The organism is Kitasatospora sp. NPDC018619 (assembly GCF_044391605.1).
Taxonomy (GTDB): Bacteria; Actinomycetota; Actinomycetes; order Streptomycetales; family Streptomycetaceae; genus Kitasatospora.
Genome location: NZ_JBISAI010000014.1, coordinates 84,989 through 140,196 on the forward strand (window position 1 = coordinate 84,989; position 55,208 = coordinate 140,196).

Annotated in this window: 66 protein-coding genes (1 of these 66 cut by a window edge); 21 read left to right on the plus strand and 45 right to left on the minus strand. The window is 71.3% G+C overall.

The features are described from left to right. From ACH5AR_RS22720 to ACH5AR_RS22895, 36 genes are all read right to left on the minus strand, one after another. The coding region (locus ACH5AR_RS22720) for a DNA polymerase (RefSeq protein WP_396303282.1) at positions 1-1,488 on the minus strand (1,488 nt) is incomplete at its 3' end. An 11-nt stretch (positions 1,489-1,499) separates the two neighbouring features. Then, the gene (locus ACH5AR_RS22725) at positions 1,500-3,053 is read right to left on the minus strand and encodes a phage/plasmid primase, P4 family (RefSeq protein ID WP_396303283.1); all 1,554 of its coding nucleotides are present in this window, start codon (positions 3,051-3,053) and stop codon (positions 1,500-1,502) included. Next, positions 3,035-3,937, minus strand: a complete 903-nt coding sequence (locus ACH5AR_RS22730; protein WP_396303284.1) for a toprim domain-containing protein — start codon at positions 3,935-3,937, stop codon at positions 3,035-3,037. The genes ACH5AR_RS22725 and ACH5AR_RS22730 overlap by 19 nt, the downstream gene beginning before the upstream one ends. A gap of 22 nt (positions 3,938-3,959) precedes the next feature. Further along, a complete protein-coding gene (locus ACH5AR_RS22735) occupies positions 3,960-4,364 on the minus strand; it encodes a hypothetical protein (protein ID WP_396303285.1) in 405 nt (134 codons plus the stop codon). After that, positions 4,364-4,543, minus strand: coding sequence for a hypothetical protein (locus ACH5AR_RS22740; RefSeq protein ID WP_396303286.1), 180 nt, complete (start codon positions 4,541-4,543; stop codon positions 4,364-4,366). The genes ACH5AR_RS22735 and ACH5AR_RS22740 overlap by 1 nt, the downstream gene beginning before the upstream one ends. After that, positions 4,540-4,716 (minus strand): hypothetical protein, encoded by a 177-nt coding sequence (locus ACH5AR_RS22745; protein WP_396303287.1) that lies wholly within the window; start codon positions 4,714-4,716, stop codon positions 4,540-4,542. Before ACH5AR_RS22745 ends, ACH5AR_RS22740 begins: the two co-directional genes overlap by 4 nt. Then, entirely contained in the window at positions 4,713-5,033 is a 321-nt protein-coding gene (locus ACH5AR_RS22750) for a hypothetical protein (protein ID WP_396303288.1), read from the minus strand. Before ACH5AR_RS22750 ends, ACH5AR_RS22745 begins: the two co-directional genes overlap by 4 nt. Then, entirely contained in the window at positions 5,030-5,659 is a 630-nt protein-coding gene (locus ACH5AR_RS22755; RefSeq protein ID WP_396303289.1) for a hypothetical protein, read from the minus strand. Before ACH5AR_RS22755 ends, ACH5AR_RS22750 begins: the two co-directional genes overlap by 4 nt. Then, entirely contained in the window at positions 5,656-6,198 is a 543-nt protein-coding gene (locus tag ACH5AR_RS22760) for a hypothetical protein (RefSeq protein WP_396303290.1), read from the minus strand. Before ACH5AR_RS22760 ends, ACH5AR_RS22755 begins: the two co-directional genes overlap by 4 nt. A gap of 75 nt (positions 6,199-6,273) precedes the next feature. Next, entirely contained in the window at positions 6,274-7,026 is a 753-nt protein-coding gene (locus ACH5AR_RS22765) for a hypothetical protein (RefSeq protein ID WP_396303291.1), read from the minus strand. 276 nt (positions 7,027-7,302) lie between these two features. Then, entirely contained in the window at positions 7,303-8,100 is a 798-nt protein-coding gene (locus tag ACH5AR_RS22770; protein ID WP_396303292.1) for a hypothetical protein, read from the minus strand. Between the two features lie 70 nt (positions 8,101-8,170). Then, positions 8,171-8,368: a hypothetical protein gene (locus ACH5AR_RS22775; protein ID WP_396303293.1), complete on the minus strand. Its 198-nt coding sequence runs from the start codon at positions 8,366-8,368 to the stop codon at positions 8,171-8,173. Then, a complete protein-coding gene (locus ACH5AR_RS22780) occupies positions 8,365-8,916 on the minus strand; it encodes a hypothetical protein (RefSeq protein WP_396303294.1) in 552 nt (183 codons plus the stop codon). Before ACH5AR_RS22780 ends, ACH5AR_RS22775 begins: the two co-directional genes overlap by 4 nt. A gap of 116 nt (positions 8,917-9,032) precedes the next feature. Beyond that, complete coding sequence (locus ACH5AR_RS22785; protein ID WP_396303295.1) at positions 9,033-9,317, minus strand: hypothetical protein; 285 nt, start codon at positions 9,315-9,317, stop codon at positions 9,033-9,035. A 41-nt stretch (positions 9,318-9,358) separates the two neighbouring features. Further along, on the minus strand, positions 9,359-9,604 hold the full coding sequence (locus ACH5AR_RS22790; protein WP_396303296.1) for a hypothetical protein: 246 nt from the start codon (positions 9,602-9,604) through the stop codon (positions 9,359-9,361). Next, positions 9,604-11,430, minus strand: a complete 1,827-nt coding sequence (locus ACH5AR_RS22795; protein ID WP_396303297.1) for a LysM peptidoglycan-binding domain-containing protein — start codon at positions 11,428-11,430, stop codon at positions 9,604-9,606. Before ACH5AR_RS22795 ends, ACH5AR_RS22790 begins: the two co-directional genes overlap by 1 nt. 85 nt (positions 11,431-11,515) lie before the next feature. Next, a complete protein-coding gene (locus ACH5AR_RS22800) occupies positions 11,516-12,037 on the minus strand; it encodes a hypothetical protein (protein WP_396303298.1) in 522 nt (173 codons plus the stop codon). Next, complete coding sequence (locus tag ACH5AR_RS22805; RefSeq protein WP_396303299.1) at positions 12,034-13,203, minus strand: hypothetical protein; 1,170 nt, start codon at positions 13,201-13,203, stop codon at positions 12,034-12,036. Before ACH5AR_RS22805 ends, ACH5AR_RS22800 begins: the two co-directional genes overlap by 4 nt. Further along, positions 13,203-14,282, minus strand: a complete 1,080-nt coding sequence (locus tag ACH5AR_RS22810) for a hypothetical protein (protein WP_396303300.1) — start codon at positions 14,280-14,282, stop codon at positions 13,203-13,205. Before ACH5AR_RS22810 ends, ACH5AR_RS22805 begins: the two co-directional genes overlap by 1 nt. A gap of 83 nt (positions 14,283-14,365) precedes the next feature. Next, entirely contained in the window at positions 14,366-15,574 is a 1,209-nt protein-coding gene (locus ACH5AR_RS22815; protein WP_396303301.1) for a phage distal tail protein, read from the minus strand. A gap of 4 nt (positions 15,575-15,578) precedes the next feature. Continuing rightward, entirely contained in the window at positions 15,579-17,885 is a 2,307-nt protein-coding gene (locus tag ACH5AR_RS22820; RefSeq protein ID WP_396303302.1) for a hypothetical protein, read from the minus strand. Between the two features lie 11 nt (positions 17,886-17,896). Continuing rightward, complete coding sequence (locus ACH5AR_RS22825) at positions 17,897-18,433, minus strand: hypothetical protein (protein WP_396303303.1); 537 nt, start codon at positions 18,431-18,433, stop codon at positions 17,897-17,899. After that, on the minus strand, positions 18,394-18,672 hold the full coding sequence (locus tag ACH5AR_RS22830; RefSeq protein ID WP_396303304.1) for a hypothetical protein: 279 nt from the start codon (positions 18,670-18,672) through the stop codon (positions 18,394-18,396). The genes ACH5AR_RS22825 and ACH5AR_RS22830 overlap by 40 nt, the downstream gene beginning before the upstream one ends. Positions 18,673-18,787: 115 nt before the next feature. Then, entirely contained in the window at positions 18,788-19,390 is a 603-nt protein-coding gene (locus ACH5AR_RS22835; RefSeq protein ID WP_396303305.1) for a hypothetical protein, read from the minus strand. A 19-nt stretch (positions 19,391-19,409) separates the two neighbouring features. Next, a complete protein-coding gene (locus ACH5AR_RS22840; RefSeq protein ID WP_396303306.1) occupies positions 19,410-19,838 on the minus strand; it encodes a hypothetical protein in 429 nt (142 codons plus the stop codon). Beyond that, complete coding sequence (locus tag ACH5AR_RS22845; protein ID WP_396303307.1) at positions 19,835-20,092, minus strand: DUF5403 family protein; 258 nt, start codon at positions 20,090-20,092, stop codon at positions 19,835-19,837. Before ACH5AR_RS22845 ends, ACH5AR_RS22840 begins: the two co-directional genes overlap by 4 nt. 10 nt (positions 20,093-20,102) lie before the next feature. After that, entirely contained in the window at positions 20,103-20,486 is a 384-nt protein-coding gene (locus ACH5AR_RS22850) for a hypothetical protein (protein WP_396303308.1), read from the minus strand. Then, the gene (locus ACH5AR_RS22855) at positions 20,483-20,911 is read right to left on the minus strand and encodes a hypothetical protein (RefSeq protein WP_396303309.1); all 429 of its coding nucleotides are present in this window, start codon (positions 20,909-20,911) and stop codon (positions 20,483-20,485) included. Before ACH5AR_RS22855 ends, ACH5AR_RS22850 begins: the two co-directional genes overlap by 4 nt. 9 nt (positions 20,912-20,920) lie before the next feature. Beyond that, the gene (locus ACH5AR_RS22860; protein ID WP_396303442.1) at positions 20,921-21,994 is read right to left on the minus strand and encodes a P22 phage major capsid protein family protein; all 1,074 of its coding nucleotides are present in this window, start codon (positions 21,992-21,994) and stop codon (positions 20,921-20,923) included. A gap of 24 nt (positions 21,995-22,018) precedes the next feature. Continuing rightward, positions 22,019-22,519 (minus strand): hypothetical protein, encoded by a 501-nt coding sequence (locus tag ACH5AR_RS22865; protein ID WP_396303310.1) that lies wholly within the window; start codon positions 22,517-22,519, stop codon positions 22,019-22,021. 8 nt (positions 22,520-22,527) lie between these two features. Next, complete coding sequence (locus tag ACH5AR_RS22870; RefSeq protein ID WP_396303311.1) at positions 22,528-23,385, minus strand: hypothetical protein; 858 nt, start codon at positions 23,383-23,385, stop codon at positions 22,528-22,530. Further along, on the minus strand, positions 23,345-24,808 hold the full coding sequence (locus tag ACH5AR_RS22875) for a phage portal protein (RefSeq protein WP_396303312.1): 1,464 nt from the start codon (positions 24,806-24,808) through the stop codon (positions 23,345-23,347). The genes ACH5AR_RS22870 and ACH5AR_RS22875 overlap by 41 nt, the downstream gene beginning before the upstream one ends. Then, on the minus strand, positions 24,808-26,466 hold the full coding sequence (locus tag ACH5AR_RS22880; protein ID WP_396303313.1) for a terminase: 1,659 nt from the start codon (positions 26,464-26,466) through the stop codon (positions 24,808-24,810). Before ACH5AR_RS22880 ends, ACH5AR_RS22875 begins: the two co-directional genes overlap by 1 nt. Positions 26,467-26,633: 167 nt before the next feature. Continuing rightward, positions 26,634-26,861, minus strand: coding sequence for a hypothetical protein (locus tag ACH5AR_RS22885; protein WP_396303314.1), 228 nt, complete (start codon positions 26,859-26,861; stop codon positions 26,634-26,636). A 13-nt stretch (positions 26,862-26,874) separates the two neighbouring features. Next, positions 26,875-27,225 (minus strand): hypothetical protein, encoded by a 351-nt coding sequence (locus ACH5AR_RS22890; RefSeq protein ID WP_396303315.1) that lies wholly within the window; start codon positions 27,223-27,225, stop codon positions 26,875-26,877. Next, a complete protein-coding gene (locus tag ACH5AR_RS22895; protein ID WP_396303316.1) occupies positions 27,222-27,545 on the minus strand; it encodes an HNH endonuclease in 324 nt (107 codons plus the stop codon). Before ACH5AR_RS22895 ends, ACH5AR_RS22890 begins: the two co-directional genes overlap by 4 nt. Before the next feature lie 571 nt (positions 27,546-28,116). Here ACH5AR_RS22895 and ACH5AR_RS22900 point away from each other — a divergent pair. The 13 genes from ACH5AR_RS22900 (at position 28,117) to ACH5AR_RS22960 (ending at position 34,992) form a co-directional block, all read left to right on the plus strand. After that, positions 28,117-28,377 carry a hypothetical protein gene (locus ACH5AR_RS22900; protein WP_396303317.1) on the plus strand — a complete coding sequence of 87 codons (261 nt, stop codon included), beginning with the start codon at positions 28,117-28,119 and terminating at the stop codon, positions 28,375-28,377. A 32-nt stretch (positions 28,378-28,409) separates the two neighbouring features. Then, complete coding sequence (locus ACH5AR_RS22905; protein WP_396303318.1) at positions 28,410-28,610, plus strand: hypothetical protein; 201 nt, start codon at positions 28,410-28,412, stop codon at positions 28,608-28,610. A gap of 42 nt (positions 28,611-28,652) precedes the next feature. Further along, positions 28,653-29,477, plus strand: a complete 825-nt coding sequence (locus ACH5AR_RS22910; RefSeq protein ID WP_396303319.1) for a hypothetical protein — start codon at positions 28,653-28,655, stop codon at positions 29,475-29,477. 52 nt (positions 29,478-29,529) lie between these two features. After that, positions 29,530-29,715: a hypothetical protein gene (locus ACH5AR_RS22915; protein ID WP_396303320.1), complete on the plus strand. Its 186-nt coding sequence runs from the start codon at positions 29,530-29,532 to the stop codon at positions 29,713-29,715. Between the two features lie 51 nt (positions 29,716-29,766). Further along, entirely contained in the window at positions 29,767-30,075 is a 309-nt protein-coding gene (locus tag ACH5AR_RS22920; RefSeq protein ID WP_396303321.1) for an antirestriction protein ArdA, read from the plus strand. A gap of 100 nt (positions 30,076-30,175) precedes the next feature. Further along, on the plus strand, positions 30,176-30,499 hold the full coding sequence (locus ACH5AR_RS22925; protein ID WP_396303322.1) for a hypothetical protein: 324 nt from the start codon (positions 30,176-30,178) through the stop codon (positions 30,497-30,499). A 92-nt stretch (positions 30,500-30,591) separates the two neighbouring features. Next, positions 30,592-30,837: a hypothetical protein gene (locus ACH5AR_RS22930; RefSeq protein WP_396303323.1), complete on the plus strand. Its 246-nt coding sequence runs from the start codon at positions 30,592-30,594 to the stop codon at positions 30,835-30,837. Continuing rightward, positions 30,834-31,067, plus strand: a complete 234-nt coding sequence (locus ACH5AR_RS22935) for a hypothetical protein (RefSeq protein WP_396303324.1) — start codon at positions 30,834-30,836, stop codon at positions 31,065-31,067. Before ACH5AR_RS22930 ends, ACH5AR_RS22935 begins: the two co-directional genes overlap by 4 nt. 57 nt (positions 31,068-31,124) lie before the next feature. Further along, the gene (locus ACH5AR_RS22940; RefSeq protein WP_396303325.1) at positions 31,125-31,595 is read left to right on the plus strand and encodes a hypothetical protein; all 471 of its coding nucleotides are present in this window, start codon (positions 31,125-31,127) and stop codon (positions 31,593-31,595) included. Between the two features lie 88 nt (positions 31,596-31,683). Continuing rightward, on the plus strand, positions 31,684-32,208 hold the full coding sequence (locus ACH5AR_RS22945) for a hypothetical protein (protein ID WP_396303326.1): 525 nt from the start codon (positions 31,684-31,686) through the stop codon (positions 32,206-32,208). Between the two features lie 93 nt (positions 32,209-32,301). Beyond that, positions 32,302-32,805 (plus strand): hypothetical protein, encoded by a 504-nt coding sequence (locus ACH5AR_RS22950; protein WP_396303327.1) that lies wholly within the window; start codon positions 32,302-32,304, stop codon positions 32,803-32,805. Between the two features lie 43 nt (positions 32,806-32,848). Further along, positions 32,849-33,217, plus strand: a complete 369-nt coding sequence (locus ACH5AR_RS22955) for a hypothetical protein (protein ID WP_396303328.1) — start codon at positions 32,849-32,851, stop codon at positions 33,215-33,217. A gap of 224 nt (positions 33,218-33,441) precedes the next feature. After that, positions 33,442-34,992 carry a hypothetical protein gene (locus ACH5AR_RS22960; RefSeq protein WP_396303329.1) on the plus strand — a complete coding sequence of 517 codons (1,551 nt, stop codon included), beginning with the start codon at positions 33,442-33,444 and terminating at the stop codon, positions 34,990-34,992. 389 nt (positions 34,993-35,381) lie between these two features. Here ACH5AR_RS22960 and ACH5AR_RS22965 read toward each other — a convergent pair whose 3' ends face one another. From ACH5AR_RS22965 to ACH5AR_RS22985, 5 genes are all read right to left on the minus strand, one after another. Next, on the minus strand, positions 35,382-37,091 hold the full coding sequence (locus tag ACH5AR_RS22965) for a carbamoyltransferase (protein ID WP_396303330.1): 1,710 nt from the start codon (positions 37,089-37,091) through the stop codon (positions 35,382-35,384). Beyond that, on the minus strand, positions 37,088-38,320 hold the full coding sequence (gene serS / locus ACH5AR_RS22970) for a serine--tRNA ligase (RefSeq protein ID WP_396303331.1): 1,233 nt from the start codon (positions 38,318-38,320) through the stop codon (positions 37,088-37,090). The genes ACH5AR_RS22965 and serS overlap by 4 nt, the downstream gene beginning before the upstream one ends. Next, positions 38,317-39,138 (minus strand): hypothetical protein, encoded by an 822-nt coding sequence (locus tag ACH5AR_RS22975; RefSeq protein WP_396303332.1) that lies wholly within the window; start codon positions 39,136-39,138, stop codon positions 38,317-38,319. The genes serS and ACH5AR_RS22975 overlap by 4 nt, the downstream gene beginning before the upstream one ends. Further along, on the minus strand, positions 39,135-40,238 hold the full coding sequence (locus ACH5AR_RS22980) for a radical SAM protein (protein WP_396303333.1): 1,104 nt from the start codon (positions 40,236-40,238) through the stop codon (positions 39,135-39,137). The genes ACH5AR_RS22975 and ACH5AR_RS22980 overlap by 4 nt, the downstream gene beginning before the upstream one ends. 240 nt (positions 40,239-40,478) lie before the next feature. Next, positions 40,479-41,048, minus strand: a complete 570-nt coding sequence (locus ACH5AR_RS22985; protein ID WP_396303334.1) for an ATP-binding protein — start codon at positions 41,046-41,048, stop codon at positions 40,479-40,481. 252 nt (positions 41,049-41,300) lie between these two features. On the opposite strand from ACH5AR_RS22985, the gene ACH5AR_RS22990 reads away from it, so the two are divergent. Together ACH5AR_RS22990 and ACH5AR_RS22995 are read left to right on the plus strand one after the other, a co-directional pair. Next, positions 41,301-42,074: an aminotransferase class IV family protein gene (locus ACH5AR_RS22990; protein ID WP_396303335.1), complete on the plus strand. Its 774-nt coding sequence runs from the start codon at positions 41,301-41,303 to the stop codon at positions 42,072-42,074. Between the two features lie 53 nt (positions 42,075-42,127). Further along, entirely contained in the window at positions 42,128-43,051 is a 924-nt protein-coding gene (locus ACH5AR_RS22995; RefSeq protein WP_396303336.1) for an SUMF1/EgtB/PvdO family nonheme iron enzyme, read from the plus strand. A gap of 173 nt (positions 43,052-43,224) precedes the next feature. Here the strand turns inward: ACH5AR_RS22995 and ACH5AR_RS23000 are convergent, their stop codons facing one another. Next, positions 43,225-43,614 (minus strand): oleate hydratase, encoded by a 390-nt coding sequence (locus ACH5AR_RS23000; protein WP_396303337.1) that lies wholly within the window; start codon positions 43,612-43,614, stop codon positions 43,225-43,227. 281 nt (positions 43,615-43,895) lie between these two features. Here ACH5AR_RS23000 and ACH5AR_RS23005 point away from each other — a divergent pair, with 281 nt between their 5' ends. The 4 genes from ACH5AR_RS23005 (at position 43,896) to ACH5AR_RS23020 (ending at position 47,707) form a co-directional block, all read left to right on the plus strand. Beyond that, on the plus strand, positions 43,896-44,459 hold the full coding sequence (locus ACH5AR_RS23005) for a universal stress protein (protein ID WP_396303338.1): 564 nt from the start codon (positions 43,896-43,898) through the stop codon (positions 44,457-44,459). Positions 44,460-45,289: 830 nt separating this feature from the next. After that, entirely contained in the window at positions 45,290-45,889 is a 600-nt protein-coding gene (locus ACH5AR_RS23010) for a GNAT family N-acetyltransferase (RefSeq protein WP_396303339.1), read from the plus strand. A gap of 113 nt (positions 45,890-46,002) precedes the next feature. Then, positions 46,003-46,935, plus strand: a complete 933-nt coding sequence (locus ACH5AR_RS23015) for a Clp protease N-terminal domain-containing protein (RefSeq protein ID WP_396303340.1) — start codon at positions 46,003-46,005, stop codon at positions 46,933-46,935. A gap of 91 nt (positions 46,936-47,026) precedes the next feature. Beyond that, positions 47,027-47,707 (plus strand): GPP34 family phosphoprotein, encoded by a 681-nt coding sequence (locus ACH5AR_RS23020; protein ID WP_396303443.1) that lies wholly within the window; start codon positions 47,027-47,029, stop codon positions 47,705-47,707. A 113-nt stretch (positions 47,708-47,820) separates the two neighbouring features. Here the strand turns inward: ACH5AR_RS23020 and ACH5AR_RS23025 are convergent, their stop codons facing one another. After that, positions 47,821-48,237, minus strand: a complete 417-nt coding sequence (locus ACH5AR_RS23025) for a DUF3592 domain-containing protein (RefSeq protein WP_396303341.1) — start codon at positions 48,235-48,237, stop codon at positions 47,821-47,823. Positions 48,238-48,435: 198 nt separating this feature from the next. On the opposite strand from ACH5AR_RS23025, the gene ACH5AR_RS23030 reads away from it, so the two are divergent. Continuing rightward, positions 48,436-49,416, plus strand: coding sequence for a right-handed parallel beta-helix repeat-containing protein (locus ACH5AR_RS23030; RefSeq protein WP_396303342.1), 981 nt, complete (start codon positions 48,436-48,438; stop codon positions 49,414-49,416). 131 nt (positions 49,417-49,547) lie between these two features. Here the strand turns inward: ACH5AR_RS23030 and ACH5AR_RS23035 are convergent, their stop codons facing one another. Together ACH5AR_RS23035 and ACH5AR_RS23040 are read right to left on the minus strand one after the other, a co-directional pair. Beyond that, a complete protein-coding gene (locus ACH5AR_RS23035; RefSeq protein ID WP_396303343.1) occupies positions 49,548-50,723 on the minus strand; it encodes a serine hydrolase domain-containing protein in 1,176 nt (391 codons plus the stop codon). 201 nt (positions 50,724-50,924) lie between these two features. Then, positions 50,925-52,091 (minus strand): serine hydrolase domain-containing protein, encoded by a 1,167-nt coding sequence (locus ACH5AR_RS23040; RefSeq protein WP_396303344.1) that lies wholly within the window; start codon positions 52,089-52,091, stop codon positions 50,925-50,927. A gap of 689 nt (positions 52,092-52,780) precedes the next feature. Here ACH5AR_RS23040 and ACH5AR_RS23045 point away from each other — a divergent pair. Beyond that, positions 52,781-55,208 carry the beginning of a DNRLRE domain-containing protein gene (locus tag ACH5AR_RS23045; protein WP_396303345.1) on the plus strand. It continues 3,872 nt past the right edge of the window, so 2,428 of the gene's 6,300 nt are visible here — the first part of the coding sequence; it begins with the start codon at positions 52,781-52,783; its stop codon lies off the right edge, out of view.

The window sequence follows — 55,208 nt, forward strand, 5'->3', positions numbered from 1 at the left end:
GCCCCCCGGCTTGAGGCGGGGGCCCGCCGGGCCGCCGCGGGGGCGCGGGCCCCGCTTGCCCGGGACGGCGGGGCGGGTCTGGTGGGCCCGCGGCGCGCCCCCGCCCTGGTCGGCGGTGCCGAGACCGGCGATCTTCGCCAGCGTGCGCTGCCCCTTGTCGAAGTCCTCGCCGTACATCATCTCGGCGGCGAAGCCGTGCAGGTCCTTGCCCGAGGCGATGGCCCGGATCATCCGGGACTCACCGGACAGCGCGGCCAGCACGCGGAGTTCGACCGCCTGCTGGTCCACGGAGAAGTAGACGTGGCCCGGCTCGGCGACCACGCACCGGCGCACCTCCCAGCCGTGCGAGGGAAGCTGGGCCATTGCGGGGTCGGAGTGCGAGGCGCGGCCGGTCTGGGCACCGAGCGGGTTGATCTTCGGGTGGATGCGGTCGAAGTGGTCGCGGTTGTTCAGCATCGCCTCGGCGTAGCTGGTCGACCACTTCCCGGCCCTTTTAGCTCTCAACACGGCGTCGGCGAGCGGGTTGGGCTCGCGCATCCCCAGGCGCTCCCAGTCCTGGTCAAGGTCCGCCAAGGGCAGCAGCACCTCCTTGGCCACTGAGAGCGCGCCGCTGTCGGTCTTCTCCGTAAGCCGTTCGCCCATCCCCAGCAGGGCGCCGGCCACCTGGTCCGGGGAGTTCACCGAGTCGACGCCGAAGCGGGCCGCCACGTCGGAGAAGAACTTCTTCTCGTCGGCGAGCCGGCCGACGAGCCCCTTGGTGTACTCGGGGTCGATCAGCATCCCGGTGCGCTGGAGCTTCGCGCATACCAGGGCGAGTTGGTGTTCGTAGGGCAGCAGCGCCGAACGCAGGCCCTCGGCCCGGTAGCGGTCCAGCAGCTTGGGCAGCAGCCGGGCGACGAGCAAGGCGTCGAGACCGGCGTACAGCTCGTAGACGTGGTGCGAGAGGTCGATCCGGGCCCAGCCGTTCTCCTTGGTCAGCCCGAGCCCGTTGAACACCTTCGTGAGGTCGTTCTGCGTGTCGGGCGCTGCGGGGTCGACGTACCAGGCGGACAGCGGTTTGAGGGACAGGCCGACGCCGCCTTCGTAGTCGTGGCGGCTGTCGAGCAGGTGGGCCGCGATGCGGGAGTCCTGGGCGCGGGGGTAGAGGTCTTCGAGCCGGATGCCCAGTTCGGTGTCGACCTTCAGTGCGTCGAACGCCAGGTTGTGCGCGACGAGGTTCGGCAGTGCGGCCAGGGCCTCGATCGCGGCGGCGCGGAAGGGGCCGCCGAGTTCGACGGGGATCACCCACGCGGTGTGGGTGTCGCCGAGCTGGACGAGGCGTATTCGGTCCGTCCACGCGAGGCCGGTGGTCTCGGTGTCGAAGCCCAGCAGGGTGCCGGCCGCCGCGTGGGCGGTCCACCAGGTGCGGAACTCCCGCAGGTCGTCCGCTCGTTCGGGGACCTTGATCTCGACCGGCTCTCCGGCCAGCCGGTACGGGTGTACCCGCATGTGCTCTCTTCCTAGTCGTTGGTGGTGTCGAAGACCCCCGGGCCGGCGGGAGCGCTCTCGGCCGCGAAGCGGACGCCGAGCAGCACGCGGCCACGGGTCATGCGGTGCTGGCGGATGCCGCGCTCGTCCAGGGCGGAGACGAATCCGCGGCGGGTCCACGCCTTCTCGCCCTGGGCCTCGCACCAGTCGCGGTAGGCGTTGTAGGCGTCCTGGCTGGGGACGTGGTGCTTGTCGTCTCCGGTCTTGACCAGGACGTCCGTCAGGAACTCCGCCAAGGCATCGCTGTTCTCCTTGAAGTTGGCGGTCGCGGCCTTGATGCAGTCGGGCTCCCTCAGCCCGTCGCGGTACCACTCCACCGCCCCGGCCACGGCCCACGCGGCGATGCCCTCGGCCTCCTTGCGCAGGTCGGCGAAGATGCCGTGGTCGCGTTCCTCCGGTGCGAAGTAGCGGTCGAACTTGATCAACTTCACGCGCCTCCACAGGCCCTCGTCCTGCGACCGGAACGCCGGGGTGTGGTTCGACGCGAGCCACAGCAGGAAGGTGGGCTGGTAGGTGAAGAAGTTCTCCCGCATGAACCGCGCGGTGAGGCGGTCCGACCCGGTGGCGCGCTTCAGGACGGACTCACTCATCGCTTTGCCCGCCTCACCCTCGCTGGCCATCACCATCCGGGCCCCGCGCAGCGCGGCCAGGTCGGCGGGGATGCTGGAACCCCGGTCCTCGAAGGTCTCGAAGCGGGTCGTCTCCGACAGGTCCCCGAAGACGTACGAGAGGGTGTCCAGGAACACCGACTTGCCGTTGGCGCCCGTCCCGATCAGCACCGCGAACGCCTGCTCGGCGGTGCTGCCCGTGATGCCGTACCCGCACAGCCGGCGGATGTAGTCGACCATGGACGGCTCGGTGGGGAACACCTCCTTGAGGAAGCGCCGCCACCGCTTCGCCTTCGCCAGCCGGTTGTAGTTCCAGGGCAGGGACTTGGTCAGCATGTCCGCCGGATCGTGCGGCCTCAGAACCCCGGTGCGCAGGTCGAGGGTCCCGTTGGCGAACGACAGCAGGTGCGGCTGGTTGTCGAAGTCGTCCACCGAGCAGTTCACCCCGCGAACCGACGCCAGCTCGCGGATCATGTCATCGATCCTGCGCGCCATCGTGAAGCCCTTCGCGGCCTTCGCCAGCGGCAGCGCGGCGACCTGCTTCTCGTACTCCGCCTCCAACGCGTCCCCCGCGAGCTTCAGCGCCAGGGCCTCGCGGATGACCGCCTTCTCCCGGGCCAGCGTCTCCACCATCGCCGCCCCGAGGTCGTGGGCGGCTTGGCGCACCAGCACCTCGTCCCTCACCCAGTGCGTGCCGTTCCACACGTGGAAGCCGACACCGTCGGCGTACTTGATGCCGCCCTTCCTGAACCGCACCAAGGCGTGGGCGTTGACGATGTCCGAGGCGCCGTAGCGCGACGCCGCCTCGCGGTAGGCGGCCACCGCCTCGGCCGGCGGCAGGGTCAGCGACGGCCCGTCCGGCACGTACGGGGTGGTCAAACGGTCGATGTGGCACACCGTCACCGGGTGGATCTCCAAACTGCGTAGTCCTTGAAACCGGCGGGCAGGGTCAACCGCCGGGCGGGCACACCCCGTTCGTGCAGGGCGGCCAGGATGGTCTGGGCGAAGGCGTGGCCGGAGCGGTCGTTGTCACCGCACACCCGAACGTCCCTGTCGGCCAGGCCGGCGGCCAGCGCGTCCAGGGTCGACGGGTCGTTGTTGAGCAGCGCGGCCCCGCGCACACCGACGGCGTTGTGGCCGTCGGCGACGATCGCCAGCGGGTCCGACAGGCCCTCGGCGACGATCCACGGCGCGCCCGCGTCGGGGCCCGGGAACACCCCGAACCGCTGCCACTCGAACCCCTCCGGGTTCGCCAGCGAGACCCACCGCACCGGGCATCGGCCCGACAGGTCCCGGCCCTGGGCGCCCCTGGCCTCCCCCGCGAAGTCGTGCATCGGCACGACGAGGCGGGGGTAGCGGAGGAACGGGGTCGGGACCCAGTCGGGGCACGGCTGCGGGCCCGGCCACCAGCGCAGGCCCAGCCGCTCCTGCTCGGCGAGGGAGAGGCCGAAACGTTCCTGCGCGTAGGCCACGGCCGGGGCCGCATCGTCTCCGGCCGGCAGGCCGTCCAGCCACACCCGCAGCCCGGCCGCCAGGAACGGGGAGACCGGCTGCGGCCGGGCCTCGGCGACGGCGACCAAGCCCTCGGGGTCGACGTTGAACAGGTTCCTCGGCAGAAGGCCCATCCCCGCGACGACATCCTCGAAGCGGCACCCAGCGCGACAGGCCAGGCCCACCATGCCGGACGTCTTCAGGTTGAGCCACAGCGACGGCTTCCCGTCGTCGTGGGCCGGGCAGCGGGCGACCCACTCACCAGGCTGGTAGTCCCGCCACTCCTCCAGGCGGTCCAGGATCGCCGACATGCGCAACGTCCCGCTCCTCTCTCTAGTAACCGGCCTCCCGCAGGGCCTTGACGATCGCCGCGTGGGTGCGGATGGACGTGACGGCGTACCCGTCCTCGGTCCGGGCCCGGGGCCGCTTCACGTAGGCGACGCCGAACGGCATCCCGGCGTTCTTCGCCTCGGCCTCGGCCTGGCGGACGTAGGCGGCGAGGTCGAACTGCTTCTCGGCCTTGCACTCTCCGGCGAACGGGCGAACCCCGAGGTCGCCGATGTCGTTGACGCCCTCCTGTACCTGGCGGCGGACGTTGTCGCGGTCGGTGGGGTCCTTCCAGCGCACCGCGCGGTCGCCGTCCTTCCAGAACTCCCGGTACTGGCCGAGCTGTTCGTTCAGGTAGTCGGCCACCGCGGACTCCCAGGCGGTGCCCTTGGCCTTCGCGCGGTTGGCCACTACGCGGACACCACCGTCAGGGCCGCGCCCCGGAACACGGCGACCGCCGCGGCCTGCCAGTAGCGCAGCCAGTCGGGGCGCTGGCGGGCGTCGTGCAGGAAGACGATCGTGTCGCCGGGCCCTGCCGTGTAGAGGTCGCCGATCGCCGGGGCGGTGCCCGCTCCGATGCGGTAGGTCATGTGTCCTCCTGGTCACGGGGTTCGCGGAAGTCGGCGACGTGGGCCGAGTCGGAGGCCCGAAGCACCCGGGCGGCGGACGCGCCGGCTGCGGCGAGCGCCCGCGCCCGGCCGTGCAGGAAGGCCCGGCGCTCCTCGGGCCGGACCTTCCACAGCGGCGTGGAGTAGTCGGTCAACGAGCCGTCCCCTCCTCCGGCAGGTGGGCCCAGGAGGTCCGCCGCGCGATGTGGCGGCACGCCCGCTCGGAGATCCCGAAGGCGTCGGCCAGCGGGGCGAGGCTGGCGCCCAGATCGGCGCAGCGCCGGATGGCGTGGACCTTGCGCTCGGTCAGCTTCGCCTGCGAGTTGCGGGTGCCGGCCGACGGCGGGCGGGGCGACTCGCGGAAGGCGGAGCGCATGATCTCCTGTGCCCGGTCGACGTCCGGCAGGGGGTTGACGAGGCGGGCCGGGATCGGCCCGGCGGGGGTGGGGGTGCGCACAGGGTCCTTTCTCATCGGGGGTTGGCGTACGCGGCGGCCAGCTCGGCGACGGCGTCCAGGCTGTGCAGGTAGGCGCGGTTCGTCTGGTCGGGGATGCTCAGGGCCTCCAGGCAGTCGACCAGGCGCATCACCGCGTCCGCGACGGCATCCGGGGCCCGGTCGGCGATGTCCTCGGTGGCGTGCTTCATCCGCTGCACGTAGGTCGTGATGTGGCGGCTCTGAGGCACCGGGGCCAGGCGCACCGTGGGGTCGGCGGCGAGTTCGGCCTCGGCCTGCTCCAGCGTCACGTCGTCCGGCTTCTCGGGCTTCGGCTTCGGCGGATTCGCCTTGCGGTAGAACTCCGTCCACGTCTTCGAGTCGGGAAGATCCACGTCCACGCCCGGGGCCAGCTCATCGCGCGGCGGGACGTGCCCGGCCTCTGCGAGGAGATCCCATGCCGCGAGGTAGCGCTTGACCGTGTTGACGCCCTTGCCCGACGTCTTGGCGAACTGGGCTGCGCTGGCCTTGACCTCGTCCATTTGGACGAGGTCCGTGCGTTCTCCGGACAACTTCTCCTCTACGCAGCGTGCCGCGAGCATCGCGAGGAACGCCTTGCTTCCTGCCTTGCCGAACAGCTCGGCGTCCATCTCCCAGGCGCTCACTGCTGGGCTCCCATCGCGTCGGCGATCTCCTGGATCGCGGCGGCTATGTGCTTCGGAACGACGACAGTGACGTAGCCCGGGGGAAGCGGCGGCGTGACAGGAACGCTCGGGGCCACGGCCGCGCGGCGCGCGTCGGGAAGGTCCCTGATCGCGAGGGTGTAGCGCGGGGAGAGCTGGTTCTTGCCTGCGGCGACGATGTACAGGATTCCGGGGCCGGAGAGGATTCCGGCACGCGCCGCCATCTGCTCGAAGGTCAGGCCCGTGCGGTCCCGCTGCTCCAGCAGCTCGTCCCCGCGCATGCGGCTGCCGGGCATGTTCGGCAGGTGCACGCCCGCCCCGCCGGGCGCGGGCTTCCTCGCCTGTGCCCGCACGGCCGCCTCGGTGCGGCCGAGCAGCCGGGCGACCTCCGTGAAGGCGACGCCCCGGGCGCGCAGCTCGGTGAGCCGGTGCTTCTCGGCGGAGTCCCACGGCGCGCCGTGGCGGTGGTTGCCCGCCCAGGGGGCCGGCTGGTGGACGGTGACGGTGGTACAGGGGTACATCGGTTTCTCTCTCCAGGGAAAACGGGGGCGGGACCGGCCCCGAAGGGACCGGTCCCGCTGGTGGTGGAGCGCCGGTTAGAACGGCGGCTCCTCCTCGATCGCCGCCGCCTTGGTGTCGGCGATGGCCTGCTCGTAGGGCTTGATCACCTTGGCGGTGAGCTTCTGGTAGTCCACGTCCCGGCCCGCCTTGCTCTCGTACTGGACGCGTTCGTTGATCAGGTGGACCAGGGCCGGGCCGCCGGCCTTGGCGAGGGCGTTCTTCAGCGCGGGCAGTTCGCTGATCAGCGTCCAGCCCGACGTCTTGTAGCGGAAGACGCCCAGGTGCGGGTCGTGCGCGAGCCGGAAGTTGATGCGGATGTCCGGCTTCGGCCCCCGCTCGTCCTTCGCCCGTGCCCGCAGCTCCGCGATGGTCCGCGGGCAGCGGCACGGCACGCCGACGTCCTCCGGCGGGCTGAGGAAGGTCCGGGTGTCGCAGTGGTGGGCGAGCTTGCCGTTGACCCAGTGCTTCATGTCGAACTCGATCGCGTCGGGGCCGTCGATGATCACCTCCACGCGGTCGGTGTCGGTGTCCACCGCGATGGCGTCCTCGGCCTCGGTGTCCAGCTCGTGCGGGGTGCCGCCCAGCAGCTCGGCCACGGCGTCCGCCGTGGCGGGCAGCGCGCAGGTGATCCGCCACTGGTGCAGCGCGCGCGGGAAGCCGCCGGCCGGGTCGGGCTCGTAGGCCCGGAAGGTCCCGGCGACGTCCGGGCGGGCGTTGGCCTCGGCGCGCTCCGCGCGCTCGGCCAGCTCGGGGTCGCTGTCGAAGATGTTGTCGAGTGCGTCGCTCAAGGGCATCCGTTTCTGTCAGGGGGTGGGGCCGCCGGTCGGCCGGCCCCGCGTTCACACCGTTTAAAGGGGCGGCGGTTAACAGCCGCTCTCGTGAGCATTGAGCTGCGGCGGGTGACAGCCGTGCTCGCAAACGTTGAGCCGGGGCGGTTAACAGCCCGCCTCGAACCCCGCTCGCGGAGGTTGAGCCGGGGCGGTTAACAACCCCGCCCAGAGGGTTCAGCCGGGGCGGTCAACACCCCGCCCCGGGCGTTGAGCCGGGGTGGTTAACAGGCCGGTTCAGGCAGCGCGGCGGGCGGTGCCCGTGAGGTGGCCGGTCTCGTTCTTCCAGGCGACGCGGCCGATGATCCCGGCGTCCGAGGCGCGGTCATCGGCGAAGCGGCGGCGCAGGGTGAGGAACCGGTCGAAGATGTCGCGGTCGATCCTGACGGGGCGGAACTCCGCCCTGTGCGGGGTGATGTGGAGCACGGCTCCGGCGTCGATCTTCGGGAACGGCTGGAGCTTGCGGTCCACGGTGATCAGGTCGTCCGCGTGGGCGTAGGCGGCGAGCTGGTAGGCGACCGACAGGTAGACCGACTTCGCGGTCTTCAGGTCGCCCAGGACCGTCTTGCCGTTGATCTTCACCATGAAGTCGAACGAGCCGGCGTACTCGTGCTCGCGCGACCAGGCCACGTCTTCGGCGTGCAGCAGCTCGGGCTGGTAGCGGTCCAGCCACGCTTCGATGTGCGGGACGTACGGCTCGACGTCGTGGTGCGGGTAGGGCACCTCCTCGCCGCGCAGGCGCAGCTCGAAGTAGTCGTGGACCAGCGAGCCGACGTCGGCGCGGACCTTGGTGTAGCGCTTCGCGGCGTAGGTCAGGAAGTCGACGGCGGCTTGGCGGTCGCGGGCGGCGATGCGCTGGACGACCTCCAGGTCCGTGACCGCGCACTCGGCGGCCATGCCGGCCGCCCAGGTCTGGAGGAAGGGCTTCGCCTCCATGTTCAGGATGCTGGTCACCGACGGGGCGAGGTCCCCGGTGTTGGGGTGGACGTAGTAGCGCGAGCCCTTCTGGTGGATCGTGCGGACGCCTTCGGACATGTGCTCTCGTTTCTGCGGCGGGGCATGGGAAAGGCCCGCCCGGGGCAGGGCGGGCCGGGGAAGGCCGGGGTCAGGCCGTGGTGGCGAGCGAGGGCAGGGTGTCCGAGAAGCCGGGCACCTCCGCCCGGACGCGCGCGGTGGCGGCCTGCTCGCCGGCCGCGCGTTCCTGCGGGGTGAGCGGGTCCGGCACGGGGGTGTAGATGAACACGATGTTCTCGATGGCGGTCGCGGTGCGGTCGATCGCGTCGTAGCGGTCGCGCAAGGTCACAGGGCCTCCAGGGCTGCGTGGATTCGGGCGTGGAAGTCGGCGAGGGTGCCGGTGTTGGGGATCACCTGGTCGGCGTGCGCGGGGCCGAGCTGTTCGCTGGGGTGGTCGCCGTCGGGGGCGCCACGGTCGATGAACCAGACCGCGAACCCGGCCGCGCGCAGGGCGTTCACCTCGTTGTCGAAGCGCACGTCGGTGACGACCACAGGCCGCTGCGACGCGGCAGCGGCGGTGACGCAGCGGGTGATCCAGAAGTCCTCGGCGACGTGCCGGCGGACGCCCTCGGTCCCAAGGCGCTGCAAGAAGCGGCGGGCCGCTGGGAACCTGTCCTTCACCGCCTCCCAGCCGTAGCGGTCCACCGCAGCGGCGAGGTGGACCGGGACCGGGGCGTCGACGCCCAGCAGCTCGACGCCCACCACGGGGTCGATGTCGTAGGCCATCTGCTTGAGCGGGTCGGCCAGCGCGCGCCGGACGTACCCGTACTCGGCCAGCACCCCGGCGGCCGTGTCCTTGCCGGACCTCGCCCGGCCGATCAGCGCGATGTTCTTCATGTCGGAACCTCCTTCGCACCCCGTTGAGCCGGACCGGTTAACAACCCGTCCCGCAGAGCCCCGGAACGCGAAAAGGGCCCCGGCCCGTCCACGCAGGACGAGCCGGGGCCCAGGGGTTACCGCTTGCGCTTCATGCCGTCGCCCTGCGGCGGGGCGGCGGTGTGGGGGTCGGCGTGGGGGCACGCGCAGCACTCGGCGAGCGCTGCGGCGCGGGCGGCCTCGGTGCTGGCTGCGTCGGTGGCGTGCGTGACGACGCGCTTACCCGCGGAGTGGCCGGCGGCCATCGTGGCGGCCATCAGCAGCAGGCCGATGACGGCCTCGTTGGTCTCGATCCCTGCGAGCTTGGGCACGACGGTGCCCAGCGCGGTCAGCGCAGCGACGAGGGCCGATCGCGCCTTCACGGGGTTGTCGGTGATCCAGGTCTTCAGGTCTTCGATGGTGCTCAGCCTTTCAGGCGTGCGACGACGTCGGTGATCAGTGCGGTGCCTCCGGCGAGGCCGGAGGCCACGACGCCGTAGCGCCAGCGCTCCAGTGCGCGGACGCGGTCTTCGTGGTCCTTGAGGGTCTGGTCCACGGTGGCGCTGCTCTGCGCCAGCGAGCGGACGTCCTCCCGGACGCCCACCAGCTGGTCGTAGATTTCCCTCGGGCCGATGACGACGCCGCCCAGGCGCTCGTTCTCGTCGGCCATCAGTACCCGCCCGCCTTCCAGGCGATCGACTCGAACGAGCCGTACGTCGCGTTGGCGTAGCGGACCCCGGCGATGATCGAGTCCACCGGGTTGAGGATGTCGCGGTGGCCGGGCAGCGAGTAGGCGTCGAAGGTCGGCCGGATGCACTGGAGCAGCCCGAACGTGCCCCCGTACACCTCGTTGCTGTCCCAGTGGTTCTCCGCCAGTGGGTTGCCGCCGGACTCGACCATCGCCCGGTGCTCGATCGCGGCGGCGGACGGGACGAGGTCGCCGTTCGCCCGCAGGATGTCCCGGGCCTCTTCGATCCACCCGGCGAGGTCATCCGAGTAGCCGGTGCCTGTCGCGGCCGGCGGCTCCTCGGCGACCGGAGACGGGGCGGCCGGAGCTTCCTCGGCGGCCGGGGCCTTCGGCTCGGGCTCGACCTTCGGGGCCGGTGCCGGGCGCGGGACGGGGGCGGAGCCGTCCGGGATCACGATGTCCTGCCCGGGGAAGATCAGGTCCGGGTTCGCCACGGTGGCGGTGTTCGCGGCGACCAGCGCCTCCAGGGTGACCCGGTAGCTCCCGGCGATGTCCCACAGGGTGTCGCCCGGCAGCACTGTGTGGACCGGCGCGGCGGCGGCCCCGGCGGGGGCGGTCGGGAGGCTGACGACCTGGCCGGCCTCGATCCGGTCCGGGTCGGTGATCTGCGGGTTGGCGTTGACCACGGCGTCCAGGCCGACGCCGTAGCGGACGGCGATGGCGGCCAGGGTGTCCCCCGCGACGACGGTGTGGGTGGCCGCGCCCGGGGCCGGGGACGGCAGCGGGTCCGGATTCGGGGCGGGCTGCTCGGGCTCGGCCGGGGCGGTCTCGGCCGATTCCGGGCTCGCCGTCGCCTCCGGGGCGGCGACAGGGGCGGACGCGGCGGGGACGGTGAGCTGCTGGCCCTCGGTGATCCGGTCTGGGTCGGCGATCTGCGGGTTGAGGGTGAGCAGCCCGGCAACGGTGGTACCGAGTGCCACGGCTATGCCGCCCAGGGTCATGCCCCGGCGCACGGTGATCGTGCGGGTGGCCGGCGGCACGGTCGGCAGTGGCTCGGTGGCGTCGCCGTGCTCGGCGAGGAGGCGGGCGAGCTGCTTGGGGCCGGGGATGCCGTCGGCGTCGGCGGTGTCGCCGATCTTGATCTGGTAGGCGCGCATCGACTCGGTGTCCGCACGGCCCCACACCGGGCCGGGGCCCTGGGTGTAGCGGGAGCAGCCCGCGCGCACCAGGGCGCGGCCCATGGCGGTGATGTGCTCGCCGCGCGCACCCGGGCCGTACGCCAGCCCGTTGATGGTGACGGCCTGGCCGGTCGACGGCGCGGTGGTGCCGCTGGCGCCGCTGGTGGAGTAGGCGGGGCGGCCGACGCCGAGCACGACGGAGCGGGGGCGGGTCTTGCGCACCACGCAGCCGCCGGAGCCCTGGCCCGCGCCGGAAGTGCGGGCGGTGTTGCCCTCCACCGTCTTCACGCTCTGGCCGGGGGCGGAGTCCTCCAGGACAATGCCGACGTGGTCGGCGGTCGGGCCGCCGTCCCAGGAGAAGAACACGATGTCGCCGCGCTTGAAGGCGGCGTCGCGGCCGTGCCACTGGCCCTTGTCGCGGAAGTACTGGACGTGGCTGGGGCAGTAGGCGTACTTGCCGACAGTCGCGGCCTCGCCGCCCTTGTCGGCGCACCAGCTCACGAACATGTCGCAGTACGGCTCGTGGTTGAGCCCATACCAGCGGCCGAACGGGGTGTCGTAGTACTTGCCGTTCGGGGACAGGCCGCCCCGGTAGTTCTGGTCGGCCCACGTCAGGGCCTCGGTGATCATTGCTTCGCGGGAGATGGAGCAGGGCCTTTCGGGTGTGCGACGGGCCACCTACTCACGTGAGTAGGTGGCCCGCGAGGTCGGGGTGTCAGGCGTAGCCGGGCGGGATTGGCACGGGGGTCCAGGTGCCGGCCTCGGTCGCGCGCGGGGCCTGGTTGAACGGGAGGGCCATGGCCACGCCGGGGTCGACGGTGCCGCCGCCCTCGACGTCGGTGCGGGTCTGGAGCTGGACGCGCTGCCATTCGCCGGGCTGGCCGCCTCCGGTGGGCAGGACCCAGTCCAGGCGGACCCAGCCGTTGTTGAGCGCACCGCCGGTGTACTGCCACTCCGCGGTGACGGCGCGGGCCCGGTCGACGTCGAACAGGCGCAGCCAGACGCTGGCGCCCTGCTTGGCGGAGACGCGCAGGTCCAGGCGCAGGACGGGGTGGGCGATGCCGGCGGTGGGGATGGTGGCGGCGGCGCGCCAGGTGGTGGTGACGTCCAGGCCGGGCCGGTAGGGGGTCATGGGCAGGACCGCGCCGAGTGCGGACGCGGTGCGTTCCATGGAGGCCAGGCGGGTGTCGATGGTCTGGAACTCGTCGGCAAGGGTGGGGCGGCCGTAGACGGTCACGCGGCTGCCTCCAGTTCGCCCTTCACCCAGTCGTCCACGCGCTCGAAGATCGTGACGGGGACGAGGGCCAGGGTGGTCTCCTCGCCGGTCCGGGAGACCTTGGTGTTGATCTCCTGGATGACGTACTCGGCGTCGATACCCGGCCACTTCGCGGTGCGGGCGCGGACGCGGATCTTGTGGCCGACACGCAGCTCGGCGGCGGAGTACTCGCCGCCCGGGTGCAGGGTGACCTCCGGCACGACGATCGGAAACGCACCGACAGCCGTCATGCGCTCGGCCTGCGCGGTCAGGGTCTCCACCCGCACCACCGAGTTGTTGGTCTCGATCGCGGCCAGGCGGGGGATGCGGCGGCCTTCCTCGGTTTCGAGCTGGCCGTTGTACCACCAGGACTTCAGCTGCGACCAGCCTTCGCCCGCGCCGTTGACACCGGTCTCGGTGCACATCTTGTCGCCATCGCTGGTGACGGAGGTGACGGTGCAGTTCGCCCCGTGCTCCAGGACGATGCCGGTGTCCTGGCCGCTGGCCGGGTACAGGAAGCGGAAGTGGTTGCGGATCACGCGGGCGTCCACGTCCCAGTCGTGATCGATGCGGAAGTCGAAGCCCTTGATCACCGCGCCGAGCTGTTCGACGGCCTCACCGACGGACTTCCACGCGAACCAGTCGTAGGTGCGCTCGCGTTTCATGGTGTCCAGGTCGGGGCCGAAGGTCAGCGCGCCGGGGCCGTTGCTGCCCCAGTAGCCGTACTCGCCGGGGGCGACGGGCGAGGGGTTGTCGGCGAACTGCTGGATCAGCTCGCGGGCGATGGTGGTCTGTTCGCGTGGCGTGGTGCCGGTGGAGTACCCGAGGTTGATGATGTTGCGGCGGTAGTACTCCCACAGGCCGACGCAGTCGAGCGTCATCTCCTCGGCGGCCAGGTCCACGTTCCAGGTCAGCAGCGGGCCGCCCCACAGGACGCGGCTGCCGCGCTGGACGTGGGCGGTGATCCGCCACGGCGATATGAGCGACCAGTCGAGTCCGGCCAGCGGTTCGGAGGCCAAAGGGACCGTGAACGAGGCGGAGCCGGGGGCGTTGAGGATGGAGCGGTAGTTCAGGGCGGAGACGGGCAGTTCGGCGAGCAGGGCGCCGCCCTTGAACTCGGAGAGGATCACGCGGTAGTCGGACGCCATCAGGCCGCCGGGAAGACGACGGCGTCGGCGCAGGACGTCCACGACGCCACGAGCCGGACGTTGTTGGCCTGGGTGTTGTCCGTGGTGACGGCGGTGGCAACGCTCAGAGGTGTTCCGGCCGGCACCTTGACGGTGGCGGTGCCGCGAACGTCGCGGGAGTCTCCGGCCCTGATGTACTGCGGGCGTCCCGCACGGCGGCGCTCGCCGTGCCCGATGACCATGGGGACGATCCATCCCTCGCCGAAGTCGCCCCGGTAGCTGACCTCGAAGGACACCGTCGCCAGGCGCGGGTACGGGGCGGCGGGCGCGGTGAACTGGTGCCAGCCCTCCGAGCCCCACGCTCCATCGTTGGCCTGGTAGGAGATGTCCAGGCGGACCGCGCCCGGGACGAGCGGGGCGGTGGTGTTCGGGCCGGTGACCTTGTGCAGGGCGGTGGTCGCGGTGTCGTAGACCAGGGAGCCGGCCGGAGCCCCGGCGGTGACCTGGGCGATGCCCTGGGCTCCTGCGGTGCGCAGGTGGCGCAGAGGGGTGGTGTCGAGCTGTCCGGCGGTGACGAAGCGCTGGTCTTCGATGCCGGTGATGCCGGTCTGGGCGATGTTCACCAGCGCGAGCCGCACCGCGTTGGACGGCACCGGCCAGTCGCGCGCGCCGGGGGTGGACTCGGCGAGGACGGCGATCGACCAGCCCTTCGCGCCTTCCTTCGTCACCTGGGTCCCGGAGGCGGCGGTCGCGTAGGGGGTGCCGTCGGCGGCGTAGGAGACGGGCTGCATGTACTGGTCCGCGGTGGTGCGGATGTCGGCGAGCTGGGGGCCGGCGGGGACGGAGTCGGGGTCGGCGAAGGCCACCACCAGGTCGGTGCGGGCGGCTTCGCCGGGCTTGGGGGTGGAGCACTGGAGCTGAATGCCGGCGTCGAGATTCGCGAAGTGCACCGCGCCCTTGTGGCTCACGGCGACGTCGTCTGGCAGCCACACCGACCCGGCCGCCACCGAGACCCTGGGGGTGGGGTTGTCGACCTTCTCGACCAGCAGGGCGGTGGGCCCGGCGACGCCGACATGGGCGCCCCGGGTCCCGCCGATCATGGTTCGCAGGTCGAGCGCGTCATACCTGCCTTGCTGAATGAAGAGTGGGGCGCGGAGTTCAACAGCCAAGAGAACAGGGGTCCTTACATCCAGGCGGAGCGCCAGAAGACGTCCGCCGTGACCCCGGTGGGGCCTTCCAATACGTCGAGTTGAACGGTGCTGTCGCCGGGTGGCAGAGCGAACCAGGTGGAGGTGGGTTCGACCTGGCCGAAGCGCGAGGCGCCGTTGAGGGTGATGCGGCGGCGGCCCATGTCGACCACGAGGGCGTCACCCCGGCCGATCCTCAGCCCTCTGGTGGCGAAGCGTTTCCGCACGCCGCCGTGGACGAGGGTCAGCGAGGGGTCGCGGACCTCCCCGTCGTGCGGGGTGAGCCGCACGACGGGCCAGGTGTCCACCGAGCCGGTGTTGTCGATGTCCGGCGCGGCCCGGGTGGTGGGGCCGTTGCCCAGGTCGAAGGGGAACGTCAGCGGGAAGATCGGCCTGCCCTCGCGCGGGGCGGCCACCGCGACGGTCGCGCGGGCTTCGTCGGCGGAGTACAGGCGCGGGTCGGTGGCCAGCAGCTCGACGGTGACGCGGCGGCGTCCGGCGTGGAAGTCGCGGTCGATGGTGACGGCGCGCTTGCGGACCCGGGCCATGATGCGGGCCTTCCCGCCGGCCACCCCGGGGAAGGCGAACTCGAACGGCTTCTCCTCGCCGCCGGGGGCGAACGCGGCCAGCAGCGCGGGGAGTTCGTGGTCGTCCAGGGCCAGCATGGTCAGGGTGACGGTGCGGGCGCCCATGTAGTCGGTGCCAGGGGTCAGGCCGTCGCGCTGAAGCAGCTCGGCGTCCGAGCTGCGGACGTCGGGGGCGTCCAGGAGGCCGGCGACCTCTTCCAGGACGACGGAGGAGTCCTCCCCGAGCAGCAGCCCGCCCCAGGCAGCGGTCCACGGCTGGCCGGTGTAGGGGTTGTGGGCGCTGGGCTGCGGGCCCGCGTCCGGCAGCGCGGGCGGGGGCAGGTCCGGCCGGGTGCGGAACACCACGGACTCGGACCATTCGTCCAGGCCGGGGCCGGTGCAGTGGTAGCGGACCCGGTACTCGGTGTCCGGCTCCAGGGGCGGGTCGTCGCCCAGCGGGCCTTCGTCGCCGACGAGGGCCGTGCCCGGCCAGGCGGGGTCTTCGGCGTCGTAGTGCGCCTTGCCCGTGGCGGTGTTGGTGGTTTCGACGTCCGTCCACGCGCCCGGCGTCTTCGTGAAGAAGACCCGGGCGCTGGTGGACGTGACCTCGCCGATGAAGGGTGGGGAGAGAGCCCCCAAGCAGCTACCTCCCGGAGGTCTTCAGCTCCCACGCGATGGCCTTGCCGATCTCGTGGGGGTCCGCGTTGGTGCGGGCGTTGACGGTGATGTGCGCGCCGTAGCGCTCCCGGCCTGCGGCCTTGGGCTCGGTCTCCGGGTGGCGCAGCCCGGCGGCGGCGCGCTGGCCGTAGCCGTAGGTGTCCAGCGAGCGCAGCCCGGTGGCGACCGGGCGAAGGGCCTGTTCCAGCGGGCTCGCGTACGCGGCGGCCGGCATGGCGAACGCCATCATGGGCGCGGCCATCAGCGAGCGCGGCGCGGCCACCGGAGCGGAGGCGGGCGCGGCGGACTTGAACGGGTTGAGGCTGCTGACGATCCCAGAGACGACGCTCGTCACGGAGATCGACTTCATGCCGTTGACCAGGCCCTGGATCGCGCTCTTGCCCTTGTCGAACAGCAGCGAGCCCAGGTCGCCGATCGCTCCGAGGATCTTGCCCGGCAGGCTGGAGACGTACGAGACGACGGTCGAGATGCCGGAGGCTACGCCGCTGGCGATGTTCGACCAGGCGGAGGTGACCACGCTGACGCAGGAGTTCCAGGCCGACGACGTCCAGGACTGGACGTTGCGCCACGCCGCCGAGACGGCGGACCCCACGGACGAGGCCGCCGACGACACCGTGGACGTCACGGACGACCACGCGGACGAGGTCCAGGACGTCACGGAGTTCCAGGCGGACGACGTCCATGAAGAAACGTTTCTCCACGCGGTTGAAACGGCGCTGCCGACAGCGGAGGCCGACGACGAGACGGTGGACGTCACGGACGCCCAGGCGGAGGCCGTCCAGGAGGTCACCGCGGACCAGGACGAGGCGATGGCGGAGCCTGCGGCGCTGGCGGCCGACGAGACGGTGGACGTCACGGACGCCCAGGTGGAGGCAGTCCAGGCGGTCACGGCGGACCAGGCTGCGGAGGTGGCGGCCGTCAGTCCGTCCCAGGCGGCCTGGACGGCGTGCCAGGCCGCGACGGCTCCGACCGCCAGGGCGTTCCAGGCGGCCATCGTGATGTCGAAGCCGACGACCAGGGCGCGCAGGCTCAGGTCGACCAGCCGCATCATGGCGGCCGTGGCCTCGGCGTTGTCCTTGAAGACCTGGAAGAACTGCTGGAGGGTGCCCGCGAACCACGAGATCGACGCAGCGATCTCGGGCGAGAACTGGACCGCCAGGGAAGCGAGTCCCTGGAGGAAGACGTCGAGCAGGCCGTTCAGCGGCGGCAGCAGCGCCTTCAGCCGGTCGCCGCCGTTGGCCAGGGTGAGGAAGAAGTCACCGAGGCTGGCGCCGATGCCGACGAGCGCCTTGGGCAGCTCGTCGGTGAACGCCTTCATCCCCGGCGAGTTCATCGCCGCCGTGAGCTTGGGGAACAGGACGTCCGTGAAGTCGGTGATCGACTTCACCATGGGGCGTACGAACTGCGCCCCGGCGTCGAAAAACGCCTTGACCTGCGGCTCGGCCTGGCGGAACCAGCCCGTGATGTCGCGAAGCGCGCCCCCGAACTCGGAGCGCATCAGCGCCGTCGCAGGCTTGACGGCCTCCGACGCCGCCTGCATCGCCTCCTCGGTCTTCTTACCGAGGGCCTTCATGTCGCCAGCCGCCGCGATGGCCGCGAGGCCGATCGGCAGGACCGGCAGGGCGGCCAGCGCCAGGACGGCGACCAGCCCGGAGGCGACGACCGTCACCCACGAGGCGATGGCCGTCACCGCGACCAGCAGCGGAGCTGCGGCAGCGGCGGACTGGGCGAAGCCGGCCGCGATGCCCAGGGTGCCCTGGGCGGCCGAGCTGATGCCCGACCCGATGCCCTGGAGGGCATCGGCGGTCTGGGTGATCGAGAGGGTGAAGAGCCGCCCGAAGTTCCGGGCGACCTCCGCCGCGCCGGAACCGATCGACGCGAGACCGGACTTGACCCGCTCGATCCCACCCCTGGCGAGGTGGACGTTGACGCCCAGCCGCCAGCGGCGGCCGGTGAACGCCCGAAGCTGGGCCTCGGCCGGCGCGGTGTCCGCGTCGGCCCTGACCCGTGCTCGTCGCTCGCGGGTGAGCGCTGCGATCCGGGCGGCGGCCTCGCCGGTGTCGGCGACGACGTTGACCCGGACGTTGCGGTCGTGGGTCAGCTCCCGCAGCCGGGCGTTCACGCCCGTGGTGTCAAGGTCCAGCTTCACCTTGAGCTTGGTGTACTTCTCCAGCATCTCCAGGTATTGCTTGAGGCGCTGGCGGAAGTCCGAGGTGTCCGGCAGGACGCGCACGTGCACGCGCCCGGCCTCCTTGCCGCCGGGGCCGGCCATCGGCTCACCTCCTACGTGAGTCGGACCGGCGCGGGCCGCGTCTGCGCGGTGGAGCGCGCGAGCACGGCCGCCGGAAGGCGGAACGTTTCTGCAAGGGGGGTTGTCTCGGCGAGCACGGGGCCGCCGCCTTCGCCGACTTCACGCTGGAGGGCGGCGGCGAAGGGGCTCGTGCCGGTCGGCCGGCGGGGCTTCCCGGCGTAGGGGCGCGGGTACGGCTTCGGCCGCTCCACGCTGCGCGGGTTCTTCGCGGCCTTGGCGACCTGGACGTGGGTGAGCGCCTGCACGGCGTCCACCAGGTCCGCCAGGACGTAGGTCCGAGCGTCCCAGCCCAGGGCCTCACGGCCACCGCGGAGTGCGGCCACTGTGGCGGAGTCGTCGGGGAGCGTCCCGATCAGGGCGAGGATGAAGCGGGCGGAGTGCCGGCCCCGGAACCAGTCCAGGACATCCGTGCCGCAGTAGCGGCGCAGGTCGGCGGTGATCTCCGCGCCGTGCTTGTCCAGCAGCCTGATCAGGCCGGCGCTTCCCCCGGCGCGGCCTCCTGCATCCACGCCTCGACCACGGTCATGGTCTGCTCCAGCGGCAGCGCATCGATGCTCTCGCGCATCGCCTTCTTGTCGGAGGCGACCGCGACCAGCAGACCGGTCATCGCGTCGATGCGCTTGTCGTTGGAGACCTTCTTCGACTGCACGACGTCCAGCAGGGAGAGCGCCGCCTTCAGGTCACCGCCGGGCAGGGCCTCGATCCGGCGCAGCCTCAGCTTCTTGCCGTTCTTGGCGACGAACTTCATGCCCTTGCCGGTGTGCTTGCGCTCGGCCTCGGCGGCGAGGTCGGCGAACGCCAGGGTGGTGCTCAGGGTGCAACTCTCCTTGCTGGGTGGTGCGGTGGGGGTGGGGCGGGGAGGCTTACGCGGCGGCCTGGAGGCCGGCGGCCAGGTCGAACACCGGGGTGACGGAGCCGAGCGGCGTGCTCTGGTTGAGGGCCACGACGGTGGCCTTCACGGGCATCTCGCCGAGCGCGGCGGGGTCCATGGTCACCGAGTCCGCGCCGATGATCGACGTCTTCGGGTAGTGCCAGACGACGGCCTTGCCTCCGTCCACGGCGGCGATCATCAGCGCGCGGTTCTGCGCGGTGGGGCTGGTCGGGATCGAGAACATGCCCTTGCTGTCCAGGCCCTTGTCGGTGCCGTAGTACAGCTTGTACGACTCGGCGGTGAAGTCGCTGAGGTTGATCGTCACCGCGTAGGTCTTGCCGGGGTCGGTGGTCTTCAGCGACTTGTTCTGCCAGCTGCCCAGCACCTCGGGCTCGTCGCCGTCGACCGACATCTCGATGCCGTTGTCCAGCGAGGTGTTCCCGATGGACTTCCAGGTCAGGCCCTCGGGCCCCCACTTGGTGCTGTCCTTCGGGTCGAACCCCGGCTTGCTCAGGTCCGGCAGCGGGGTGCCCGGGGTGGCGACGTAGATGTATCCGGTGCCCGGTACCAGGACCGGGGCGTCGTCAGCAGCCAAGCTGACTCCTTTCCGGCCCTCAGCGGGGCCTTGTAGCGATCATGTAGTTGGCCGAGAAGCGGTAGAAGTCCGGCTGGGCCTCGGTCATCGGGTCGGTCGTCATGAACGGCCCCGTCGCCTCGCGGAAGCGGGAGAGGTAGCCGTCGGCGTTGCCGAACTGCTCGAAGGTGAGGCGGACCAGGCCGGCGCGGGCGCGGCGGGCCATCAGGGAGGCGTCCGCCCGCGAGGTCGCGTAGGTCTGGACGGTGAACATGCCCTCATCGATGAACCGGCGGTCCTTCATCGTGCCGCCGACGCGGCGGGCGATCACCAGGCCGCCGCTGGTGCGCAGGGCGAGCTGCCAGTCGGTGGGCAGGTAGACCGCGCAGCGGTGCTCCGGCAGGACGGTGCGCAGGGCGTCCAGGACGATCCGCTCGGAGTCGGGCATCAGGTAGGGCTCGCGGGTCACCACAGGGCGGCCTCCATCGCGTGGATGCCGTCCACGTGGCGCCCGGCGCGGTGGTTGAAGCCGCCCCAGTTCTTGTGTGCGGCCAGCGGGTCCAGGTTGATGATCGCGTAGCCCTTGGAGTGGCGGCGCACCTTGAGTCCGGCGATGAACTCGCCGGTGTCGATGTGCAGCGCGGCCTTGGCGACCACGCGGGCCTTGCGCTCCTCGGCTTCGAGCTTGAGCGCGCCCATCACCCCGGGGAGACCCGCGATCACGGCGTCCAGGTCAGGACGGAGTTCCGCCACTCTGGCCACCGCCTTCCACGATCACGGTCACGAACCTCATGCGAGCCGATGCGCCGTGGTGGGCGCGGGGCGGGTCGACCACGGCCCACCGGGTGCCGGGGTCGCCCTGGTCCTCGAACTCGATGGCGGACCACTTGTCGATCACGGCCTCCGGCGGGAGCACGATCTTGCGGCGGATCGGCGGGGCCCAGCCGACCTGAGCGCCGACCGGGGCCCGCCAGCCTGCGGCGTCGCCGACCGGCTGGACCCACGCCGAGTAGGTGGTGCTCGGCCCGGGTGCCGGCCGACGGTCGCCGTAGCCGTCATCGACCATGACCACCGTGTGGACGGTCACGCGGGTGCGCCCGCGTTCCAGCAGGCTCACACCGGCCCCCAGGAGTCCTCGGGGTCCGGGAACGGGTAGCCGGTCCGCAGGCCGCGCGAGGCGACCTCGCGGCGGGCCTGCACGGAGCGGAGTCCGGAGCGGCCTGCCACCCGTTCGATCAGCGCGACTTCGCCCCGGGTGAGGGCCAGGCCGATCGGTGTGCCGTCCGGCATCCGGTAGGAGACCTCGCCGGCCTGCTCCTGCACGTAGCCCTCGGGGTTGCGGAAGCGGCGGTCGGCGACGGCCAGGGCCAGGGTGCGGATCACCGGCGGGTGCCGCTCGGGCGACCAGGCGGGGTGGCCGGTCGCGGCGATCACCCAGAACGCGTCCTCCAGCGCGGCGCTGGCCCGCTCCCAGTCCGGGGTGCCGGGCTCGGGAGCGGGCTTGCCCAGGCGCTTGAAGAGGTCGGCGACATCCAGCGCCACAGGCACCCCTTACTTGGTGGAGGTGCCGGCCGCTGCGGGCTCGCCGGTGAACGTGACCTTGACGCCCCGGACCTTGACCAGGTTCTTCGGGTCCTGCCAGTTGGTCTCGCCCTTCTTGAGGTCGGTGACCAGGGTGGCGCCCCAATACGAGGAGAGGAACGAACGCTCCATCGCCGCGCCCGAGTTGTAGTCCTTGATCCAGCGCAGCGCGAAGCCGTCGGCACTCTGCCGGCCGCCCTTGGCGGACTCCGGGACGGACGGCGCGCCGGAGACGAGCTGCACGGCGCTGCGGTGGAAGGCGTAGATGCCCATCGGGTTCAGCACCCCGTTGGTGGACTCCACGATCTTGAAGCCGTGGACACGGCCGATCGTGGCCTCCTTGAGGGCCGCGCCGCCGTCGGCGTGCTCGGAGGCGTTGAGGATGGACGAGGAGTTCAGCAGGTAGAACGCGGCCTCGGAGCCGAGCACGGCGGTGCGGCCCTCGGTGGGGATGTTCTCCTTGTTGAGCTGGACGCGCAGGCGGGCGAGGGCCTTGCGGATCATCTGGCCGGCGGCCTCGTCGCTGGCGGCCTTGGAGAGGTCCACCGGGATCTTCGCGGCGGTGGCGACCTCCGGGAACTCGTTCATCGCGGAGGCGACCTTGTTCTCCAGGCGCTCGGTGATGGAGTCGATCTGCGGGACCATCACCTGTTCGCCGAACGAAAGCAGGTCAAGGCTCAGCTCGGCGTCGGACAGGTCCACCGCGGAGTAGGCGTGGGTGTCGAGCCGGACTTCGAGCAGGCCCTCGTTCAGGTTCTCCGACTGAATCCAGGTGGAGGCGTCGTTGAACTTGCGCTTGGCGTCGATCGCCTCCTCCGCACCCTTCAGGCGGGCGGGGCGGCGAATCGAGATGACCTGGCCGGTGGCGTTGACGAACTCGGACGCGGCGCGGCGGTCGAACATGCCGGCCAGGACCACGGAGTCCTTGAGGTTGGCGAGGGCCTGGGTGACCAGCTTGTCCGGGTTCTGGAAGGCGTTGGCACGTGCGGGGTTGAGAGAGATGGCGCTGTTCCTCGGGAAGACGGAAAGCCGCCCCGGGGGCAGGACGGCTCAAAGATGGGGTGGGGGTCAGATGCCGTAGCGGCGCTGGCGCAGCTTCTCGGCCAGGCCCTTGTACGGGTCGGGCTCGGAGTGCGGGGTCAGCCCGCCCGCGCCCAGCAGCGGCTTCGGCGCGGCGACGGCGGCCAGCTGCTCGGCGTGGGCGCGCACGGCCGCCTCGTCACCACCCTGGACGAGGGCGGCGAGCACGGGCGGCAGGGCGTACTCGGCGGCGATGCGGTCCCGAAGGGCCTGCTCCTGGAGCTGGGCGACCTGGGCGCGCAGCTCGTCCGCCTCGACCCCGGCCTCCTGGCCGCGCTCGCGGGTCGCCTCCAGGTCGGCCTGCATCTTCTCGTACAGCGCCTTGTAGTCCGGTTCCACCGGAGCCGGGGCGGCGCTCTCCTCGCCGCCCTCCTCGGTGGGGGCCGGGGCCTCGGGCTGCGGCTCGGTGGGCGGGGTGTCCGGGTGGGCCACGCCGCCGGGGATCGCCTCGGCCGGGGTCGGGGTCTCGGGCGTCGGGGTCTCGGACAAGGTCTCTCCTAGGTCTTCGTGGTCTTGCTGTAGTAGGTGCGCCAGTCCGCCAGCGAGCCGCCCCCGAACCGGCGCCACATCGAGGCGAACCGGCCGTTCTCGGCGGGGAGCTGGTAGCGGCGGGAGAAAATCGGCACGGCCTGGCAGTGGCAGTGGGGGTGGGCGCCGAACGCGGCCGTGCGCTTCGACTTGTAGACCGCGCCCCGGGAGGCCATGAGCGCGCAGAAGTAGCACGGCGAGCTGTCGGTCTTGCGGTAGTAGCCGATCGCCCCCGGGTCGTCCTGCAACGCGGCGTGGATCGCGTCCCGGCCGCCGTCCTGGACGAGCATGCCGCCCGCCCCCGTGCTGCCGGTGCGCAGCGACTCCAGGAACTCCTTCTCCCAGGCGATGAGTTCGGCGTCGTCCAGCGCGGCCGAGCCCCGGCCGGCGCGCTCGCGCTCGTGCCGGGCGACGCGGTCGGCGACCTGGTGGCGGAACGCCTCCGCCGCCCGGTCGGCCTCGCGATTGAGGTCGGCGGCGGGGAACGGGTTGCGGATGTCCACGGGCAGAGGCGTCGACGGTCCGGAGCCGGTCCGCTTGCCCGTCGCCTTGTTGAAGTCCTGCCACAGGGAGCCGAGCGAGGCACCCGGGCGGTAGCCGAGGCCTCCGACCACGCGGCCGGTCTCCAGCGCCCGCACCAGCCGGTAGAAGGCGATGGACAGGCGGTAGGAGGCCGCCGCGGATTCGCGGATCGCCGCCGCGAACTCGGCTTCCAGCTCGCTCAGCGAACCGGCGACCTCGCGTGCTTCGACAGTGGCCAGCACCTGAGCCCAGCGGGCTGCGAAGTCAGCGGCCAGCGCTTCCTGAGCGAGCTGGTACGCGGCCACCGCCCTCAGGATCTCGGCGGACCTTGGAGTCCACGCCACCGGCCGCCTCCTTCTGCTGCTTCAGGGCCTCGGCTTCGGCCGCCTCCGCCTTGCGGGCGGCTTCCTCGGCGGCCTTCACCGCTTCATCGATGTCGGCCTGGGAGAAGCCGGGGACCTTGCGCAGCGCGACGGCGAGCGGGACGCCCTGCTGCATGAGCTTGACCATGGCGTCGGCGGCCTGCGCGAGCGAGCGCGTTGCCTTCTCGGCCCACTCGACCTGGCTCTCGTCCTGGGCGATCTCGCCCCGGCCGGCCGCACGCGCGCACAGCCGGAACACGCTCTCCCACGACTCGCCCAGCGAGTCCTGGAGGGTGGACAGGAACCGCTTGAACGACGTCTCCGCCGCCGCCAACGCGTCGGCCGACAGGTTCACCAGGTTCGACCCGGCCAGGTAGTGCGGCGGCACGTCCGCCAGACCCATGATCTCCTCGATCGTCTGGCGGCGGGAGGCCAGCAGATCGCCGGTCGGCATCGCCGGGAGCTGCCCGAACTTCGCATCGGAGTTGGGCGCCATCAGCAGGGTCGACGGGTCCAGGCTCGGGACGTCGTAGACGGGCTCGCCGGTCTCCGGGTCGCGCAGCGGATCACCGGTCTCCGGGTCCAGCCGCTCCGACGGGGCCAGGCCGGTGCCGAAGCGGATCGCGTGGGCGCCCCAGTGCTCGTTGAGCAGCAGCGACAGGGTCTGCTGGTTGAGGCGGTCCTGCGAGACGATCAGCGGCTCGACCAGGCCCCGGGTGCGGCCCCGCAGGTCGACGGCCGGCGCGAACCGCACCACCGGGCACACGCCCATGCCGTGCGGCTCAGTGGCGAGCACGGCGGCGTCCGGCTCGGCGTCCAGGTCCACGGTGTACTTCGCGACGTCGTCCCACAGCCAGGCGAGCGTGCGGTGCTCGTCCGGCTGCTGCTCGGGCACGTGCAGCGCGTACACCGGATGCTCGTCCCACGCCGGATCGGTGTAGACGGCCACGGTGCTGATCGCGTCGTAGGCGCGGATCAGCGGCTCGCGACGGCCCTTACGCGGGTCCGGCGAGACGACGACGTACGCCGCCCCGGAGGTGAGCGCGGCGCGGTGGACGGCGTTCTGCCGCTCGTCCAGCCGGTTGTTCTGCCAGTACCGCCACTCGTACGCGTTCTCGCCCGAGCCCGGCTTGCGGAAGCCCTGCACCCGCAAGGCGTTCAGCGGGGCCTCCACCGCCAGGCCGCTCACGTTCACGATCGAGCGCTTCACCAGGTCCTTGAACTCGGCGTTCGCCTTGGCCGGCATCCACGGCGCGCGGTGCAGGCCCCGGGCGTAGCGGTCGACCAGGTTCAGCCGGTCGAAGTCGCGGTCGATCAGGCCCTTCGCGTGGCGGGCACGCTGGAGAACGACGGGCAGGGAGGACATCAGAACCCTCCTCTGGTCTGTAGCGTTCCGGGCCGCTTCTGCGGCTTGAGCTTGCCGCTCTCGGCGAGGCGGCGCAGGGCGATCCAGGCGATCAACATCGTGGCGTAGAGGTCGACTTTCAGCTTCGACTCGCGGGACTCCTTGCCGAACGAAATGCCGTACTGGTTCGGCCGCTTGCGGGCGTTCAGGGTGTGGCGGGTCAGCGAGTAGTCGCGCACGTGCGGCAGGGCCGCCGTCTCGATCGCGCCGACCATCGCCATGTGCTCGGTGGTGATCTCGCGTTGGTTCGCTCGCATGTCGAACCCGCAGGTCGACTTCCCGGACGCCTTGATCAGCAGGTGCTTGCCGTACTTCTCCGACCAGTCGGCGACGTAGGACTCCCACCCCGCGACGTCGGCGAAGAACGCGGTAACGGTGTACTTCTGAAAGACGTGGCCGACCATGTCGTTGACCTCCTGGCCGTCGACTTCCCAGTTCTTGCCGGCCGGGCCGTCGGGCTTCTCCCACAGCGCGAGCTTCTGGACGAGCTTGTCCCGAACTCGCATGGCCAGCAGGGCTGTCGAGTCGTCGGTCTTGCCGCCGTCGAAGGCCAGCACGATCCGCTCGCCGGGCTTGATGCCGTCCTCGGGCTCGACGGTGGCCAGGTCCCAGGTGTCGCGGTCCACCAGCGCGTCATCGTGACTGGAAAGCTGGTTCAGGTACTTGCGGCGCGACTCGTCCTCGGTGGTCGACGCCGACCAGATGTCCTTCATCACCCGGTCCGGGTTGATCCACACCGAATCCCCCCGGGCGCACAGGATCGCGGCGCGCAGCTGCTGCTCGTCGGCGAGGTCGACCCCGGGCGGGGCCTCCACCGAGTCGTAGTAGATGCCCGCGTCGCGGTTGACGCCGTCGCGCTGCTTCTCGAAGGCGTACCAGGTGCCCTCGGCGACGGACTCCTCGCCGATCACCGGGGCGTTGGTGATCTCCATCGTCCGCCCGCCCACCTTCGTGGCGTTCGGGCGGATCGTGGCCGCCAGGCGGGGGCCGTGGTTGCCCTCCACCCAGTGCCAGGTCTCGTTCAGCAGCGCGAACGAGGGGCGCCCGCCCTCGGCGGCGCGGAACGACGACGCCTTCGCCTCCAGACGGCACTGCCGGCCGTCGGTGTCGGCCTGCGAGGCGTAGCAGACCTCCTGGCCCAGCTTGATCGCGTACCGGTCGATGGCGGCCTGGGAGAAGACGGTGCTCAAGGCCGACATGGTGTTGACGTTCTGGCCGGCCGCCGTGGCGAAGATCTGCACCCACGCCTCTTGCGGCGGTCCGCCGATCGGCGAGCCGTCGGCGCGGAAGCCGACCAGGCGGCACGGGCCGACGAACTCCATCGCCGCCACGCTCGCCATCATCGGGTCCTTGCCCCAGCCCTTCAGGCGGCGCAGGGTGCCGGACTCATGGCGGAAGGCCCGGCCCCAGGTCTCGGGGTCGTTCGGGTCCTCCGGAACCGCGCCGTCGCGCAGCTCATACCAGCGGGCGAGGATTCTGACCTGCTCCGGGGTGTACTTCCAGTCCGGCCGGAACGCGCGGGCGGACCAGCGCAGCAGCTCGCCCGCGAGCGTGCGGTGCGGATGCGGGACGGTGTCCGGGATCGTGCAGACGGGCTCGTAGGTGAGGGGGTGGTTCATGGGTCACCCCCTCGCGGAAGACGTGCGTTGAAGTGTCGAGAGTCGCCAGCACCGCTGGTCGCAGATCAGTTGGTCTGCTCTCCACACGCCCACGCACGGACCTCGTCCAAATGGACGAGGTCAAGCCGCTCTCCGCGCGTGCGGAGCTTGCGAAGTGGCCCGCCGGCCTACGGCTGGGCTGCCTCCCGGCGGGCGCGTTCTTCCAGGTCGCGGGCCATCGCGGCGGAGACGTGGTCACCCGCTTCGAAGGGCGTGGTCATGTCGTGGGCCCACAGCTCCCTGGCCGTCTCGTGCGGCACCGTGGAGTCCAGGCAGACCTGGTAGTAGGCGATCGTCCGGGCGATGCGCAGGGCCTCGTCCGAGGGGCCGGCGGCCCGTGTCTTGCGGCGTGCCACGGAGACCCCCTTCTCAGACTCGGTTGCCCCAGCGGGCGCCTACGGCGTCGCGGGCGTTGTGGCCGCGCTTGGGGCCTTCGCCCTCACCGCGGATCTTGGCCAGCAGGGCGCCGGCCTGGGCGCGGTTCTGCTGGGCCTGGGTGACGCCCGGGTGGAGGACCATCATTCCCTTGCGGTTGCCGCCCTCGATCATCTGGCCCTCGCGGCGCACGATCGCGTCAAGCGAGGCGGCGCGCGCGAGCATGGCCGCGGCGATGTCGATCGCGGCCAAGTCGCCCGGTTCAAGGTCGAGTTCGGTCTCGTACAGCTCGACCAGGGCGGCGCGGACGGCCTGCGGGTCCTTCAGCGTCGGGTCGACGTTCAACGGACCTCCCCGGGGTGCGGTCGGCGGGTTCGGATGGGCTGCCAGCGCATCGCGGCGGCCCGTCGGCGGGCCCGGCCGGCGTCGGCGGCGTCCTTGCGCAGGACGTGCCAGTCGCACAGCGCGCGAAGGTTGGCGGGGTCGTCGGAGCCGCCTTCGGAGGCGGGGACGATGTGGTCGCAGTGGCGGGCGGGCTCGCCGCACGGTTCGCCGGTGTCGTAGCGGACGTGCTGGCAGCGCCAGGCGTCGCGGTTCATCACCGAGCGGCGAAGGCGGGCCCAGTGCGGGGGAAGCGGGGTCGTGCGGCGCGAAGTCGCGGACACAGCAGCCTCCTTGAAGCGCAGGGCCCCGCCAGGTGCTCGACCACGGCCGGGGAGAGAGGACCGGTCGGGGAGCGTTGCCCTGGCGGGGCTGCGAGGGGAGGCTGGCCGGGGTGCCGCTGCAACATGCGCGCACGCGCGCGAAGCCGCCTCCACAAGTATTAAGCGGCCCCGGTTAACACACCAGCCGACGCCCGCGGCCTCACTCTCCGCAGTTAGTACGTGGCAGGAAGTTCATTTCCGCTGGTCACAATGCGTTTTCCCGTCAGTAAAAGGGGTCGGCTGATATTCGTATCGAATTCGGACTGCTATGACGCCCCGGGCAATAAAGGAACGCGCGCGGGAGTCATCCCCCGGGTATTGCCGGGAATTCATGAGGCGCAGATCACGTCGCCTCAACTTGCGTTCTGACCTGCGCATTTGCTTCATTGGAATTGCTCGGCCGACGGACGAAGCGCAGCGAAGACGAAATGCCGCTGCCACGGACGAATTCACCGCCTGAGCGATCTACTGGAAATCCTCCGAATGGCGGCGCGCAATAGCCGCGCCCCTCGGTCCCCCGAAATGAGTCACCGTGCGTAAAAACAACCTTGTCCCCGCCACCCTCGGTCTGGTCATGCTGCTGGCGGGTAACCCGTGGCAGACCCACAACTGGGGCGGCGGGATCGCTGCCGCCCTGCTGACGGTCCTTGTGGCCCACGGGGCGGGCAAGGTGCCCGGTCTGGTCAAGCGGGCCGTGCAGGGCCCCTCTGTGGCCGCTGCGGCGGAGCCGGTGACCGTCGCGCCCGCCGCCGTGCCGGTGAACGCCTACGACCGCGACCGCGCCGCCCGCTGACCACCCCGACTCAACCCCTCGGAGCACCCGCGATGAACCCCCGCCGCATCCTCGCCGCCCTTGCCCTGTCCCTCTCAACCGCCGTCGGCGGGTGGCTGGTTGGCCACACGACCGCCGCCCCGGCCGCGCCCGAAGCAGTCCGGGTCGAAGCGTTCAACGACGGGTGGACCGAAGGCATGGCCGACGCCTGCGAGCAGGGCAGCGCGTACGCCTGCGACTGGCTCTCCCGCTAACCCACCGCCCCACCCCGAACCGCACCACCGCAAGGAACGATCATGAGCGCGACCCTGACTGACGAACTCCTCTCCGCCACCGGCCAGCACTGCCACCGGTACGACTTCGTGACCCGCATGGAGGCGGAGGCGGACGCCCACGGCTGGGCCCGGATAGGCATGGTGCTGGACGGCACTGGAGCCCTGTTGGAGGACGGCGAAGGCTGGCACCAGCACGAGTCGGACGCCATCCGCGCACAGTCCAACTGGCAGGCCGCATGCCGGATCATGGGCGACGCCGCCGGGGAGTGCGGGGCGCTGTGGGACACGTGCGGCGAAGGGATCATCTACGACGCTGACTCGTTCCTGGCCGCCGACGCGGCGCGCCGGATCGCTGACAGCCTGGCCGCCTACCCGTTCCTTGACGAGGCGGACCACGGCGAGCGCGAGTGGGCCGCGATGGTCGAGGAGATCGAGGGATCACCCCTCACCCTGCCGGACGGCGTGGACGGTGAAGACGTGCTGCGCGAGCTGCCGTGCCCGTCCCTCGGAGAGATCACCATGTCCATGGTGGAGGACGTCCTGTCCAGCATGGGGTACGTCGAGTGCTCGGACTGCTCGGAGTGGCTGACCGTGGCGGACGCCCGGACCGGCGAACCCCTGTGCCGTGACTGCGCGTTGGAGGAGTCGCGCCCGCCTGTGCACTGGACCCACCCGACCCTGACCGGCGGGTCCGGCTGGACCACCGGCAAGCCCCTGACCGCCGTCCTGACGCCCTACCTCGACGGCTACGCCACCCGCCAGGGAGCCGCGTACCGCGAAGACGTCCGCGCCATCGTCCGGGGCTCCAAGCAGGGCTACCGCGCCGTGTACGGCCGCGCCGCCTGACACCAGGCCCCACCCCCGCCAACTCCCGCACCACAGAACGGAAAGCACCACCATGACCCGCGCCGACATGATCCGCCTGTCCGGCTACTGGCCCCGCCTCGCCATGCTCGGCATGGACCACCCCGACCAGGTGGCCGCCCTGTTCGACGCCTTCCGCGACATGCGCCGCGACCCGGAGTTCGGCACCGGCCTTGACCTCCTGCTGGACGAGCTGTTCGACGCCCCCGACACCGTCTGACACCAGGCCCCACCCGCACCCCCGCACCGACCCCGAGGAAGACCCCCCGCCATGAGCCGCACCGCCGACTACCTGACCGCCCTTGCCGAAGACGCCGGAATCGTCGCAGAGCTGGAAGCCCTCACCGCCTACGCCGCGCACGTCGGCAGCGCCGAGTACGCCGTCGCCACCTTCGAAGACGCCTACGAAGGCGAGTGGGACGACTTGGAGGACTTCGCCCATGACCGGCTGATGGAGATGGACGACGAGTACCGCGCCGTGATGGAGAGTTGCCGGGGCTGGCGACCCTCCCTGGACATGATCGCGTGGCAGTGCGACTACTTCCACACCAGCAGCGGGCACGTCTTCCGGTCCATCTGAGCTGTGCGCCCCTGGTGAGGGCCCAGCGCCCCCGCCGGGCCCCCGCCAAGGGTGCACAGACACCAGACCCCACCCCCTCACACCCCCCGGAGGCACAGCCATGCCCGTCAGCCTGATCAAGCCCGCCGCCGTCGCCCAGACCTTCGCCGCCATCGTCGCCGACCTGCCCGACCCGGACGTCACCGCCGACGACGAGTTCCCCTGTGAGGACTGCGGCGGAACGCTCGAAGCAACCGCCCCCCTGTGGTTCAACATCCGCCGCCGCCCCGACGGAACCCCCGCCCTCGACATCTACGGGGTCGGCATCGAGTCGGCCACCGTCATCTGCAAGGACTGCCGCCAAGCCCCCGGGGACCACCTGTACCGGCTGATCACCGACGCCATGGAGCCGTGGGACGACGCGCTCAGCGGCATGGAGGGCTGAGCCGCTTCGGTGGCGGCCGGAACCCTCCGGCCCCCGCCGTGGCCGCTCAGACACCAGGCCCCACCCCCCCCCGACCACGAAGGAACAGCGCCATGACCACCGCCCGCCTGCAAGCCCTCGTTGACCGCATCCACCGCAGCGAAGCCGAGTGGGAAGCCCTCTTCTACGAGCGCATCCCCGGGTACGACCCGCACTGTGGCGACCAGCCCACCGACGACCGGTACATGGGTGACTACGACGAGGCGGACACCGATCGCGCCTTCGACAGCCGGGACCTGCTGCTGGACCTCACCGCCGAACTCGAAGCGATCATCCGCGAGACGGAGAGCGGCCGGTGATCAGCGCCCAGGACTTCGCGCTCCTGTCCCACTGGGCCTTCGCCGACCGCATCGGGGCCGACGTCGCCGACCCCGACGGCGCGGCGGCACAGCGGCTCGCCGACGCGGGATACCTCACCCCCGGGGTCGTGGCCGGGTACTGGCGCGTCACCCGCGCCGGACAGGCCGCCCGCGCCGAGTACACCAGGGCCCACCCCATCGGCCGTCGCGTCGGAAGCATCCCGCTGTGACCGGCCGCTGACACCAGGCCCCACCCCCGCACCACCCCAGAAAGCGAAGCACCACCGATGAACACCCGAGACACCTACGACGCCCATGTTGACCAGCTCGGCGACCACGCCGCCGTGAACGGCGCGAAGGCGTACGCCACCGAGAACGACTCGCCGAGCACCAGCGTCGACGTGCTGGCCCAGCGCCTCGCCCGCCACGCCGTCCACCACGGCGCGACCCTCACCCCGGGCCCCGGCGGAGCCGTCACCGTCGAGTGGCCCAGGCCCGGCCGAACCGTCCGCGTCGTATGGCTGCCCGTCATCCAAGCCGCCTGGGCCAGCGACCCGGACGACCTGCCCGAGTGGACGGCGGACAGCACCGCGTACGGCCAGGGCGCCCTGGACGCGAGCAGGATGCGCGGCTGGCGGCTCAGCCGCGCCGGATACCGGGCCTGGGCCGAAGCCGCCGGGCTGAGCGGCGACGACGGCGAGTGGTTCGCCTACGAGACCGGATACAGCGACTGGTGGATCTCCTACGAGGGCCACTGACGCCAGGCCCCACCCCCGGCCGGCGTCGGACGCCCCCGATGCCGGCCGGGCCCAGGCCCCACCCCCGCCCCGAAGGAACAGCGCCACCATGAACACCAGCACCGACCTGACCACCACGCTCCGCCTGCCCTACCAGCACGAGGAGAAGGGGAAGTTCACGACGAAGCACCGCACCGTCACCGTCACCACCCCGTCCGGTCGCGGCGCACAGGCCGCGCACACGAAGGCCGTGCAACTCGCCCTCGACCTGCCCAAGGTCAGCAGCCCCGGCAAGCCTGTGAAGATCGGCCCCGGCCCCCGACCTGCCACCAAGCCCAGCAAGACCCGCACGAAGGGCAAGGGCTGGCAGCGCTGGACCGAGCCCGACGGCACCGTGCGCTACGGCGTCGCCAGCGACACCCACCCCGGCGAACTCGGCCTCGCCTGCCCGGCCGTTGCCAAGCCCCGCGCCCGCTTCCGCGTCGTCGTCCCCGCCGACGGCGGAGAACCGTTCGCCATCGTCACCGCCCCCGGCTTCCCGTGGATGCGCGACCGCCACACCGAGATGATCCCCGCCCTCCTCCAAGACTGCCTGCCCGGCCTGCTCGTCAACAGCACCGAACTGGCGGCCTGACCCGCCCCGGTGCGGCCCGGACCACCCGTCCGGACCGCGCCGAGGCCCGGCCAGACCCCAGGCCCCACCCCCGAGCAGCCGAAGGAACAGCGTATGCCGCAGTACATCGTCCCCGTCGATCTGATCACCGTGCACCTCGTCCCCGTCCTCGCCCCCACCCCCGAAGCCGCCCAGGCCGAAGCCGAACGCATCGTCACCGGCGACTGGGAGACCTGGTACGACCACACCGAGCCCGTGGTCGTCGGCGACGCCCTCACCGAAGCCGAGTGGGACGCCCAGGCCGGCGAATGGGCGTCCTGGAAGCAGATCGCCGAGCGCCACGCCCGCGCGGAGCACCAGGCCCCGCCCCGGGGCCGCCGGCCGAAGCAGAACACCCCCGCGGCCCGGTTCAAGGCGCCCCGCACCGACCACCACGCCGACGGCACCGTGTGCCCGCCCTCCCACAAGCACACCAGCTCGGGCAAGCCCCTGACCGAAGGCTGCCCCGGCCGGGCCTACTCCACCGCCGTGTGCACGTGCGGGTGGACCACCCTCAACACCGCCAAGGGCTACACCGACGAGACCCGCCGCCGACACCTCGCCACCGAGCACGGCTGAGCCCCCGCTGACACCAGGCCCCACCCCCACCCCGGAGACACCAGTGCCCACCGCCACCGCTCCCGCCACCCGCTACACCCTCACCTACCCGCAGCCCCGGCCCGACCAGCCGCCGATGGCCGTCCGCTTCACCGTCGCCCCCGACGCCAAGGGCACCTGGACCGTCGAACGTCAGCCGTACGGAGCCGCCGGCCGAATGCTCACCGGGGATCGGCCCCGCCAGTACTTCGGAGACGAGGCCCAGGCCCGAGCAGAGGCCGCCTACCGGGGGCTCGTCGTCCGTGAGTGCCTGCACCTCGGCCGGATGCTCGACATCACCCTCGAACCCCGGGACATCCGCTTCCGCGACGGCCACCCCACCATCGACGGCATGGACGCCGGTCAGTGGCTCGAAGCCCTCGGAACCGACTGACCGAACCCGACCGACACCAGGCCCCACCCCCCGCCCTTGGGGGTGGGCCGGTGTCGAAATGCCGTGTGCCGGACCCCGGTTCTGGTTGAGCCCCACCCTCAGAGCCTATGTCTATATGTTTTTGAGAAATGTCATAAAAAATGACATAACGACATAGACCCTTACGCTGTGCCACCCCTCCACCACCCTGCGTGACCGCAGGCCCCACCCCCCAGGAGACCCCAGTGCCCACCCCCACCCGCGCCCCCTGGATACCCGGCGGCGGCACCGCCCTGGAGTGGGGCCTGCGCGACACCTGCCCCGTCGGCGTCGGCCCCGGCGGCTACCGGGGCGAAGGCGGGAAGGTGTGGTGCCTGGCGTGCGGCGACCGCTACACCGGCCGCCCCGCCCAGATCGGCGACGACCACGCCCACCGCGACGACGCCCACCACGCCGCCCGCCTCCACGCCGACGACCACGAAGCCGACTTCCGCCGCTTCCTCGCCTCCGCACGCCACGCCGAGACCCGCGAGAAGTCCGGCTGGACCACCGCCGTCTACGCCCTCGTCGCGGCGGCCACCCGCGAAGACCCCGACGGCGGCGTCTGGTGGGACGGCACCGGCTACCGCCTCATCCCCGCCGGAGCCCGCTGGGGCGCCAAGGGCCGCCGCGTGCGCCGCCGCGTGGTCGAGCTGGTCATCGCCGCCGGATTCCTCCGCCAGGACGAGCACGGCGACGTGGTGGCCACCGCCGACGGGCACGCCATGCTCACCGCCTGGCGCCACCACCGCGCCGACCTCGCCGAGCCCTGCCCCGCCCGCCGCGAACCCCAGGCCCTACCCCCGCTGCCCGGCGGCCAGGAAGCCGCCCGCCGCCGCGAAGCCGCCCGCCAGCGCCTCGCGGAGCTGGAACGCCGGGCCGCCCAGTCCCGCGCCGAGTACCTGCGGCTGCGCGAGAAGGCCGAGCAGCAGCACCAGGCCGAGCTGGCCGCCGCCCGCCAGCGCCGAGCCGACGAGCACGCCGAGCGCCAGCGTGCCGAGCGAGCCCGCACCGACGCGGACATCGACCTGACGTGGTCCGCGGTGGCCGCCGGCCGCTGGAACGTCACCGGCTCGGGCCACGACCGCCGCTTCGACGTGGTCCTCAACGACCGCGACTTCGCGCAGGAGATGTACGAGATCCGGGAGAACGACCACTTCCACTCCCGCCACCGCTACCGGCACCAGGCCGAGGCCGCCGTGAAGCAGCTGCTCGCCGACGGCGTCGAGATCGGCGAGCGGACACCAGGCCCCACCCCCACTGCCACCGTCAGCCTCTGCCATCGACCGCTGCGACCAGCGTCCCCGCATCAGGACCTCCGACCCGATGCGGCTCGCGCAGAAGTCCAGCAAGCTGTAAGGCTGCGGTCGCCGACCAGAGCCGCAGCACGATCGCTGAAACCAGCTCCGCCCCGCCCACGAAGGACCACCGATGTTCAAGCGCAAGCCCCAGAAAGCCCAGTGGGGAGCGAACGCCGAACCAACCCCCGTCATCCCCGCCCCGGGCCGGCCAGTCACCCCGGCCGAGATCGAAGCCGCCCTCGACTCGGTGCTCCAGACACAGGCCGCGCACGGCTGGACAGTCGTCGCACGCACACCGGGGCAGGTCGTCATGGCCCTGAGTACCACCGGCGGTGGCGGTGCCGGGTGGGCAGTCGGCGGGGCGCTCGGCAGCATGGCAGCCCACGCCACCCAACAACAACGACTCCACATCTGGGCGGATCCCAACGGAGCGATCTGGGCACGACCGATGGGTAGCGGACACCTGCACCGCTGACACCAGGCCCCACCCCCACCACCCGCCCGAACGGAAGGAAACACCGCTGCAACCCCACCCCGCCAACCTGCTGCCCGACGGCCAATGGGACGACCGAGTCTTCGACCTCACCTACGAGGGACGAAAGGGCCACTTCCGGGTCGTCCGGGGCCTGGGCGAACAGATCGGCACCGTCGAACTCCGCGGACGCGTGTGGATACCGAAAACCACCGAGGGCACCCCGCCGGGCACCCTCCCGCCCGGCTACGGCTACCAGATCCGGGCCGTGGCCGGCATCGAGCTGTCCATCGCCGTCCCGCTCCCACCGCCGGAGGACGAAGAGCAGTACCGGGTGGCACCAGGCCCCACGCCCTCCTGCGGCGGTTCGAGACTACTTCCTGCGGGAGACGACGAAGTTCCCGATCACTAGAGCATCCAGCCCGCAGTTGACAAAGGTCTTCACTGCGTCACCAGGGGTACAAACGATCGGCTCCTCTGCTCCGTTGAACGAAGTGTTGAGCAGAACCGGTAATCCGGACAGCCTGTGGTAATTCCGGATGACCTGCCAGAGGCCCGGGTTGGTGATGCGACCGACCGTCTGTACTCGGGCAGAGCCGTCGGTGTGGACGATCGCCGGAACCTCGTTGCGTCGGTGCAGCCGCACGGGCGCTGTGGCAAGCATGTACGGGTAGACCAGCGTCCCGGCTACGGAGAGGTCGAAGTACTCGTCGGCGTGCTCGGCCAGAACTACTGGTGCGAAGGGGCGGAACGCCTCGCGCCGCTTGATCATGGCGTTGATCCGTGCAGCTGTCTCGGCCGCACGGGGTGAAGCAAGGATGCTGCGGGCCCCGAGAGCGCGCGGCCCGAATTCCATACGGCCCTGGAACCAACCGATCACGTGCTCGGCGTGCAGCAGCCTCGCCGCCTCCCGATGGGGGTCAGGGGTATGCCGTACCTCGTAGTGGCTCTCTGGAAGGTCTCTGAGGGCCTTCTCGATGACGTTGCTCTCGAACGCGGGACCGAGAAAGGCGTTGTGAAGCGGCAGCCGTTCCTTGGCAGCTCCCGCAATCAGCGCGGCTCCGATAGAGGTCCCGGCGTCGCCGGCCGCTGGCTGAATGAACACCTGGTCGAAGTGTCCGGAGTTGATGATCGCAGCGTTGGCGACGCAGTTCAGCGCGACGCCTCCGGCAAGGCAGAGCGTTCTGCGTGGCACCAGCTGTTGGGCGTGGGCAATGTAGGCGCCGACCAGGCGCTCATGGAGATACTGGAGGGCATGGGCAATATCGCGGTGCCGGTCGGTGATCTCGTCACCGGGACTGCGAGGTGGGCCGAGAAGTTCCACCAGGGCCGGACTGTAGAGGGTGCGGTTGCGGCTTGGTCTGCGGTGGTGGTCGAAGTACCGGAGGTCCAAACATAAGCGGCCGGCGTCGGCGTCGAAATGTGCCAGCCTGGCGAGTCGTTCGGTGTAGGTGGGGCTGCCGTAGGCCGCCAGACCCATGACCTTGTACTCGTCGTGCTGCGGGCGGAAGCCGAGGTAGCGGGTGAGTGCGCTATACAGGTAACCGAACGAGTGTGGGTAGGTGATGTGGTGACGCCTGAGCAGTTTCCCGTCGGCACCGTCGAACACGACGGCGGTCTCGTACTCGCCCCGACCGTCGAGCGTCACGACAAGCGCGTTAACGAACGGGGAGACGTGATACGCACTGGCCGCGTGCGCTCGATGATGGGGCACAGGTATGAGCGGCAGGTTCTTCGGTAAGAGACCGCTGCTACGAATGGCGGCCGGTAACCGTCGGCGTTTGCGGTATTTGTCGAGGTCGGAGAACAGCGATCCGATGGAGGCCGGTGTGCCGTGGCGGAGGTTGGAGGGGGCCAGGAGTAGGTGGAGTTTGGGGTCCACGAACAGGGCCACCTGGTCTAGGTCGTTAGCGCGGGCGCCCACCAAGTCCAGACAGACCTGGATCGCTCGCTCGGGGAACACCTTGGTGTTCTTGATCCGGTTCAGGCGCTCCTCTTCGACAGCGGCGGCCACCGTTCCGTTGTGAACGATGGCCGCCGCCGCGTCGTGGGTGCCGAAGTTCAGCCCCAGCGTCAGGGTCAATCCCGCCTACCGATCCATTCCTGTCCGCCCATGTAGGGCCGGAGCGCCTTGGGGATGTAGATCGTGCCGTCAGCCTGGACGTGGTTCTCCAGGATGGCCAGTGCGGCACGGTCGGTGATGCCGGTGGACGAGATCGTGTGCGGAAGCACGGTCTTGCCGTCGCCGTCCTTGAACCGGATCTTGAAGCGGCGGGACTGGTAGTCCCACAGGTTCGAGTTGGAGTGGGTCTCGCGGTACAGCCCGAACGACGGGAACCACGCCTCAGTGTCGTACTTCTTGTACGTGGGTGCGCCCATGTCGCCCAGGCACACGCGCACGACGCGGTAGGGCAGTTCGAGACCGTCGAGGATGTCCTCCACGTTGCGCTGGCACTCGTTGAGCCAGTGCTCGGACTGGTCCGGGTGGCACAGGACGATCTGCTCCACCTTGTGGAACTGGTGCGCGCGGAACCCACCCCGGTTGGTGCGGCCCGCCGCGCCGGCCTCGGTGCGGAAGCACGGGGAGAAGGCAGCCACCTGGATCGGCAGTTCCTCGGGGTCGAGGATGGTGTCGCCGTAGAAGCCGATCAGGGTCTGCTCGGTGGTACCGATCAGGGAGAGATCGGTGCCCTGCACCCGGTACAGCTGGTCCTCGAAGAACGGCAGGAAGCCGGTCCCGAAGAACGTGCGCTCGCGCGCCATCAGCGGGGTCATCATCGGGGAGAAGCCGCGCTGCACCAGCAGATCCTGGACGTAAGAGAACATCGCCCAGGCCAGGCGCGCGCCGTCTCCCTTCCAGTAGTAGAAACCGGAGCCGGAGACCTCAGCGGCGCGCTTGAGGTCGAAGATGCCCAGGCGCTCGCCAATCACCTCGTGGGCACGGGCCTCGTCGGTCGGCTCCGGGGCTCCCACGCTCCGCAACTCGACGTTGCCTTCGTCGTCGTCACCCAAAGGGGTGTCGTCGGGGAAGATGTTCGGCACGCGGACCCACAGGTCGTCGCGCTCGGCCTGGAGGTCGCGGACGCGGTCGTTGGCAGCCTGGACGCGGCTCTTGAGGTCGCGGGCCGCCTGGATGTCGGCGCCCTTGCCGAGCTTCTTCTGCTGCGAACGCAGTTCCTCGGCCTTGGTCTGCTCCTGGCGGAGTTCGGAGTCCACCTCGATCAGGCGGTCAACGTTGACGTCGGAGCCCTTCGCCCGTGCGGTACGACGCACAAGGTCGGGGTCGGTTCGCAACAGGGCAATGTCAATCACGGGAGTTCTCTCCTTGGGGTTCCGGTGCGGCCAGTGTAGGGACTCCGGGACCTTGATCGTTCCGAGTTACGGACAGTGTCGATCACCTCGTTGACGTGCTCGGGAGTGGACATGGTCACCGCGAGGGCAGCGACACGCGGGTCACTCAATGCCCAGGCCAAGGGCCGAAGCCGAGCCCGGGGGGTGCTGGCGCGCGCGTCCACCAGCGCGCCGCGGTTAAGCGGAGACATTCCGACGAATGCCTTGCCGGCCCTCTCAATCTGGGAAAGATGCGCGTAGGCCCACGGGGAGGTGAGGTGGTACTGCGCCGCGACGGCGCTGATCGCCTCCACCCTGAGTGCGGCGGTTAGCGCCTGGGGGCCGTGGCAGTAGGCGTACACGGCATCGACTCTGCCGGACGCGAAGGCCACGCGTGCGCCGCTGCGGTAGAAGCCCCCGAGTACTCGTGGGCTGTGAAGCTGGTCCGTACGTTCGGTGCGCTTGAGGTCGACTTCGAGCACCAGCGCGTTGATCCTGGAGATGCCGAGCCGACCTGTGGAGACCTCGATAGCGGAGCGGATGCGGGCTTCGAGGTCACCGTGCAACGGGCACTCGGCCTTGACAAGATGACGTAGTCCGTCGACCGGCCCGATCTCCTCCAACACCTCACCGATGGCCCACTGAGTATCGAGGTTGGGGTTCGAGTGGATCAGCCGGACGCCGGACTGGAGCGCCGTGCGCAGTGCCGCCATGCCGGGGCCCGACTCCTTGCGCGGGAACAGGCGGCCGGCCACGAAGGTCGAGGTGCCGAAGCACAGGCGCTCCAGTCCCGTGATCACGCCGTCTTACCGCCTTCCATCTGTTCACGGGTGAGGATGGTGCGGAAGTGCGCGATGCTCTTCTGCTCGCCGACTACCTTGTCGAAGCGCAGTTCGCCGAGCTGGTCCCGGTAGTGCTTGCGGTCGGGGTTGTCGATGTCGAACTGTTCGCTGTCGCGGTAGCCCGTCAGGCGCTTGAAGGTCTCCCGCTTCTCGTCCAGGCTCATCCCCCACAGGACGGGCGGGTTCTTCTGGCTGATGCAGATCGTCGTCATGCCGTTGGGGCTGATGCGGAGCTTCCAGCATCCTCCGCACGGGTAGTCCCAGGAGAACATCGCCAGCACCGCGACCTTCACCCCGGTGTCGCCGATCTCGTAGTAGTTGTAGCTGGGGTTGTCGCCCTCGATCCCCTCGCGGCGAACCGGGTGCAGTTCCCCGGCCTTGGCGAGAGATTCGAGGATGGCCGACTCCTCCACGAACTGGTTCTTCCAGAAGGCTTCACCCTCGGCACCGAGCTGGGCCGGGTTCGAGGGGAAGAACTGGTTCAGCTTGATCGCCAACTGCCCAGCCCCACCGCTGTTGTTGAGGCTGCGCGCGTAGTCGATGAAGGCCGGCAGCTCGTGCAGGGTGTCACGCATGGTGACGCACGAGATCTTGGTGAGCGTGGGCAGCAGCTCGACGGAGCGCTCGATGCTGCGGAGGGTGTCGCTGTGGAAGCCGCGGCGGGTTATGAAGAGGTTCCGCTGCTCGTCAAGGGTGTCGATGCTGACGATTGCCCGGGTGAGGCCGGCGTCGATCGCCTCCTCGATGATGTGGTGCAGCCGGTAGCCGTTGGTCGTGACGATCTGCTGCTTGAAGCCGATCTCCTTCCCGGCCCGGAGTAGGTCAACGAAGTCCCGGCGCACGGTCGGCTCGCCGCCCGTGTAGTGGACTCGCGTGAACCCGATGTCGTGCGCCGCCTGGAGGACTTCGATGGCCTCCTCCAGCGACGGTTGGACGATGACGCCCTGCTTGCCCTCGGGCAGGCAGTACTGGCAACGGATGTTGCAGCGGGACGTGATTCCGAAGCGGAGGTTCCACTTGCGCATGCCCGGTGAGTACCGGTTGTCCATCACCTTCATAGCGTTTCTACCTTTCGGAAGTCGACTCGGTCTGCGTCTGCACCTCGCGGAAGCCCAACTGGCCTCAACTCTCCTTTCATGATGCCGAGTTACTAGGAGGGTGAGCGCCCCCGCCGCCTCGCGCGAATCGCGGGGGTTTCGAGTCGCACTGGCGATGCGGGGGCGCTCGGAGTGACCACCGTCGGGGGGCGTCGACGCCGGCCACTCGCTGGGGGCCCACTAAGGGTGGGCGGTCCGGGATCAGAGTTCGCGGAGGGCCATCAGGGCGCGGGCCACCACCAACGGCGTGTCCTCATAGGAGCGCCCGGTCGCATCCTTGTCGCGGGCGCTGCCCTTGCCGCCGGCGCTGTCGTCCCCGAACCTGGGGTCCCGCGCAGCAGTCAGCAGCTCCGACCAGACGACCTTTCCAGCGGAACCGGGATCGTAGTAGTAGCCCCACAGTTCGCTCAGCGCCTCTACCAGGAAGACGCCCCGGCCGCTCTCCGCATCCTCCCCAACCGACTTGACCACAGGCGGTCGGTCGTCATGGTCGTGGACAAGGATCGTCAGACGTCCGCGTTCGAGCCAGAGGGTCAGGGTCACGGTTCGCACCTGCGACAGTGGGGAGTACGGGGAGATCTCCTCACCCGGGCGTGAGTCTCGGATGGCATTGGTCACCAGCTCAGACACAATGAGCCGTGCCGTCTGGACGGTTTCCGGCGGAACCTGCCAACAGCGGAGCACATCAACGGTGTGCCGCCGGGCCCACGCTACTGCGTTCGGGGTGTCAGCCAGTGCCAACTGGCTGAAACCGGGGCGTGCTTGTGACACGGAGTGTCCTCCCAGGTCGGGAGTTGCTAGGGGTGAAGGCTCGCCGTGCGGTTCTCGCTCATCCGCGTTAGAGGGCAGCAGATCGTGAACTGTCCGACCGGGAGGCCAACGTTGTGTGACTAGGCTGGCGCTGGAGGTAACTGGTCCGGTACGTCCTGACCCTGCCCCGGCTCTGAACTTTCACCGAACTTCGCTGCCCTCACCGGAGGGAACCCAGCCTGCCCTCTCAGGACCGGTGCCATGCTTGGCGGCATGGCAGAACTGAACGGAAGCCCGATCGGTCTGGAGCAGCTCCAGGCCCTTGCCCTGACGAACTACGGGCACTTCACCTCAATCCGTGTGGAGGACGGCCACGTGCGCGGCCTCCACCTCCACCTGGCGCGCCTGGCCCGTGACTGCCGAGCCGTCTTCGACTCTGACCTCGACCTCGACCTCGTCCGGGAGTTCGCCCGTCGTGCTGCGCCGTCCTCCGGGGCCTGCGTCGTCCGGGTGACGGTCTTCGACCCTGCCCTCGACCTCGGACACGTCGGAAACGACGCCCACCCCCACATCCTGGTGACCACCCGGCCGGCCGGACCGCTCCCCCTTCCCGCGATGCGTGTCCAGTCCCTCGTCTACACCCGAGACATGCCGGCCGTGAAGAGCGTGGGTCTCTTCGGCTCGCTCCGCCACCGCCGCAACGCGCAGCGGGCTGGCTTCGATGATGCGCTCTTCACGGACGTCGAGTCCGTCATCTCCGAGGGTGGCACCTGGAACGTTGGCTTCGTCAAGGGGGATCAGGTCATCTGGCCGGATGCCGAGTGCCTGGTCGGCACAACCATGGAACTGCTGCGGCAAACCCACCCGTCGTCTGCCGCAACCATTCGGCTTCGCGACCTCTCCGAGTTCGACGCCGCGTTCGCCACCAACATCGGCATCGGCGTGCGAGCAATCAGCGCGGTGGACAACGTCGTCTATCCGGACGCACATCCCGTAATCGAACAACTGCGTAAGGAGTACACGGAACTGCCGGGGGACCTACTCTAGGTACTCCCCGCGCGGGAGCGACGGGTTAAGGGTTGTGGGGTGGAGGGGCCGCGTTGGCGACCGTAGAAGTATGGACCGGTGTTGAGGTAAAGGCGCTTCGGAAGGCGAAGCGGATGAGCATCGAGGCGTTCGCGGCTCACCTCGGCATCAGCGACCGCATGGTCTCGAAGTGGGAGGCAAGGGGAACAGGTATCACGCCTCGTCCGGTCAACCAGGCAGCTCTGGATACGTCGCTGGCCGCATCCGGCCCCGAAGTCCACGAACGCTTCGTTCGGTTGATCGGTACCTCAGATACTGTGCTCTCCGACCAACCCGCAGAGGCTGAATACCTCTTGCCGCGACAACACCAGATCACCCACCCCGGTGACGGCAAACGCATGGCCCTTGTCGAAGCCGGGGTGTTCCTTGCTGGCCCCGAGAAAGCGCCGATCTGGCTGCCCGACTTTTACATCGACGTCTTCCCGGTCACAAACTCGGACTACTCGCGCTTCGTCTCTGCCACGGGACATCCGGCTCCGCGCCACTGGCCCAAGGGAAAGTGCCCGGACGGGTTGTTCGATCACCCTGTTGTCTTCGTTACTTGGCACGACGCCGCTGCGTACGCGGCGTGGGCTGGCAAGCTTCTACCGACCAGCCAGCAGTGGGAGAAGGCCGCCCGTGGGCCTCGTGGCGGCGTCTATCCCTGGGGAGATCAGCAGACGCCAGCGAAGTGCAACAGCCGAGAGAGCGGAATCGGTCGGACAACACCGGTGAGCCGGTACCACAGTGGTGTCAGCCCGTACGGCGTCTACGACTTGTGCGGAAACACGTGGGAGTGGTGCGCCGACGAGTCCGCCCCGGGACGTCGCGAACTCAAGGCTGGCGCGTTCACCAGTCCCTTTGCGCGGGCGACGCCGGCTGCTTTCAACGATGCCGACACGACGATGTTCGATGACGACACCGGCTTCCGGTGCTGTACGACGCAGCTCTCCGTCTAACAGGCAGGGGCGTGGGGCGCGTCGGGAAGCATGGGGGCGCGGGGCTGGCACCCAGCACCTCATGGGGTTCCGCAGGCCGGGAACAAGGTGTAAAGGCGGGGCGGGGCCCACAGACTCCCTGATCGTCACCGCAAGACCTGGGTCAGACACCTTGGAGTAGCCGTACTACTCGGCTAGTTTCCGCAGGTCAGAACGAGATGGTGGGGTGTACACTCGCCCTTGAGCCAGTAGAACTCGTCCAGGACGGACGCGCCCTCGACCTCCAGTGAGGGCACCGAGCGGAAGAGGTCCCACAGGCACTCCATGTGGTCCTCCAGCTCGCGCCCGCCGCGGACCACGAAGCCCTTCTCGGGCACCTTGATCCCGTCCAGCGCGCCGCCGGCCAGCTTCAGCCGCTCCAGGACGGTGATCCGCTCGCCGGGCACCTGCCCGTCCCGGACCAGGAAGGCCGCCCCGGCCAGCGCGGCCAGCCCCGACCCGACGAACCAGGCCCGCTTGCGTTCGGCGCCCTCGGGCTTCCTCGGCCGGGCGAACGCCTCGTAGTTGCCGCTGCTGTAGTACAAGCCCGTGCTCCCTAGAAAGCTGGAACGTTCGACATCGAACCGCCCGCCGGGCATGCCTGGTCCCTGCGGGCCGTCTCCATCCACCCACCCGCTGGTGATCTTCGCCCGCTGAATGGGCCGAACGGGTGAAGCGCGGGCGGCCGGGGAGACCGACGGGCCGCGTAAGGAGCGCGTTCGGAACAGCGCGCGCGCCGTCAGGAAGCCGTCAAGGAGGCCAGGTCAGCGCCGCTGCGGCGGTTGGCTGGAGCACGACCGGGGACGCGACCACACGAGGACGGATCATGCACGGCAGCGGGCGGCACGAGGACGGCACGGCACCCAGGGTGGTGGTCGGGGTCGGCGGGTCGCCGGGGAGCCTGGCCGCCCTGCACCGCGGCCTCGCCGAGGCCCGCGCCCGCGGCGCCGTCCTGGTGCCGGTGCTCGCCTGGGAGCCCCCCGGCGGCGAGCACGGCTACCGTCGCTCGCCCTGCCCGCCCCTGCTCGCCGCCGTCCGGGACGCCGCCGGACAGCGGCTGCGGGACGCCCTCGACGCGGCCTTCGGCGGCGTCGACCCCGGCGTGCCGCTGCGCCCGGTGGTGGTCCGCGGCGAGGCCGGCCCCGCCCTGCTGCACGTCGCCGACCGGCCGGACGACCTGCTGGTCCTCGGCCCTGCGGGCGGCCCGCTGCGCCGCCGGCTGCGCCGCGCGGTGCCCGGCTACTGCGTCCGGCGGGCGGTCTGCCCGGTGCTGACCGTTCCGGTGCCCGAACTGCTGGGCGAGCTGCGGCGCCTGGAGTCCGCACGTCTCCGTGCGCGCCTGTGCCCGCCGTTGGGGTCCGCGCCGCAGGCCCTCGGGGCGCGGCGGTAGTCCGCGGTGCGGAGCTGCTCGGCCCGCCCCGGCGGCACCCGCGACCACCCCGTGTCGTCGCGGCTGCCGGCCGCCACCGCGGGCACCGTGGCCCTGCTCGCCGACGGCGTGCCGGCGCCGGTGCTCGGCACCCTCGGTGGACTGGACGCCGGGCCGCTGCCGTTCGCCGGCTGCCCGGCGCTGCCCGGCGCTGCCCGGTGCTGCGCGGCCTGGTCGCCTGGTCGGCCTGGTCGGCCGGCTCTGCCGCAACGCCTTCGCCCGGCACCGGCACGGGGAGCGCGGTCGGGCGGATTCCCGGCCGGAGGTGGGGCTTGACGAGCCGTCGGCCGCGGCGGCCTCGCCGGCCGCTTTGCCGGCCGCCCTTCCGTACCGCACGGGACGGCTGCCCCGGCTGCGCCACCGCGACGCCCTGCGTCGAGGAGTGTCCTGTCGGCCGCGCTGCCCGTGGACGGCCGGCCCGTCCGGAGGGGCCTCGCCGGTCGGGGCTCCGGTCGGGATCCGGGAGCCCCGACCGGCCCGCTGACCTGGGAAGCCGGGCAGGGGGAGCGCCGCCGGTCCGGACGGCGGACCTGGCTCCGGAACGGGCCCGCCACGGCCGGCCCGCGCACCGGCGGGGGAGTCGGGGCGCGGTCAGACGGTCGGGTCGCGCTCCCTGCCGGCGGGCCCCTCGGCGGCGGTACCGAGCGGGCCGATCGGCCTCGACGGTCTGTCAGGAGGCCCGGCCCGTTGCGGCGGGCGGTACGGTCGCACGGGTGCCGACGGACCTCCATGGACGCGCATCCACCGGCCCTCGCTGCCCGGACGGACATAAGGGCGCGCACGATGTCCGTATGCAGATGACCAATGTTCCGCAGGCGGCGACCCCCGAAGACGCGCCGTTCATCAGCCGATCCCTGGCTCTGGCCTTCGAGGACGATCCGATGATGTGCTGGTTCTTTCCCGACCAGGCCACCCGGCGGGAGCGATTGGGCCGTTACTTCGCCACGCTGTTCGCCCGGCAGTACGGGCGGTACGGGGTGTGCGAGCGGACGGCGGGTGCCGCCGCGTTCTGGATACCGCCGCAGGCGCAGGACAAGGCCGTCCCGGACGAGGAGATGCTCCGGGAGCTGGCGGAGATCCTCGGCGACCGGGCCGAACCGTTCCGGCGCTCCGTCGAGGCGGCCGCCGCCAACGTGCCGCAGGAGCCGCACTGGTACCTCGCGGTGATCGGCGCCGACCCGGCCGCCCGGGGCCTGGGGCACGGCGCCGCGCTGCTGCGCTCGGGGCTGGCCAAGGCCGACGCGGCGGGGCTGCCGGTCTACCTGGAGTCCTCCAAGGAGGCGAACCTCGCGGTCTACGGGCACTTCGGCTTCGAGGTGCTGGAGGAGGTCCGCCTGCCGGAGGGCGGGCCGACGCTCTGGGTGATGCGGCGTCCGGCGGCGAGGCCGTAGCCCGTGCGGCCGGCGGCGGCCCCCTCCTGACGTGTTCTCGACGTGCAGGAAATGCCCAAGGGAGAGCAAAGCGCGCCTATGGTTCAGGCAAAGCCGAAGTCGTGGAGGGGCCGATGGAAACGACCGTGCTGGAGCCGGACTGGCATGCGCTCGGCGAGCCGGGCGACGGGCGATTGGGGACGGAGCACCTGCTGATCGCGGTGGCCGGGGAGGCGGGCCCGGCCGGGGAGGCCCTCGCGGCCGCCGGGGCGGGCGCGGACACCCTGCGCGCCCTGGCCCGGGAGCGCCGGGGGCGCTGGGCGGCGGACGAGGGCCCGGCCGCCGTGCCCGCCCGGGAGGTGCTCGGCGCCACCGGCGGCGGACGGCCGCTGAGCGAGGCCGCTGCCGCCGCGTTCACCGCCGCGACCGGGCAGGCCCGCCGGGACGGCGCGTCCGCCTGCACCGCCTCGCACCTGCTGCGCGTCCTGCTCGCCGACGGGCCGCACGGCTGCAACCGTGCCGTCGAGCTTCTGCGCGCGGCCGGCGTCACGCCCCGGGCCGTCCTGGACCGGCTCGACGGCGCCGCGCCGCCCGACGGCGGGCTCGACCCGCTGCTGCGCCCCACCCGGGAGGCGCTGCTGGCCCGCCGCGCGCCCCGGGCCCCGCGCTGGAAGCACTTGTGGCAGCCGGGCTCCGGCGGCCCGGCGGCCTGGATCCGACGGGAGGCCGACGCCCAGGCGGAGCGCCTCGGGCGCCGCACGCCCGGCACCGAGCACGTCCTGCTCGCCCTGCTGGCCGTGGGCGAAGTGGTCCGCCGCGAGCCGGGGTTGGCGCAGCAGGCCGGAGTCGGCGAGGCGCTCATGGGGCTCGGCCTCGACTACGGCCGGGCGCGCGCCGCGCTCGACGCCGGAGGGGTGACGCTGCCCGCCGACCCGCGATCGGTCGAGGCCTACCTGGCCGACGCCGCAGGCCAGGGCACGGATCGGCTGGTCCGGGCGTTGTTGGAGGAGGACACCCGGGCCCGGCGCCTGGTCGAGGCCCTGCGTGCCCAGGGTCCGCGGGCCTGACGTCCGCGGGCCTGACGTCCGCGGGCCCGGCCCGCCGGGCCGCCGAGCGACCGAGTCACCGACTCACCGCGTGGAGAAGAAGGGACACCCGATGCACGTCACCCTCGCCGAGGAGCTGATGCTGCTCTCGCTGGACGACGAGTCCGGCGTGGCGAAGGACGCCCCCACCGCCGCCTGGGCCGCCGCGGGCGGCATCCTGGCCGAGTTGGTGCTGGCCGGGCGGGTCACGGTCGAGGACGGGCAGCTCACCGTCACCGACCGCACCCCGACCGGCGATCCGCTGGTGGACGGACGGCTGGCCCGTCTCGACGCCTGGGCCGCCGGGCGCCGCCCCGGCCGGGCCAAGGCGGCCGACTGGTTGACCACGGACCGCACCACGGCGGTCGCCGACACCGTCGCGCGGCTGTGCGAGCGCGGTCTGGTGGTCGAGGAGCGGCGGCGCGCGTTCGGCATCTTCCCGGTCCGCCGCTACCCGGAGGCGGACGGCACGGTGGAGCGCGAACTGCGCGGGCGGCTGGCCGCGGCCGTGCTGGACGGCGCCGAGCCGGACCTGCGCACGGCGGCCCTGGTGGCGCTGCTGCACGGTGCGCGGCTGCACCGGCTGGCCTTCCCCGACCTGCCCCACCGGCAGGTCGAGCCGCGCTTCGCGCAGATCGCCGACGGCGACGGCGCGGCCGAGTCCGTCCGCGAGGCGATCCGGGCCGTGCAGCTCACCATGATCGCCGTCACCACCGCGGCCACCGTGGCGGCGACCAGCGCGGCGACCGTCTGAACCGAGGCGGGGCCGCCCGGTGCCCGGTCCCGCGCTGGGGCGGGGCCGCCCGGTGCCCGGTCCGGCGCTGGGGCGGGGCCGCGCGCAGCCCTGCGTGCGGCCCCGGGCACCGTTCAGAGCACCGTGGCGCCGAGGGTGATCGAGCCGAGCACCACCAGCAGCCCGAGCGCGAGGAACCCGTACTCCAGGCCGGCCCGCTCCCGTCCGTCCACCAGCACCTGCCGCGGATCCGCCGGGTCGTACCGGACGGGGACGAAGCCGCCGTCCGGCAGGGGGTGGCGGGCGGTGGACGGGACGGGGGAGAAGACCTCGACGACCCGGCCGTCCGCGGTCTCGAACTGGAGCAGCGGCCTCGGCGGCAGCGCGCGCTCCTCCGGCGCGAGCGCGCGCTCGCGCACCAGTGCCCGCACCGGGACGCCGACCCGGCGCAGCCGACGCAGGTCACGCAGGCCGACCGCCCCGGCGAGGTAGGCGACCACGCCGCCCAGCGCACCGAACACCACCACGGCGAATCCGGCCGTACCGCCCATGGCCGTCTCTCCCTGTCCGAGCTTCCAGCTTCCGGGCCTTCCCGGCCTTCCCGGATCTCTCTGACTTCCCAGGGCTCCAGTATCACGCGGACGGGGTGCTCTTGACGCCTCGGAATGGTCCAGTCCACTCTGGACGGCGGCATGTTCCTGCCACCACGGGCCGCCCCCGGCCGGCCCCGACCCCAAGGAGCACCCTCCGTGCCCAGGCGCCTCGCAGTCCTCGCCGCGCTCGCCGTCCTCACCCTCGGCTGCGCCGCCCCCGCGGCCGTGGCCACCGGCTCCGCCCCCGCCGCCCCGGCGGCCGTGGTCAGGGTCAGTACCGCCAAGCAGCTCCAGAGCGCGCTCGCCGCCGCCGTGCCCGGCCAGACCATCCAGCTCGCCGACGGCACCTACGCCGGCAACTTCAAGGCCACCACCCCGGGGACCGCCGCCGCCCGGATCACCCTCACCGGCTCGGCGAAAGCCGTCCTGACCGCCCCCTCCGGCGGCGGCTACGGCCTCCACCTCAACGGCGCGAGCTACTGGACCGTCCAGGGCCTGACCGTCACGGGCGGGCAGAAGGGCATCATGGCCGACGCCGCGAACTACGTGGTCATCGACGACGTGACGGTCCACCACACCACCATGGAGGGCGTGCACTTCCGCAACTCCAGCGCCCACGGCACGCTGCGCGACTCGCGCATCCACGACACCGGCCTCAACCGGGACGGCATGGGCGAGGGCGTCTACGTCGGCACCGCCAACACCCTCACCGACCACAGCGACTACGTGCAGATCACCGGGAACACCTTCGGCCCGAACATCGGCGCCGAGAACGTCGACCTCAAGGAGGGCACCGTCGGAGGCCTGGTCTCCGGCAACTCCTTCGACGGCGACGGCCTCACCGGGCGCAACTCCGACGACTCCTGGGTCGACGTCAAGGGCAACGGCTACGTCATCGAGAACAACACCGGCCGGCGCACCACCGACGACGGCTACCAGACCCACAGCCTGCAGCCCGGCTGGGGCTGCGGCACCGTCTTCCGGGGCAACCGCTCCGACCTCACCGGCGCCACCGGCCCGGACCGGTACGCGATCGACGTGACGAACTACGCCGCCACCTGCAAGGTCACCGTCGCCGCGGACAACACCGTCACCGGGGGCCGGGGCCTGGTGAACCCCGGCGTCCCGGTGGGCTGATCGTCCGGGACCGATCGTCCGGGCCCGACCGTCCGGGCCTGATCGTCCGGGCGCGGCTACCGCGGGCCGAGCGGAGGTCCCCGTTCGGTGTCCGGCCCCCGCGCGGGAGCCGGACGGAACGGAGGGGTGGGTCAGCGGCAGAGGGCCGCGTCCAGGGCGGCCGCCATCTGCCGCACGCCCTCCTCGGACGGGACGGTGGTGACGGCGATGCCGGCGGCGCGGCCGTCGTCGGTGACGCCGCCGCGGGACCGGTAGCCGGGGGCGGTGCCGCCGTGGCCCCAGGCCAGGCCGCCGCAGGAGAGCGGCCTGCTCTGCAGGCCCAGCCCGTAGCGGACACCCGGGCCCAGGAGTTCGGCGGGGACGGTGGTGCGCATCTCGGCGAGCTGTGCCGCGGGCAGGAGCCGGCCGCCGAGGAGCGCGGTGAAGAAGGTGTTGAGGTCGGTGTTGGTGGAGACGAGCGCCCCGGCCGCCCAGGCCATCGAGGAGTCCATGTCGGTGTACTCGACCGGGGTCGCGTCCGGCGAGCTCCGGTAGTAGCCCTTGGGGTGCGCCTCGTGGATGGTCGTGTCGCCCGTGGTGGGGAAGTAGGTGTGGCGCAGGCCGATGCGGTCGATGACGCGCTTGGTGATCTCCTCGCCGACGGGCCGTCCGGTGACCTTCTGGACGAGGAGCCCGGCGACCAGGTAGTTGGTGTTGCTGTACGCCCAGTCGGTTCCCGCCGGGAAGAGGGCCTTCTGGGCGAGGGCGCCGTCGAGGAGGTCGCGCGGCTCGAAGTAGCGGAACTGGACGGTCAGGTAGTCCGCGAGGGCCGGGGCCTCCATGTACTCGGGCAGGCCGCTGGTGTGCTGGAGCAGCTGCCGGACGGTGATGGCGCGTCCGTCGATGCCGTCGCCGCGCAGCAGGCCCGGCAGGTAGGTCTCGACGGGTGCGTCGAGGCCGACCTTCCCCTCGGCGACGAGCTGGAGGACGACGACGGCGGTGAAGGTCTTGGTGTTGCTGCCCGCGCGTATCTGCCCGTCGACGGGGGGCTTGGCCCCGGTGGAGAGGTCGCCGACGCCCGCGGTGTAGGTGCGGGTGCGCCCGTCGCGGCCCTTCACGGAGGCGAGGGCGGCGGGCAGTCCGTCGTTCTTGACCAGCGCGTTGAGGCTCTGCTGGACGCCGTCCGGCCTGCCGCCGGCGAACGCCGCGGTCGGTGCCACCACGCCGGCCGCCAGGACACCCGCGGCCACGGTGGCCACGGCCGCCGCCACCGCGGGCCGGCCGCGGCGGTTTCGGCGGGCCGGGCTGTGCTGTACGTGCTCGTGCACGGAGGAACTCCTCTGCTGAAGTGGGGACTTGCCGGGATGTGCGGGTTCCGCGCACCTGGGGCGGGCCGGGGCGTGCCGGGGCGTGCCGGGGCACGCGGAACCCGTTGGTGGTGCCGGTTCAGGCCGGCCCGGGCGGGGCCACCGGGGCCGGAGCGGCCGGCGGGGTCAGCCTGAACCGGTGGGCCGGAGCAGCCGGCGGGGTCAGCGGCACAGGGCCGCGTCCACCGCGGCGTCGAGGTGCTGCCCGGCCTCGTCGCTCGGGATCGCCGTCACCGCGAGGCTGACGGCGCGGCCGTCGTCGGTGACGCCCCCGTTGGTCTTGTAGCCCGGGATGGTCCCGCCGTGGCCCCAGGCCAGGCCGCCGCACGAGAGCGGGCGGCTCATCAGGCCCAGCCCGTAGCCGGCGCCGGGACCGAACGCCTCGGCGGGGACGGTGGTACGCATCTCGGCGAGCTGTGCCGCGGGCAGGAGTCGGCCGCCGAGGAGCGCGGTGAAGAAGGTGTTGAGGTCGGTGTTGGTGGAGACGAGCGCCCCGGCCGCCCAACCCCAGGACGGGTCCAGCTCCGTGTAGTCGCGCAGCGAGCCGTCGGCTTCCCGGTGGTAGCCCTTGGGGTGGGCCTCGTGGACGGTGGTGTCGCCCGGGGTGGGGAAGTAGGTGTGGCGCAGGCCGATGCGGTCGATGACGCGCTTGGTGATCTCCTCGCCGAGGGGCCGTCCGGTGACCTTCTGGATGATCAGGCCGGCCAGCAGGTAGTTGGTGTTGCTGTACTCCCAGCGCGTGCCCGGGGCGAAGTCGGCCTTCTGGGCCAGTGCCGCGTCGAGGAGTTCGCGCGGCTCGTAGTACCGCTTCGGGTTGGCGAGGATGGCCTCCTTGTCCACGTAGTCGGGCAGGCCGCTGGTGTGCTGGAGCAGCTGCCGGACGGTGATGGCGCGTCCGTCGATGCCGTCGCCGCGCAGCAGGCCCGGCAGGTAGGTCTCGACGGGTGCGTCGAGGCCGACCTTCCCCTCGGCGACGAGCTGGAGGACGACGACGGCGGTGAAGGTCTTGGTGTTGCTGCCCGCGCGTACCTGCCCGTCGACGGTGGGCCTGGCCCCGGTGGTGACGTCGCCGACGCCCGCGGTGTAGGTGCGGGTGCGCCCGTCGCGGCCCTTCACGGAGGCGAGGGCGGCGGGCAGGCCGTCGTTCTTGACCAGCGCGTTGAGGCTCTGCTGGACGCCGTCCGGCCTGCCGCCGGCGAACGCCGCGGTCGGTGCCACCACGCCGGCCGCCAGGACACCCGCGGCCACGGCGGTCACGGCCGCCACCGCCCGGTGCCGGCCGCCCCGGCGGGAAGGCTGGACGCGGCTGTGCGGTGTGTTCTCGTACACGGAGGGACTCCTCTGGATGGACCGTTCCGGTGATTTCCGGCCTGATCAAGAGGACCATTCGAAGGCGGGGGAGTTCGTCCGCACCCAGGACGAAACCGCACCCGGGAGCCCGCTCCGGGAGACGCCCCGGGGCCAGGACCGTGCTCCTGGCCCGGCTGGCTCGCTTGTGGGGCTTCGGGGCTGGTGGGTTGCGAGCGCCACCACGGCACGAATGCCCGTCGGAACTGCGCCGACCTGGTCGAACCCACCCCGACCGCATGGCGAAGAGCGGTCCACCCTTACTTCGCCCGCCGGCAGCGCGAGGGAGTGTTCGAGCGTTCGAGCAGCTCGACGGCCTTCTTCGACGCCTGGTCCGCACCTCCGAGGGCCGTGTCCGGAGCCGGCGCCCTGCATTCTGGACGCACGGGCGGACCGTCCTGAGGGCGGGCCCGCACTGTTCCCCACCAATACGCCACGGTAGACCCGCGCGGTCGCCACGGGTGCCCCACATTCCACTTGAATAACAGCTACGGGGCTTCCTGGGAACTTCTTGAGTGCCCTTGTCCTGACAGGACGCCATATCGTGCATTTCTTCCTTGCATACGATCCGTGCGGTCCCACCACGCGGGCGGGATCACGACAAGGGAGATGATGTGCGCGATCGCATATCAGGGCGCCGCGGGCGGTCGATGCCGCCGGGTGTCCGGGGGGTGGGCGTCGCCGTGGCGATGGCCGTCGCGGTGTCGGTGCTGACCGGGACGGAGACCGCGCTGGCCGCCGCCGGGCAGGGCAAGCCCGTTGGGCCGCAGGGCGGTCAGAGTGCGCAGTGGGCCACCACGGCGGCCGATGTGCCGTCGGCGAGGGTCGCGGCGCGGCTGTCCGGGCAGCGGGTTGAGGCGCTGTCCGAGCGGACCGAGACGTCGACGACGTGGGTCAACAAGGACGGTTCGCTGACCACCGAGCTCTTCGCCGGTCCGGTGCGTTTCCGGCGTGGCGGGGAGTGGACGGACGTCGACCTGACCCTCCAGCCGCAGGCGGACGGTTCGGTGGCGCCGAAGGCGCACCCGGGCGGGCTGAAGTTGGCCGCGCCGGGCGGTTCGCAGGCGAAGTCGGTCGCGGATCCGCAGGCGGGCAAGGACGAGGACCGCACCCTGGTGACGCTCGGAGAGGGCGAGCAGCAGGTCGAGCTCCAGTGGAAGGGCGGTCTGCCCAAGCCGGAGCTCGACGGCACGAAGGCGACGTACAGGAACGCGATCGCGGACGGCGCGGCGGACCTGGTGGTGGAGGCCACCCGGACCGGTTTCGAGCAGTTCACGGTGCTCAAGCAGCGCCCCACGACGGCCGGTTATTCGTACACGATGCCGCTGAAGGCCAAGGGCCTGAAGGGGGAGGCGCAGGGGGACGGCAGTGTGCTGTTCACCGACCGGAAGACCGGTGAGAAGCGGGCCGTGCTGCCTGCGCCGGTGATGTGGGACGCCACCTCGGTCGCCGGATCGCACGAGCACCCGAACCGCGCGAAGGTCGACCTGAAGGTCGTTCAGCACGGCGAGGACATCGACCTGGTGTTCACGCCGGATGCGGCATTCCTGGCCGATGCGAGGACGCAGTACCCGGTGACCGTCGACCCGTCGACGATCGCGCTGGGCAACGTCTTCGACACGCGGGTGCAGAAGGGCGAGACCGTCGACTGGTCGGCGGACACCGAGCTGTACTGGGGCAACCCGGGTACCAAGAACGCCGACGGCTCCTCCCGCGAGGCCCGCGCCTTCATCAACTGGAACACCGGGCCGATCGCCGACGCGCTGGTGATGAACGCGACGCTGTCGCTGTGGAACTTCCACTCCGGCAACAGCGACTGCGCCGCCTACGCCTGGGACGTCTACGACACCGGGCTCGCGTCCACCGCGTCCCGATGGACCGCACAGCCGGCCTGGAACTCCAAGTCCGTCTCGTCGAACGAGACCGCGGGCCGCACCGGCTGCCAGAACGACGGCTGGATCAACGCCGATGTCACCAACCTGGTGCAGACCTGGACGTCGGCGAAGAAGTCGACGTCCGGCATGGGCCTGCGGGCGCCGGACGAGACCAACACGAAATACTGGAAGGAGGTCAACTCCTCCGAGGCCGGCTCGAACGTGCCGAAGCTGACGGTCACCTACAACTACCGCCCGCGCACCGGCACCGACCAGCAGGCCGGCTCGCCGTTCTACAAGGACGCGACCGGCACCTGGTGGGTCAACTCGACCACGCCGACGTTGCGGGACACCTTCGTCGACCCGAACAACGACAAGGTCACCGGCACCTTCCAGATCTTCGACAACGACACCAACGCGCAGGTCGGCAACGTCCTGGTCTCGCCGTACGTCGCCTCGGGCCAGCCCGCTTCGGTGACCGTCCCGGCCGGCCTGCTGGCCAACGGCAAGACGTACCGGTTCCGGACCTCGCCGTTCGACGGCATGCACTACAACCTCGGCTGGTCGCCGTGGGCGTACTTCACGGTCGACACCTCCAAGCCGTCCGCGCCGTCCGCGATCACCTCGCCCGACTACCCGTCGGGGCAGTGGGTCAAGGGCGCCGGCCAGGCCGGCGTGTTCACCGTGACCCCGTCCTCGGGTGGCCAGAGCGCCCTGGAGTGGACGCTCGACGGCACCAACTGGACGAAGGTCCCCACCAGCGGCTCCAACGCACCCGTCAACCTGACGGTCACCCCGGACAGGGCCGGCACCCAGACCCTCCAGGTGCGGGCCACCAGCCGGGCCGAGAACAAGTCCGAGGCGCTGTCGTACACCTTCCAGGTCGGCGCCGGTGGGGTGGTCTCGCCCGACGACGGCACCCGCACCGCGGCGCGCCTCCCGCTGATCGCCGAGGCCGACGCCGCGAAGTACAACGCCGTCAGCTTCTCCTGGCGCCGCTCCGACGCCGACCCGTGGACCACCGTCCCGGCCGCCGACGTCACCAACGGCGGCAACACGGTGACCTGGCCCGTCGCACTGAACGCCGGCAAGAGCCCGTCGCTCACCTGGAACGCCACCCGCACCGTCAGCCCCGACGGCGCGGCGCAGCTCCGCGCCGACTTCACGGGCCCGAACGGCTCCGCCGTCTCCTCCGAGGGCGTCAAGGTGGTCGTCGACCGCAAGG

Coding starts and splice junctions, on each gene's coding strand:
- ACH5AR_RS22730 (WP_396303284.1), bottom strand. CDS start 3,937: ATGTCGGCGATCCTGGACCGCCTGGAGGAGTGGCGGGACTACCAGCCT.
- ACH5AR_RS22740 (WP_396303286.1), bottom strand. CDS start 4,543: ATGACCTACCGCATCGGAGCGGGCACCGCCCCGGCGATCGGCGACCTC.
- ACH5AR_RS22750 (WP_396303288.1), bottom strand. CDS start 5,033: ATGAGAAAGGACCCTGTGCGCACCCCCACCCCCGCCGGGCCGATCCCG.
- ACH5AR_RS22760 (WP_396303290.1), bottom strand. CDS start 6,198: ATGTACCCCTGTACCACCGTCACCGTCCACCAGCCGGCCCCCTGGGCG.
- ACH5AR_RS22770 (WP_396303292.1), bottom strand. CDS start 8,100: ATGTCCGAAGGCGTCCGCACGATCCACCAGAAGGGCTCGCGCTACTAC.
- ACH5AR_RS22780 (WP_396303294.1), bottom strand. CDS start 8,916: ATGAAGAACATCGCGCTGATCGGCCGGGCGAGGTCCGGCAAGGACACG.
- ACH5AR_RS22790 (WP_396303296.1), bottom strand. CDS start 9,604: ATGGCCGACGAGAACGAGCGCCTGGGCGGCGTCGTCATCGGCCCGAGG.
- ACH5AR_RS22795 (WP_396303297.1), bottom strand. CDS start 11,430: ATGATCACCGAGGCCCTGACGTGGGCCGACCAGAACTACCGGGGCGGC.
- ACH5AR_RS22805 (WP_396303299.1), bottom strand. CDS start 13,203: ATGGCGTCCGACTACCGCGTGATCCTCTCCGAGTTCAAGGGCGGCGCC.
- ACH5AR_RS22810 (WP_396303300.1), bottom strand. CDS start 14,282: ATGATCGGCGGGACCCGGGGCGCCCATGTCGGCGTCGCCGGGCCCACC.
- ACH5AR_RS22820 (WP_396303302.1), bottom strand. CDS start 17,885: ATGGCCGGCCCCGGCGGCAAGGAGGCCGGGCGCGTGCACGTGCGCGTC.
- ACH5AR_RS22830 (WP_396303304.1), bottom strand. CDS start 18,672: ATGAAGTTCGTCGCCAAGAACGGCAAGAAGCTGAGGCTGCGCCGGATC.
- ACH5AR_RS22875 (WP_396303312.1), bottom strand. CDS start 24,808: ATGTCCTCCCTGCCCGTCGTTCTCCAGCGTGCCCGCCACGCGAAGGGC.
- ACH5AR_RS22880 (WP_396303313.1), bottom strand. CDS start 26,466: ATGAACCACCCCCTCACCTACGAGCCCGTCTGCACGATCCCGGACACC.
- ACH5AR_RS22905 (WP_396303318.1), top strand. CDS start 28,410: ATGAACCCCCGCCGCATCCTCGCCGCCCTTGCCCTGTCCCTCTCAACC.
- ACH5AR_RS22910 (WP_396303319.1), top strand. CDS start 28,653: ATGAGCGCGACCCTGACTGACGAACTCCTCTCCGCCACCGGCCAGCAC.
- ACH5AR_RS22915 (WP_396303320.1), top strand. CDS start 29,530: ATGACCCGCGCCGACATGATCCGCCTGTCCGGCTACTGGCCCCGCCTC.
- ACH5AR_RS22920 (WP_396303321.1), top strand. CDS start 29,767: ATGAGCCGCACCGCCGACTACCTGACCGCCCTTGCCGAAGACGCCGGA.
- ACH5AR_RS22925 (WP_396303322.1), top strand. CDS start 30,176: ATGCCCGTCAGCCTGATCAAGCCCGCCGCCGTCGCCCAGACCTTCGCC.
- ACH5AR_RS22930 (WP_396303323.1), top strand. CDS start 30,592: ATGACCACCGCCCGCCTGCAAGCCCTCGTTGACCGCATCCACCGCAGC.
- ACH5AR_RS22940 (WP_396303325.1), top strand. CDS start 31,125: ATGAACACCCGAGACACCTACGACGCCCATGTTGACCAGCTCGGCGAC.
- ACH5AR_RS22945 (WP_396303326.1), top strand. CDS start 31,684: ATGAACACCAGCACCGACCTGACCACCACGCTCCGCCTGCCCTACCAG.
- ACH5AR_RS22950 (WP_396303327.1), top strand. CDS start 32,302: ATGCCGCAGTACATCGTCCCCGTCGATCTGATCACCGTGCACCTCGTC.
- ACH5AR_RS22980 (WP_396303333.1), bottom strand. CDS start 40,238: ATGAAGGTGATGGACAACCGGTACTCACCGGGCATGCGCAAGTGGAAC.
- ACH5AR_RS22990 (WP_396303335.1), top strand. CDS start 41,301: ATGGCAGAACTGAACGGAAGCCCGATCGGTCTGGAGCAGCTCCAGGCC.
- ACH5AR_RS23005 (WP_396303338.1), top strand. CDS start 43,896: ATGCACGGCAGCGGGCGGCACGAGGACGGCACGGCACCCAGGGTGGTG.
- ACH5AR_RS23010 (WP_396303339.1), top strand. CDS start 45,290: ATGCAGATGACCAATGTTCCGCAGGCGGCGACCCCCGAAGACGCGCCG.
- ACH5AR_RS23015 (WP_396303340.1), top strand. CDS start 46,003: ATGGAAACGACCGTGCTGGAGCCGGACTGGCATGCGCTCGGCGAGCCG.
- ACH5AR_RS23020 (WP_396303443.1), top strand. CDS start 47,027: ATGCACGTCACCCTCGCCGAGGAGCTGATGCTGCTCTCGCTGGACGAC.
- ACH5AR_RS23025 (WP_396303341.1), bottom strand. CDS start 48,237: ATGGGCGGTACGGCCGGATTCGCCGTGGTGGTGTTCGGTGCGCTGGGC.